The sequence below is a fragment of the Streptococcus mitis SK564 genome (assembly GCF_000148525.1).
In the GTDB taxonomy this organism is placed as follows: domain Bacteria; phylum Bacillota; class Bacilli; order Lactobacillales; family Streptococcaceae; genus Streptococcus; species Streptococcus mitis_H.
The window spans coordinates 55,915-97,266 of record NZ_AEDU01000019.1; the positions used below are offsets into that span (position 1 = coordinate 55,915).

Sequence of the window (41,352 nt, forward strand, 5' to 3'; positions counted from 1 at the left end):
ACTAGTTCTATATCATAGGCTAGAAAAGACCCCAAGCTCACGTCCAAATAAGCTTGAGGTCTTTTTTGACACTATTTATCCTTGTTTAGCCATTTATCGACTAATCGAAGAACGACACCGACCACAATTGGTCCGATGATAGTTTTGAGTACTAATTCCATCATGGACTATCTTACTTCCTTTCGTAGGCGGTGTAGTAGTGCCGTAGAATATTATTCCACATAAGTGTTAAACTCGGGAGGCACCAATCCAGTGGCTTTTTTGTTTGTGGCTTGGTTTTTTGATATAATAGAGCTATGAGTAGAATTTTAGATAATGAGATAATGGGGGATGAGGAGTTAGTAGAACGCACGCTCCGTCCTCAGTATTTACGTGAATATATCGGGCAGGATAAGGTCAAGGACCAGCTTCAAATCTTTATCGAAGCTGCCAAAATGCGGGATGAAGCACTGGATCATGTGCTCTTATTTGGCCCTCCAGGCTTGGGAAAAACGACCATGGCTTTTGTAATTGCCAATGAACTGGGAGTAAATCTCAAGCAGACTTCGGGTCCAGTCATTGAAAAAGCTGGGGATTTGGTAGCGATTTTGAATGACTTAGAGCCTGGGGATGTTCTCTTTATTGATGAGATTCATCGTTTGCCCATGTCAGTGGAAGAGGTGCTTTATAGTGCTATGGAGGATTTCTACATTGACATCATGATTGGGGCTGGTGAAGGCAGTCGTAGTGTTCATTTGGAGTTGCCACCTTTTACCTTGATTGGTGCGACGACTCGGGCTGGTATGCTCTCAAATCCACTACGGGCACGTTTTGGGATTACAGGTCATATGGAGTATTATGCCCATGCTGACTTGACAGAAATTGTCGAGCGGACGGCAGATATTTTTGAGATGGAAATCACTCATGAGGCAGCATCTGAATTAGCCCTACGTAGTCGTGGAACCCCTCGTATTGCCAATCGTCTCCTCAAGCGCGTGCGCGATTTTGCCCAGATTATGGGGAATGGGACTATTGATGATCTTATTACCGATAAGGCTTTGACTATGCTGGATGTTGACCATGAAGGTTTGGACTATGTGGACCAAAAAATTCTCCGGACCATGATTGAGATGTACGGTGGTGGCCCTGTCGGCTTAGGAACTCTTTCTGTTAATATTGCCGAGGAGCGCGAGACTGTCGAAGACATGTATGAGCCTTACTTGATTCAAAAAGGTTTTATCATGCGGACACGTTCTGGACGGGTGGCGACTGCTAAGGCATATGATCATTTGGGGTATGAGTACAATGAAAAATAAGCAAGAAATTCTAGAGGCTTTTAGAAAAAATTCAGATATGATGGCTATTCTGACTATCATCCGAGACCTTGGTTTGAAAGATTCTTGGTTGGCAGCAGGTTCTGTCAGAAATTTCATCTGGAATATCTTGTCAGACAAATCCCCTTTTGACTGTGAAACAGATGTAGATGTGATTTTCTTTGATCCAGATATTTCTTATGAGGAAACCTTGTCCCTAGAGAAAAAACTGAGAGAGGACTTTCCTCAGTACCAGTGGGAATTGAAAAATCAAGTCTATATGCACCAGCACAGCCCTCATACTGCTCCCTATAGCAGCTCTTGTGATGCTATGAGTAAGTATCCAGAACGATGTACGGCTGTTGGACTGCGCTTGAATGAAAAATCCGTTTTGGAACTCTTTACTCCATACGGTTTGGAGGATATTTTGAATTTTCAAGTTCGTCCAACTCCTCATTTTTCAGAGAATCAAGACCGAATGGTTCTCTATCAAACACGATTATCCAAGAAAAATTGGCAGGAGAAATGGAAAAATTTGATTTTTAAAAATACTTAAGGAAACTTTAAGCTAGGAAGTGTATACTAAGTTCATAAGTTAAGAAGATCTTAACTTAAACTCCTAAAACTTTTTCATAATAATCTCCCTATAAAAAATAGAGTCGCCCAATCAGGCGGCTTATTTTTTTGAAAAATGGGCTTTGTGCCTGAGAATAATACTCAATGAAAATCAAAGAGCAAACTAGGAAGCTAACCGCAGGTTGCTCAAAACACTGTTTTGAGGTTGCAGATAGAGCTGACGTGGTTTGAAGAGATTTTCGAAGAGTATAAATAGCTTAGTGATAGAAGAAAATAGGGAAATATGGTATAATGAAACGATAGATTTTTGAATAGGAATAAGATCATGTTTGGATTTTTTAAGAAAGATAAGGCTGTGGAAGTAGAGGTTCCGACACAGGTTCCTGCTCATATCGGCATCATCATGGATGGGAATGGTCGTTGGGCTAAGAAACGTATGCAACCGCGAGTCTTCGGACATAAGGCGGGCATGGAAGCATTGCAAACTGTGACCAAGGCAGCCAACAAACTAGGCGTTAAGGTTATTACGGTCTATGCTTTTTCTACAGAAAACTGGACCCGTCCAGATCAGGAAGTCAAGTTTATCATGAACTTGCCAGTAGAGTTTTATGATAATTATGTCCCGGAATTGCATGCGAATAATGTTAAGATTCAAATGATTGGGGAAACGGACCGCCTGCCTAAGCAAACCTTTGAAGCTCTGACCAAGGCTGAGGAATTAACTAAGAACAACACAGGATTAATTCTTAATTTTGCCCTCAACTATGGTGGACGTGCTGAGATTACACAGGCTCTTAAGTTGATTTCTCAGGATGTTTTAGATGCCAAAATCAACCCAGGTGACATCACAGAGGAATTGATTGGTAATTATCTTTTTACCCAGCATTTGCCTAAGGACTTACGAGACCCAGACTTGATTATCCGTACTAGTGGAGAATTGCGTTTGAGCAATTTCCTTCCATGGCAGGGAGCCTACAGTGAGCTCTATTTTACGGATACCTTGTGGCCTGATTTTGACGAGGCGGCCTTACAGGAAGCCATTCTTGCCTACAATCGTCGTCATCGCCGATTTGGAGGAGTTTAGGAGGAAATATGACACAGGATTTACAGAAAAGAACCTTGTTTGCAGGGATTGCCCTGGCTATTTTCCTACCAATTTTAATGATTGGGGGACTCTTGCTTCAGATAGCAATTGGAATCATAGCCATGCTAGCCATGCATGAACTTTTGAAGATGAGAGGTCTAGAGACCATGACGATGGAGGGCCTCTTGACCCTCTTTGCAACCTTTGCTTTGACCATTCCCTTGGAGAATTATCTGACTTTTTTACCAGTTGATGGGAATGTGGTTGCCTATAGTGTTTTGATTTCAATCATGTTGGGAACGACCGTTTTTAGCAAGTCCTATACGATTGAGGATGCTGTTTTCCCGCTTGCTATGAGTTTCTATGTAGGCTTTGGATTTAATGCTTTACTAGATGCTCGCGTTGCAGGTTTAGATAAGGCTCTATTGGCCTTGTGTATCGTCTGGGCTACCGACAGTGGTGCCTATCTTGCTGGGATGAACTTTGGGAAACGGAAACTGGCTCCAACGGTTTCTCCAAATAAAACCTTTGAGGGTGCCTTGGGTGGTATTTTAGGTGCTATTTTAGTAACCATCATCTTTATGATAGTTGACAGTACAGTTGCTCTTCCGTATGGAATTTACAAGATGTCGGTCTTTGCTATTTTCTTTAGCATTGCTGGACAATTTGGTGACTTACTAGAAAGTTCGATTAAGCGTCACTTTGGTGTTAAGGATTCTGGGAAATTTATCCCTGGACATGGTGGTGTTTTGGATCGTTTCGATAGTATGTTGCTTGTATTTCCAATCATGCACTTGTTTGGACTCTTTTAATCAAAAGACGGAGGAAATACTATGCTCGGAATTTTAACCTTTATTCTGGTTTTTGGGATTATTGTAGTGGTGCACGAGTTCGGACACTTCTACTTTGCCAAGAAATCAGGGATTCTAGTGCGTGAATTTGCCATTGGCATGGGACCCAAGATCTTTGCTCATATTGGCAAGGATGGAACGGCCTATACCATTCGCATCTTGCCTCTGGGTGGCTATGTTCGCATGGCTGGTTGGGGTGATGATACAACTGAAATCAAGACAGGAACTCCTGTCAGTTTGACGCTTACTGATGATGGTAAGGTTAAACGCATCAATCTTTCAGGTAAAAAATTGGATCAAACAGCTCTTCCTATGCAGGTGACCCAGTTTGACTTTGAAGACAAGCTCTTTATCAAAGGATTGGTTCTGGAAGAAGAAAAAACATTTGCAGTGGATCACGATGCAACGGTTGTGGAAGCAGATGGAACTGAGGTTCGAATTGCTCCTTTGGATGTGCAATATCAAAATGCAACTATCTGGGGCAAACTGATTACCAACTTTGCAGGACCTATGAATAACTTTATCTTAGGTGTTGTTGTTTTCTGGATTTTAATCTTCATGCAGGGTGGTGTCAGAGATGTTGAGACAAACCAGTTCCATGTCATGCCCCAAGGGGCTTTGGCTAAGGTAGGAGTGCCAGAAACGGCTCAGATTACCAAGATTGGCTCACATGAGATTAGCAACTGGGAAAGCTTGATCCAAGCTGTTGAAACAGAAACCAAAGATAAGACGGCACCGACCTTGGATGTGACTATTTCCGAAAAGGGTAGTGACAAACAAGTAACTGTTACTCCTGAAGAAAATCAAGGTCCTTACCTTCTAGGTGTTCAACCGGGAATTAAGTCGGACTTTCTATCCATGTTTGTAGGTGGATTTACAACTGCAGCTGACTCAGCTCTCCGAATTCTATCAGCTCTGAAAAATCTGATTTTCCAACCGGATTTGAACAAGCTAGGTGGACCTGTTGCCATCTTTAAGGCAAGTAGTGATGCTGCTAAAAATGGAATTGAGAATGTCTTGTACTTCTTAGCAGTGATTTCCATCAATATCGGGATTTTTAACCTTATTCCGATTCCAGCTCTGGATGGTGGTAAGATTGTGCTCAATATCCTAGAAGCCATCCGCCGCAAACCATTGAAACAAGAAATTGAAACCTATGTCACCTTGGCCGGAGTGGTCATCATGGTTGTCTTGATGATTGCTGTGACCTGGAATGACATCATGCGACTCTTTTTTAGATAATCGAGGAATATTATGAAACAAAGTAAAATGCCTATCCCAACGCTTCGCGAAATGCCAAGCGATGCTCAAGTTATCAGCCATGCTCTTATGTTGCGAGCTGGTTATGTTCGTCAAGTATCTGCAGGTGTTTATTCTTACCTACCACTTGCCAACCGTGTGATTGAAAAAGCCAAAAACATCATGCGCCAAGAATTTGATAAGATTGGTGCCGTTGAGATGTTGGCTCCTGCCCTTCTCAGTGCAGAGTTGTGGCGCGAATCAGGTCGTTACGAAACTTATGGTGAAGACCTTTACAAACTAAAAAACCGTGAAAAATCAGACTTCATCTTAGGTCCAACTCACGAAGAAACCTTTACAGCTATTGTTCGTGATTCTGTTAAGTCTTACAAGCAATTGCCACTCAACCTTTACCAAATCCAACCTAAGTATCGTGATGAAAAACGCCCACGTAATGGCCTTCTTCGTACACGTGAGTTCATCATGAAAGATGCTTACAGCTTCCACGCTAACTATGATAGTTTGGACAGTGTTTATGATGAGTACAAGGCTGCTTATGAGCGTATTTTCACTCGTAGTGGCTTAGACTTCAAGGCTATCATCGGTGATGGTGGAGCTATGGGTGGTAAGGACAGCCAAGAATTTATGGCGATCACACCTGCTCGTACAGACCTTGACCGCTGGGTTGTCTTGGACAAGTCAGTTGCCTCATTTGACGAAATCCCTGCAGAAGTGCAAGAAGAAATCAAGGCAGAATTGCTTAAATGGATGGTTTCTGGTGAAGATACCATCGCCTACTCAAGTGAGTCTAGTTATGCGGCTAACTTGGAAATGGCAACAAACGAGTACAAACCAAGCAACCGTGTTGTTGCTGAAGAAGAAGTGACTCGTGTTGCAACGCCAGATGTTAAATCAATTGATGAAGTGGCAGCCTTCCTAAATGTTCCAGAAGAACAAACGATTAAAACCCTCTTCTATATGGCAGATGGTGAGCTTGTTGCAGCCCTTCTAGTTGGAAATGACCAACTCAACGAAGTCAAGTTGAAAAACCATTTGGGAGCAGATTTCTTTGACGTTGCTAACGAAGAAGAAGTGTCAAACGTTGTTCAAGCAGGATTTGGTTCGCTTGGCCCAGTTGGTTTGCCAGAGAATGTTAAAATCATTGCAGACCGTAAGGTGCAAGATGTTCGCAATGCAGTTGTGGGTGCTAACGAAGATGGCTACCACTTGACTGGTGTGAATCCAGGTCGTGACTTTACTGCAGAGTATGTGGATATCCGTGAAGTTCGTGAGGGTGAAATTTCACCAGACGGACAAGGTGTTCTTAACTTTGCGCGTGGTATCGAAATTGGTCACATTTTCAAACTCGGTACTCGTTATTCAGCAAGCATGGGAGCAGATGTCTTGGATGAAAATGGCCGTGCTGTGCCAATCATCATGGGATGTTACGGTATCGGTGTTAGCCGTCTCCTTTCAGCAGTGATGGAGCAACACGCTCGCCTCTTTGTTAACAAAACACCAAAAGGTGAATACCGTTATGCTTGGGGAATCAACTTCCCTAAAGAATTGGCGCCATTTGATGTGCACTTGATTACTGTTAATGTCAAGGACGAAGAAGCGCAAGCCTTGACAGAAAAGCTTGAAGCAAGCTTGATGGGAGCTGGTTATGAAGTCTTGACAGATGACCGTAACGAACGTGTTGGTGTTAAATTCAGCGATAGCGATTTGATTGGGTTGCCAATCCGCATCACTGTTGGGAAGAAAGCGGCCGATGGCATCGTAGAAGTGAAGATTAAAGCGACTGGTGATACCATCGAGGTTCATGCAGATAACTTGCTTGAAACGCTTGAAATTCTCAGCAAGAAATAAAAACTATAATCAGAAGAAAAACAAGGAAAAAATGTAACTAGTTTTTACCTTGTTTTTTCTGTATAATGGGAAAAATGAGTAGATAAAGAGGTAAATATATGCTAAGATTTCCAAAGGATTTTGTCTGGGGATCCTCTACTTCTGGGCCACAGACAGAAGGACGTATAGCTGGTGACGGTAAGGGAGATAATCTCTGGGATTATTGGTACCAAGTGGAGCCAAATCGATACTATAATGGGATTGGTCCAGATAAGACATCGACATTTTATGAAAATTGGGAACAGGATATTGAGCTTTTGTTAGCGACTGGTCACACGGCTTTTCGGACTTCTATTCAGTGGTCACGGATTTTTCCACAAGGCTGTGGGAAAGTCAACCCTCAAGGTGTGGATTTTTATCGTAAGGTTTTTGAGGCTATTAAGGTTAAGGGGATTCGTCTGTTGGTTAATCTCTACCATTTTGATTTGCCTTTTGCTCTTCAAGAAGCTGGTGATGGTTGGGAAAATAAGGCGACGGTCTCAGCCTATGAAGACTATGCTCGTTTCTGTTTTGAGATTTATGGAGATTTAGTGGATCAATGGATTACCTTTAACGAGCCCATCGTTCCTGTAGAATTTGGCTATTTTTACGATGCCCATTATCCACATAAGGTGGATGCAGAGGCAGCAGTTAAAGTAGCCTATCATACACAATTGGCTAGCAGTCGGGCGGTCAAGGCCTGCCATGAACTCTTGCCTGATTCCAAGATTGGGATTGTTCTCAACTTGACACTGGCTTATCCACGTAGTCAGCATCCTGCTGATGTCAAAGCAGCTCGCATTGCGGATCTTTTTCAAGCTCAATCTTTTTTAGACCCATCTGTTTTGGGGACTTATCCACAGGAGTTGGTAGAAATCTTGCATGAACACGGTCTCTTGCCTGATGCCACAGAGGAAGAGTTGGAAGTCATTCGTGATAATACGGTAGACTTCCTTGGTGTCAATTACTATCAACCTTTGCGCGTTATGGCACCTCGATTTGCTAAGAATCCAGAGAGTCCTCTTTTGCCAGAACATTTTTACGAGCCTTATGTGATGCCTGGGCGTAAAATCAATCCTCATCGTGGCTGGGAGATTTATGAGCAAGGGATTTATGATATTGCCCAAAATATCAAGGAAAATTATGGTAATATCGAGTGGATGTTGACAGAGAATGGTATGGGTGTTGAAGGAGAGGAAAAATTCCGTCAAGATGGGATGATTCAAGATGATTATCGTATTGACTTTGTAAAAGGTCATCTTCGTGAACTGCACCGTGCCATTGAAGACGGAGCCAATTGTAAGGGCTACTTAATTTGGACCTTTATCGATTGTTGGTCATGGCTCAATAGCTATAAAAATCGCTACGGTTTGGTCGAGCTAGACTTGGAAACGCAAGAACGTCGTCTGAAAAAATCAGGGCACTGGTTCAAGGAATTAAGCGACAATAATGGATTTTAACAAGGACTCTGACTGATTATCCTAATTGGTCAGAGTCTTTTGCTTACAGGAGCTTAATTTGAACTATACCAATTTTAACTCTTGACAAGTGAAAGAAACAAGTATATACTGTTTTTGCTGATTCTATAAAAGAGGAATTAGACTATACCAATTTAAGGAGAAAGCACAGCTTGCCTGTGTCGTATATACTATGTGTGGAATTGTTGGTGTTGTTGGAAACACAAATGCAACTGATATTTTGATTCAAGGGCTTGAAAAGCTCGAATACCGTGGCTATGATTCTGCGGGGATTTTTGTCTTAGGTGGTGCTGAGAACCATTTGGTGAAGGCTGTTGGTCGTATCGCAGAATTGTCTGCCAAGACAGCTGGTGTTGAGGGAACAACTGGTATTGGACACACTCGTTGGGCTACTCATGGAAAACCAACTGAAGACAATGCTCACCCACATCGATCTGAGACTGAACGTTTTATTTTGGTGCACAATGGGGTGATTGAAAACTACCTTGAAATCAAGGAAGAATACCTTGCAGGTCACCATTTCAAGGGGCAAACAGATACTGAAATCGCCGTTCATTTGATTGGAAAATTTGCGGAAGAAGAAGGCCTCTCAGTTCTTGAAGCCTTCAAAAAAGCTCTTCACATCATCCGTGGTTCTTATGCTTTTGCCTTGGTTGACTCACAAGACTCTGAAGTCATTTACGTGGCTAAGAACAAATCTCCACTTTTGATTGGTCTTGGGGAAGGCTACAACATGGTTTGCTCAGATGCTATGGCTATGATTCGTGAGACCAACCAATACATGGAAATTCATGACCAAGAGTTGGTAATCGTCAAGGCTGATAGTGTGGAAGTTCAAGACTATGATGGCAACAGTCGTGAACGTGCTAGCTATACTGCGGAACTTGACTTGTCTGATATCGGTAAGGGAACTTACCCTTACTATATGCTTAAGGAAATCGATGAGCAACCAACGGTTATGCGTAAACTCATCCAAGCCTACACAGATGAGGCTGGTCAAGTTGTCGTAGACCCAGCTATCATCCAGGCTGTTCAAGACGCAGACCGTATCTACATCCTTGCAGCTGGGACATCTTACCACGCAGGATTTGCTTCTAAGAAAATGTTGGAAGAATTGACAGATACACCAGTTGAACTTGGAATCTCATCTGAGTGGGGCTACGGTATGCCACTTCTCAGCAAGAAACCACTCTTCATCTTTATCAGCCAATCTGGTGAAACAGCGGATAGTCGTCAGGTTTTGGTTAAGGCTAATGAAATGGGAATCCCAAGTTTGACAGTGACAAATGTCCCAGGTTCAACTCTTTCACGTGAAGCTAACCATACCATACTCCTTCACGCAGGACCTGAAATTGCCGTGGCATCAACTAAAGCCTATACAGCGCAAATCGCAGCCCTTGCCTTCTTAGCAAAAGCAGTCGGAGAAGCAAATGGCAATGCTAAAGCGCAAGCCTTTGACCTGGTTCATGAGTTGTCAATCGTAGCTCAGTCTATCGAATCAACTCTTTCAGAGAAAGAAACTATTGAAGCCAAGGTTCGTGAGCTTCTTGAAACAACTCGCAACGCCTTTTATATTGGGCGTGGTCAAGATTACTACGTAGCTATGGAAGCAAGTCTCAAACTTAAAGAGATTTCTTACATCCAGTGTGAAGGCTTTGCGGCAGGAGAACTCAAGCACGGAACTATTGCCTTGATTGAAGAAGGAACGCCTGTTTTGGCCCTCTTGTCAGATCCAGTTCTTGCCAACCACACTCGTGGAAATATCCAAGAGGTGGCAGCCCGTGGTGCCAAGGTTCTCACTATCGCAGAAGAAAATGTTGCCAAAGATACAGACGATATCGTCCTTACGACTGTACACCCTTACCTCTCACCAATCTCAATGGTCGTACCAACACAATTGGTCGCTTACTTTGCAACACTCCACCGTGGTCTTGATGTGGATAAACCACGTAACCTTGCTAAGTCAGTAACGGTAGAATAAGCTAAAAAAGTCTAGTTATCTAGGCTTTTTCTTGTGAGCAAATCGGTTGCTTGTAGTCAAGATTCGTGTTAGAATAATTTTTCAAAATGAAGGACCGAAATAGATAAGGAGAATCACTGTGGTAGAATTGGGAATTTCAACATTTGGGGAAACAACGGAGCTTGAAGGGACTGGACAGACTTACAGTCATGCCGAACGCATTCGTCAGTTGGTAGCAGAGATTGAACTGGCTGACAAGGTTGGTTTGGATGTATATGGGATTGGTGAGCACCATCGAGCGGATTTTGCGGTATCTGCGCCAGAGATTGTCCTGGCAGCTGGGGCAGTCAATACCAAGAAAATCCGTTTGACCAGTGCAGTCAGCATTCTCTCGAGCATGGATCCGATTCGCTTGTTCCAACAGTATGCCACTATCGATGCTTTGTCAAATGGACGTGCGGAGATTATGGCCGGAAGGGGTTCTTTCACGGAATCTTTTCCCTTGTTTGGATATGATTTGAAAGACTACGAAGCCCTTTTTGATGAGAAATTAGACTTGCTCCAGTTAGTTAATGAAAAGACCAAGTTAGACTGGCAAGGTCGCTTGACCCAAACAATCTCTGGCAGAGAAGTTTATCCTCGTCCAGTTCAGGACAAATTGCCCTTGTGGATAGCGACAGGTGGTCATGTCGAATCAACAGTGAAGATTGCTCAGGCAGGCCTACCGATTGTCTATGCCATTATTGGTGGCAATCCTAGTTATTTTAAAAAGTTGATTCAGGCTTATCGTGAGATTGGGAGCGAAGCGGGTCATGCCAGTCATGAACTAAAGGTTGGAGCCCATTCTTGGGGCTGGATTGCTGAAGATGGCGAGCAGACGGTGAAAGATTATTTCCATCCGACCAAGCAAGTGGTGGATGCTATTTCCAAAGACCGTCCGCACTGGCAGGAGTTGACCTATGAGCAATATTTGGAGCAAGTTGGGCCAAATGGTGCTATGTTTGTGGGCAATCCAGATCAGGTGGCCGAAAAATTGATTCGCATGATTGAGGATCTAGGTTTGGACAGCTTCATGCTCCATCTACCGCTTGGTTCTATGCCTCATGACCAGGTTCTGAGAGCTATTGAACTCTTCGGAACACAAGTTGCACCCAAAGTACGGACTTATTTTGCCATGAAAGAGGCTTAATAAAAAATCCTAATCAAGTTTATTAGGACAACAAATATTGTACAAAAATCAATCCCCCGAGCTATAATGCTTGGGGGATTTTTCTATAGGAGGGCTAGTTTAGTTCTCTTTTTTGTTTTTTAGCAAGAAACCGAGACCTAGAAGGGCAAGGAGGCTGATTCCTGCATACAGGAGTTTGTTATCGTTTTTGGTTCCTGTATTTGGAAGTTCAGCTTGTTTAGCTGGAGTTGCAGGTATATTTTCCTTGTTAGAGTTATCTACCGATTCGTTTCGAACAGCTTCACTTACAGATGATGCTTGTACTTCTTGTGCTGGTTGTGAAACTTGTGTAGTTTGTGAATCAGTTGTAGCTTGGCTAGGTTTATTTTCTGCATCAGCTACTGTTGCAGATGGTTTAGTAGAATCAGGTTTAGCTTCTGGAGCTGGATCTTGATGTGCAGGGTGAGAAGCTTCATTTTGATGTTCAGGCTTGGAAGGGGTTGAGTCTGGTTTCTCTTCTGCAGTTGACTCATGGTTAGTTCCATTTTGAGAGACTCGAAGAACAGTAGCTGTAAGGGCGTTTAATTTCAAGCCTTTTTCGGTCCATTCAAGTCCTTTCGGGTTGGCAATTCCGACTGGTCCTGCTTGGTTTTCATCTGCCAAAACTTCAGCATTTCTGAGGTGGGCAAAGGCAGTTCCCAAATTAAATTCGCGAGCTTTTTCGTCCGCATTGACAAAGACTGCGTAGATATCTCCGTTTGGAGCAGTGATTTGGTAGCCAATCACTACGTCCTCTTTTGCCACACCATTTTGACCTGGAACAGTGATGAGGTGGACACGGTCTTTGATATCTTGAAGACTCTTAAGTCGGAAGGCATCTGTAGATTGACGAAGGGCAATCAACCCTTTCATATAGTCACGGCTCTTGACATTTTCAGGATAAGCTTTACCATCTGTAGCCTTAGTCCAGTCAAACTTGTTGACTGCATCGCTAGAATCGTAAGAGTCATGGATGAAGTAAGGATAGTCAAATGGATTGCCGTCCTTATCACGCAACAAGTGAGATTTGTTTGGTTGTTTGTCCTCTGCTACTGGAGTCTTGTAGGCTGGGTCACGGAATTGTTTAGTGCGACCATATTCCTGACCAGAGTGGATAAATGGAGTTCCTTGAGCTGTCAAGACCATGAGGTTTCCAAGTCGCAAACGACGGTGGATTTCAGCATAGTTCTCAGCCTTGCTTGGGTCTTTTTTGATAGACTGGGCAATGATGTCAAAGAGGGTCAAGTTATCATGGGCTGCGATGTATTGGATGACATCTCCAGGGCTGTCTGCTTCAAAGTTGGTTGGTTGAGCAATGAGATTTTTAAAGACAGTGTTGATATCACGCTTGCCACCTGTGATAAAGGCAGGTTGACCTTCGTTTGGATAACCAGACTTGAGGTTGTTGCGGATGTCATCTGAGAAGACAGCGACAGTATCGGTATGTTTCATCCAATCTTGGTCAGCAGCTTTAGTAGGCATGTTTTCATCGCCAGCATAGGTTCTCCAACCTTCACCCAGCATGATTAGGTTTGGATTGAGGGCGCGTGCAGCCTTGTAAGCTTCTTCGATAGAAGCCGCATCGTGGTCTCCCATCATATCGAAACGGAATCCATCCACTTTGTAGGTATCAACTAGATATTTGATAGAGTCAACTAGGAGTCGTTTGGTCATATGGTGGGTTGTCCCCAAGCGTCCACCACCAAAGCTAGTTCGAGGTGTTCCATCAGCATCCATAAAGTGGTAGTAGTTTGGCTCTAAATCTTCAAAGATATCGACTTTGGCTGTATGGTTGTAAACTACGTCCAGGATAGCTCCCATGCCACGTTTGTGGATCTCATTGATGAGGTTTTTAAACTCTGCGATTCGTTTTTCTGGATTTTTAGGATCGCTTGAATACATACCAGTCAATGAGAAGTAGTTTTGAGGATCATATCCCCAGTTGTAGTTGCTGTTGCTTGAAGCATAGTCAGACAAGCGTTCATGGTTTTTCAATTCATTGACAAAGTAGTAAGACAAGACTGGAAGGAGCTGGATGTGGGTTACCCCCAAGTCTTTGAGATAGTCTAGTTTTTCAATAAAGGCTTCAAAGGTACCAAATGGTTTGGTCAAGTCTTTTGCAATGGCAGGATCTGAAGTGAAGTCACGCACATGAGCTTCGTAGATAACGGCATCTTCACGAGTCTTGAAGTTGTGAATCTTACCATAAGTCAAGTCTTGAGGTCCTAGTTTAGCTGGATCTACAAAGGCAGCTTTAGCCACTTTATGGGAAGCGTCTGTTTTTGCAAGATCGCTGTTCCAAGCAGCGAGGGACTTAGCGTAAGGATCGAGTGCAAGAACAGTTTTACCTTGACGCTCAATTTGGTATTGATAATAGTATCCAGTGAAATCCGTGATTCCTAATTTGTTTGTGCTATCTAGAGTTTGTTTCCAAGTTCCTCTTTCCCCTTTTTCAAGAGCGACAGTTCCAACCACTTTTTCAGGGTCATTCTTGTCGTAGACAACAACAGAAACCTTATCAGCACTTGGTGACCAGAGAGTTAAATCAACCTGTTTTCCTTCTTCTTTGAGCTCAGCACCAAGTTTACCATCATAGCTGTAAGTCTCATCTTTAAGACGCCAGCTTGTTTTGGTAGTGAATTTGTCAGAGTTGTAGCTAACGGTATAAGGATGTTTTGTGTCAGAGAAATCTCCGCTGTAGGTCACTTTCTTACCAGCTTCATCGATTGCAACATCGGTGATAGTTACTTTGTTTCCTAGGTGATTAGTGATGTTGGAGTGTTTGAGGATATCCTCTTTTTTAGCACCGACTAGTGTTGAAAAACTACTTTCAATGCTAGAAGTTCCTACGTGCTGAGCCCCTGTCATACGAATATCATGGACATAGTATGGATTTGTGTAAATCGATTCGTCATCGTCTTTTAGGAAAATTTGGCTATGATTTTTCAAATCTGTGAACTTATAATCTTCTTTACGGATTTTCACATCGTCTCTTTGTTTGTTTCTGTCTAGTAATAAAAATCCAAGGTCTTTAGCTGCATCTTTGAGTGGAATATCGATATAGCGACCATATTTGCCTGTAGCCGTAAAGTCTGTTCCGTTAGGCCATTCACCACTACTTGGCTCTTTCACATCTCCCCAGTACCAGAGAGATTTCTTGTCATAGTTGCCATCTGTGCGGTAATAGTTGACGCGAACAGTTCCTGCAGGTTGTGGCTCGTAAGAGAAAACCTTGTAATCTTGGTCCAACCAAGCCTCGTTCATTTTTGGAACTAGTTTTTCGACCGATTTATCGCCGGTTAGATTTTTTCCAGCTGTATTATTGATGAGGAAGCTAATTTTCTTGGCTTGTTCTCCCTTTAATTTGACATCTAGGTAGTAGCCATAGTCATCTTTTTTGGCATCTTTGAAGGACAAGGCTCCGTTAGGCCAGTTTTCAGATGGTTTTTCAACATCGTCCCAAGTCCATAGTCCTTGACTATCCTTGTTTTCTTCAGGAAGTTTTTTGACGTGGATACGGAAGTAATTGTCTTCGATTGGCTCTTCTGCCTTAGTTTCAGTCGTTGCTGGACTAGTAGAAGTAGTTGGCTCACTTGAACGATCTTGTCCAGTTTGTGGTGCTGGATCAGTTGAGCTTGCAGCAGGACTAAGTGGCTCTGTTGCGGGTTTTTCTTCTGTTTTCTCTAGGGAAGCGTTTGCATTTCTGGGTGAAGAAAAATCGCTTTCGTTCTTGCCAGCGATGTTTGTTGCATCAGTAAGAGGTTGGGCAAGGGCAGTAGTAGTTTCACTATTACTTGCGTTAGTGGTTGGTGTACTTTCGTTGGCTGAGATAGTTGGCGTAGCCATAGCAAGTAGGACAAGGCTTGCGCCGATAAGGACAGAACCAGTTCCATTTTTGAGGGAACGGATGCTGTAGACCATTTTTTTCTCAGTTTGAGCTGGTGTTTTTCTCATGATGATTCTCCAATCAATAAATTTCTATATCAGTATAGCATGTAGTAAAACAATATGCAAGCGTTTTCTCGAAATTAAAATAAAAGAAAAATCGCAACAGGTTTTGCTACGATTTAGCTAGTATTTCTCATAGGAAAAGATTTTGTCAAAAAATCGTCAATCCCCTTGAAAAATCTAGCTAAATAGGATATAATGTAAATAATCATTTGTCGTAGGTTTTGTCTGAAATATTGTCCAGATAAGACTCACAGCAGTTAAATCTTCTGAAAAAGTCAGATTTAGCTGCTCTTTTTGTGCTTTTTTTCAGGATTTTGACCATTTGTAACAAAGACTTAAAGATTCTGAAAATTCACCAAGAGGACACGGTGATAGGGGTTTTATAACCATATGACGATTAGAAAAGCCTGATTGACAAGGCTTGGAACTTATTTACAAAGGAGAATCATCTTGGCAGGACATGACGTTCAATACGGGAAACATCGTACCCGTCGTAGTTTTTCAAGAATTAAAGAAGTTCTTGACTTACCAAATTTGATTGAAATTCAAACTGACTCATTCAAAGATTTCCTAGACCATGGTCTTAAGGAAGTGTTTGAAGATGTATTGCCAATTTCAAACTTCACAGACACAATGGAGTTGGAATTTGTTGGATATGAAATCAAGGAACCAAAATACACGCTAGAAGAGGCTCGTATCCACGATGCTAGCTACTCAGCACCAATTTTTGTAACCTTCCGTTTGATCAATAAAGAAACAGGCGAAATTAAAACCCAAGAAGTTTTCTTTGGTGATTTCCCAATCATGACAGAAATGGGTACCTTCATCATCAATGGTGGTGAACGTATCATCGTATCTCAGTTGGTCCGCTCACCAGGTGTTTACTTTAATGATAAAGTAGACAAAAACGGTAAAGTGGGCTACGGTTCAACTGTTATCCCTAACCGTGGAGCTTGGTTGGAACTTGAAAGCGACTCAAAAGATATCGCCTACACTCGTATCGACCGTACTCGTAAGATTCCATTTACGACCTTGGTTCGTGCGCTTGGTTTCTCAGGTGATGATGAAATCTTTGATATCTTTGGTGATAGCGAATTGGTTCGCAACACTGTTGAAAAAGATATCCACAAGAACCCAATGGACTCTCGTACCGACGAAGCCTTGAAAGAAATTTACGAACGCCTTCGTCCAGGTGAGCCTAAGACTGCTGAAAGCTCACGTAGCTTGCTTGTAGCTCGTTTCTTTGACCCACGTCGCTATGACTTGGCAGCAGTTGGTCGTTACAAGATCAATAAAAAACTCAATGTTAAAACACGCTTGCTCAACCAAACCATTGCAGAGCCATTGGTAGACCCTGAAACAGGAGAAATCTTGGTAGAAGCTGGAACAATCATGACTCGTAGCGTGATTGAAAGTATTGAAAGCTATTTGGATGGCGACTTGAACAAGATTGTTTACATTCCAAATGATGCAGCCGTTGTGACTGAGCCAGTTGTTCTTCAAAAATTCAAGGTTGTTGCACCAACTGACCCAGACCGTGTCGTAACAATTATTGGTAATGCTAATCCAGATGACAAGGTTCGTATCGTCACTCCTGCAGATATCCTTGCTGAGATGAGCTACTTCCTCAACTTGGCTGAAGGACTTGGCCGTGTTGATGATATCGACCACCTTGGGAACCGTCGTATCCGTGCGGTTGGTGAATTGCTTGCCAACCAAGTACGCCTTGGACTTTCTCGTATGGAACGTAATGTCCGTGAACGTATGTCTGTTCAAGATAACGAAGTCTTGACACCACAACAAATTATCAATATCCGTCCTGTAACAGCTGCGGTTAAAGAATTCTTTGGTTCATCACAGTTGTCACAGTTCATGGACCAACACAACCCGCTTTCTGAGTTGTCTCACAAACGCCGTTTGTCAGCCTTAGGACCTGGTGGTTTGACACGTGACCGTGCTGGATATGAAGTCCGTGACGTGCACTACACTCACTACGGCCGTATGTGTCCAATCGAGACACCTGAAGGACCTAACATCGGTTTGATTAATAACTTGTCATCTTACGGACACTTGAATAAGTATGGTTTTGTTCAAACACCATACCGTAAGGTTGACCGTGAAACAGGTGTTGTTACGAACGAAATCGTTTGGTTGACAGCCGATGAAGAAGATGAATTTACTGTAGCACAGGCCAACTCTCGTCTTAATGAAGATGGAACCTTTGCTGAAAAAGTTGTCATGGGACGTCACCAAGGGGTCAACCAAGAGTATCCAGCTAATGTTGTTGACTACATGGACGTATCACCAAAACAGGTAGTTGCCGTTGCGACAGCATGTATTCCTTTCTTGGAAAACGATGACTCCAACCGTGCCCTCATGGGAGCCAACATGCAACGTCAGGCTGTGCCATTGATCAATCCTCAGGCACCTTACGTTGGTACTGGTATGGAATACCAAGCAGCCCACGATTCAGGAGCTGCTGTGATTGCTCAGTATGACGGTAAAGTTACCTATGCAGATGCTGACAAGGTAGAAGTTCGTCGTGAAGATGGTTCATTGGACGTTTACCACATCCAAAAATTCCGTCGTTCAAACTCAGGTACTGCTTACAACCAACGCACTCTCGTAAAAGTTGGCGATGTCGTTGAAAAAGGCGATTTCATCGCTGACGGACCTTCTATGGAAAATGGAGAAATGGCGCTTGGACAAAACCCAATCGTTGCCTACATGACTTGGGAAGGTTACAACTTCGAGGATGCTGTTATCATGAGCGAACGCTTGGTTAAAGACGATGTCTACACATCTGTTCACCTTGAAGAATACGAATCAGAAACACGCGATACAAAGCTTGGGCCTGAAGAAATCACTCGCGAAATTCCAAACGTTGGTGAAGATGCCCTTAAAGACCTTGACGAAATGGGTATTATCCGTATCGGTGCTGAGGTTAAAGAAGGTGATATCCTTGTAGGTAAAGTAACACCTAAGGGTGAGAAAGACCTTTCAGCTGAAGAACGTCTCTTGCACGCTATCTTCGGAGATAAATCTCGTGAAGTGCGTGATACTTCTCTTCGTGTACCACACGGTGCCGATGGTGTCGTTCGTGATGTTAAGATCTTTACACGTGCAAATGGAGATGAGTTGCAATCAGGTGTCAACATGCTGGTTCGCGTCTACATCGCTCAAAAACGTAAGATCAAGGTCGGAGATAAGATGGCCGGACGTCACGGAAATAAAGGGGTTGTCTCTCGTATCGTTCCTGTAGAAGACATGCCTTACCTTCCAGATGGAACTCCAGTCGATATCATGTTGAACCCACTTGGGGTGCCATCACGTATGAATATCGGTCAGGTTATGGAGCTTCACCTTGGTATGGCTGCTCGTACTCTTGGTATTCACATCGCAACACCAGTCTTTGACGGAGCAAGTTCTGAAGACCTTTGGTCAACTGTTAAAGAAGCTGGTATGGATAGCGATGCCAAAACGATCCTTTACGATGGCCGTACTGGTGAACCGTTTGATAACCGTGTGTCAGTTGGTGTCATGTACATGATCAAACTCCACCACATGGTTGACGATAAATTGCACGCGCGTTCAGTCGGACCTTACTCAACCGTTACCCAACAACCACTCGGAGGTAAAGCTCAGTTTGGTGGACAACGTTTCGGTGAGATGGAGGTTTGGGCTCTTGAAGCCTACGGTGCATCAAATGTCCTACAAGAAATCTTGACTTACAAGTCTGACGATATCAACGGACGTTTGAAAGCTTATGAAGCCATTACAAAAGGAAAACCAATTCCAAAACCAGGTGTTCCAGAATCCTTCCGAGTTCTTGTCAAAGAATTGCAATCTCTTGGTCTTGACATGCGTGTCCTAGATGAAGATGACCAAGAAGTGGAACTTCGTGACTTGGATGAAGGAATGGACGAAGATGTCATCCACGTAGATGACCTTGAAAAAGCCCGCGAAAAAGCAGCCCAAGAGGCTAAAGCAGCCTTTGAAGCTGAAGAAGCTGAGAAAGCAACAAAAGCGGAAGCAACAGAAGAAGCTGCTGAAGAAGAATAAGCAGTTCACTTAGAATAGAAAGGGAAGAAATAGTGGTTGATGTAAATCGTTTTAAAAGTATGCAAATCACCCTAGCTTCTCCAAGTAAAGTCCGTTCATGGTCTTATGGAGAAGTCAAAAAACCTGAAACAATCAATTACCGTACCTTGAAACCAGAACGTGAAGGACTCTTTGATGAAGTTATCTTTGGTCCTACAAAAGACTGGGAATGTGCTTGTGGTAAGTACAAACGCATTCGTTACAGAGGAATTGTTTGTGACCGTTGTGGGGTTGAAGTAACGCGTACAAAAGTTCGTCGTGAGCGTATGGGGCACATCGAGTTGAAAGCTCCTGTATCTCATATTTGGTACTTCAAGGGGATTCCAAGCCGTATGGGCTTGACCCTTGATATGAGCCCTCGTGCCCTCGAGGAAGTTATCTACTTTGCGGCTTATGTGGTGATTGATCCTAAGGATACACCACTTGAGCACAAGTCTATCATGACAGAGCGCGAATACCGTGAGCGCTTGCGTGAATATGGTTATGGATCATTCGTTGCCAAGATGGGTGCCGAAGCCATCCAAGACCTCTTGAAACAAGTAGATCTTGAAAAAGAAATTGCTGAACTCAAAGAAGAGTTGAAAACAGCTACTGGACAAAAACGTGTCAAAGCAATCCGTCGTTTGGATGTTTTGGATGCCTTTTATAAGTCTGGAAACAAACCTGAATGGATGATTCTTAACATCCTTCCGGTTATTCCACCAGATCTTCGTCCAATGTTGCAGTTGGATGGTGGCCGTTTTGCCTCATCTGACTTGAACGACCTTTACCGCCGTGTTATCAACCGTAACAACCGTTTGGCTCGTTTGCTTGAGTTGAATGCACCAGGTATCATCGTTCAAAATGAGAAGCGTATGCTTCAAGAAGCGGTTGACGCTTTGATTGACAATGGTCGTCGTGGTCGTCCAATCACAGGACCAGGTAGCCGTCCTCTTAAATCATTGAGCCACATGCTTAAAGGTAAACAAGGACGCTTCCGTCAAAACTTGCTCGGTAAACGTGTTGACTTCTCAGGACGTTCCGTTATCGCCGTTGGTCCAACTCTTAAGATGTACCAATGTGGTGTGCCACGTGAAATGGCGATCGAACTCTTTAAACCATTCGTGATGCGTGAAATCGTTGCCCGTGATATCGTGCAAAACGTCAAAGCGGCTAAACGCTTGGTGGAACGCGGAGATGAGCGTATCTGGGATATCCTTGAAGAAGTGATCAAAGAACACCCAGTGCTTTTGAACCGCGCACCGACCCTTCACCGTTTGGGTATCCAAGCCTTCGAGCCAGTCTTGATTGATGGTAAGGCCCTTCGCTTGCACCCACTTGTCTGTGAAGCCTACAATGCCGACTTTGACGGGGACCAAATGGCCATCCACGTACCGCTTTCAGAAGAAGCCCAAGCAGAAGCTCGTATCTTGATGCTCGCTGCTGAGCACATCTTGAACCCGAAAGATGGTAAACCAGTTGTTACTCCATCTCAGGACATGGTTTTGGGTAACTACTACTTGACCATGGAAGAAGCCGGTCGTGAAGGTGAAGGAATGGTCTTCAAGGACCGTGACGAAGCGGTTATGGCTTACCGTAATGGTTATGTTCACCTCCATTCACGTGTTGGTATTGCAACAGATAGCCTCAACAAACCATGGACAGAAGAGCAAAAACATAAGGTCTTGCTTACAACAGTTGGTAAAATTCTCTTCAATGACATCATGCCAGAGGGTCTACCATACTTGCAAGAACCAAACAATGCCAACTTGACAGAAGGCGTTCCAGCTAAATACTTCTTGCCGCTTGGTGGAGATATCAAGGAAGCAATCAGTAAACTTGAACTTAACCCTCCATTCAAGAAGAAAAATCTTGGAAATATCATCGCTGAAATCTTCAAACGTTTCCGTACGACAGAAACTTCTGCCCTACTTGACCGTATGAAGAACCTCGGTTACCACCACTCAACTCTTGCAGGATTGACAGTGGGTATTGCCGATATCCCAGTCGTTGATGACAAGGCTGAAATCATTGAAGAATCACACAAACGTGTAGAACAAATCACCAAACAATTCCGTCGTGGTATGATTACAGACGACGAGCGTTACAATGCTGTTACAGCTGAATGGCGTGCTGCCCGTGAAAAATTGGAGAAACGTTTGATTGCCAACCAAGATCCTAAGAACCCAATCGTTATGATGATGGACTCTGGAGCCCGTGGTAACATCTCAAACTTCTCACAGCTTGCCGGTATGCGTGGTCTGATGGCGGCTCCGAACGGACGTATCATGGAATTGCCAATCCTTTCAAACTTCCGTGAAGGTTTGTCAGTACTCGAAATGTTCTTCTCAACTCACGGTGCCCGTAAAGGTATGACCGATACGGCCCTTAAGACAGCCGACTCAGGTTACTTGACTCGTCGTTTGGTTGACGTTGCCCAAGACGTTATCATCCGTGAGGATGACTGTGGAACAGACCGTGGTCTCCTGATCCGTTCTATCGCAGAAGGAAAAGAGATGATCGAGTCTCTCGAAGAGCGTCTCAATGGTCGTTACACTAAGAAAACTGTTAAACATCCTGAAACTGGTGCAGTAATCATTGGTCCAAATGAGTTGATTACAGAAGACAAGGCGCGTGAAATTGTCAATGCTGGTGTGGAAGAAGTGACTATCCGTTCCGTATTTACATGTAACACTCGTCACGGTGTCTGCCGTCACTGTTATGGTATCAACTTGGCGACTGGTGATGCGGTTGAAGTTGGTGAAGCAGTCGGTACAATCGCTGCCCAATCTATCGGGGAACCTGGTACACAGCTTACAATGCGTACCTTCCACACGGGTGGGGTTGCCTCAAATACCGATATCACTCAGGGTCTTCCTCGTGTCCAAGAAATCTTTGAAGCCCGCAATCCTAAAGGGGAAGCGGTTATTACAGAGGTTAAAGGACAAGTTACCGCTATCGAAGAAGATGCATCAACTCGTACCAAGAAAGTCTTTGTTAAGGGTGAAACTGGCGAAGGTGAGTACGTCGTTCCATTTACAGCTCGTATGCGTGTTGAAGTTGGAGACCAAGTAGCGCGTGGTGCTGCTCTGACAGAAGGTTCTATCCAACCAAAACGTCTCCTTGCAGTTCGTGATGTCTTGTCAGTTGAAACTTATCTTCTCGGTGAAGTACAAAAAGTTTACCGTAGCCAAGGGGTAGAAATCGGTGACAAACACATCGAGGTAATGGTTCGTCAAATGATCCGTAAAGTCCGTGTCATGGATCCAGGAGATACAGACCTTCTCATGGGTACCCTCATGGATATCAATGACTTTACAGATGCCAACAAAGATGTCCTTATCGCAGGTGGAGTTCCAGCGACAGGTCGCCCAGTTCTTATGGGAATTACCAAAGCCTCACTTGAAACAAACAGTTTCTTGTCAGCGGCTTCCTTCCAGGAAACAACTCGTGTCCTTACTGATGCGGCTATCCGTGGTAAGAAAGACCATCTCCTTGGACTTAAAGAAAATGTTATCATCGGTAAGATCATCCCAGCAGGTACTGGTATGGCTCGTTACCGTAACCTTGAACCACATGCTATCAACGAAGAAGAATACCTTAATCCTCCAGTAGAGGAAGAAGGGAATGAAGAAACAACAGAAGTAGTTGTGGATACTGCCGTTGAAACTGTGGAAGAAACAGTAGAATAAAAGAGAATGAGAGAGCCTTCGGGTTCTCTTTCTCTTTTCTGAAAACTTTCTCCATTTTTCCATGAAATGTGGTAAAATAAAAGAAAGAAGCTGACAAAGGAGACGGGGATGGAACAAACATTTTTTATCATTAAACCAGACGGTGTAAAAAGAGGGCTAGTGGGTGAAGTGTTGAAACGCATCGAACAACGTGGCTTTACAATCGAAAAATTGGAGTTGCGTTCACAGGTTTCAGAAGAGTTGATTGACCAGCACTATCAGGACTTGGTTGGTCAGAGTTTTTACCCACCGATTCGTGAATTTATGACTTCGGGACCAATCCTTGTAGGTATCATTTCTGGTCCCAAAGTAATCGCAACTTGGCGAACTATGATGGGGGCAACTCGTCCAGAAGAAGCTTTACCAGGAACAATTCGGGGTGATTTTGCAAAAGCTGCTGGAGAAAACCAAGTTATTCAAAATGTTGTACATGGTTCAGATTCAGAAGAGTCAGCTAAGCGAGAAATTGCTCTTTGGTTTTAAGAGTGGATTGGCTCAATCAATTGGTTAAAAGCTCATTTGAATAGAAAGTATAGTCACATAAAAAAGAAAGGACTAACTTCGTCCTTTCTCATTCTTAGCTTTTCTTCAACCTACTACAGTAGATAAACATACTGAATAGCTACTGTCTTGACTCATTTAATTCTTAAAAATTGATAGAGTTGACAAATGGTAGAAAAAAGCTCTTTTTACTAAGTTAAGTATCAACTACAGTTACGATTAGCATTCGTTACCGAACCCATTCGCCATTATAATTGACAGAATAGCCATCTACAGTGGTATTCACTGCCAAATCACCTGAGCTATAAGCATAGTACCATTTGCCATTGACCTGGAACCAACCTGTCTTCATATCACCATTTTTATTATCTAAGTAATACCATGTTGAACCATCTTGATACCAACCAGTTGTCATAGCTCCTGATGAACGAAGGTAGTACCAACGGTTACCAACATATACCCAACCTGTCTTCATATCACCATTTTTATTATCTAAATAATACCAAGTTGAACCATCTTGATACCAACCAATTGCCATTGCACCTGATGAACGGAGGTAGTACCACTTATTGCCAATTTGCTTCCAACCAGTTTGCATGATACCAGTTTCTGAATCTAGATAGTACCAAGCTGAACCATCATTTATCCAACCTACACGTCTTTCACCACCAAGATTCTTATTCCCAGAATTTCCTGTTTTTGCTAGGTAATACCAGTTAGATTGATCATAAAGCCAACCTGTCTTTAAATAATGATCTTGATCAAAGTAGTAGTATGCTAATTTAAGAACTTCGGGACCTTCCCAGCCTTCACCATGTTTTTTCCCAACGGTTAAGGAATATTTTAGCTCTAATTCTTGCCAACCAACAAACTCTTGTAGCACTCCATTTTCGTCAAAGTAGTACCATTCTGGCATTGGGGAACCTTCTAATCTGATACCATTAGGGTAAGGACCAATTGTATATCCTTTAACTGGCATTGGAATGTACTGCCAACCAATAACCATTTCGCCATTATAATCAAAATAATAGGTCTTCCCATCAATCACTCGCCAGTCCGTTTCTTTGAGGTCCCCCTTTTTGTAATAGGTTCTACCGTTTTCTTGGACAAACTGCCATCCATCAGAGTTATCTGCAAATACTGTATTCGTAGCTAGCAAACCAAAGAAAATTACTGTTAGTCCAGCTTGCATAGTTTTTTTCAAAAGTTTCATTTATATATACCTCCAATATTAAATTAACACACCAGATGAGGAGAAGTTATAAACCTTACCAATTGTTTATTCTTCTGAATAAACTATTGATAAGGAATTGTATTACTAAACATAAAAACACCTAGTAATGCAAATGTAACTATTTTTTTAATTCCACGTTTTTTTCTCATGCAGTGAAACCCCTTTCTGTTTCCTTGTTTTTATTTTAACATATATATATTATTCAGTCAAGTATTTTTATTTTGTTTTGAACTTTTTTTTATTATTATTACCATAAAGAATTATTTATTTCTTTAACTTGCTATTTTGAACTAAAAATTTTATAATGAAATTAAGCAAATAGGAAGGATTATTATCTTTAATGAATACACTCGCAGAGAAATTCAGATTGAAAAGAAAAGAGTTGAGACTCTCCCAACAAACTCTTGCAGAAGGAATTTGTGAACAAAGCCAGATTAGTAAAATTGAGAGAGGACATTTCATTCCCTCCGCAGACCTTTTGTTCAAACTCTCCCAACGACTCGAAGTGCCATTAGATTATTTTTTTAATGAACAAATTGAAATTAAATCTAACCTCTCTAATTTCAAGCAATTATCTGCTCGACTATTAGATGACAGAAATTATGACAATTTGGAATATATTTATAGAATAGAGATTGAACGAAGTACTTTTCTAACACTAGAAGACCGAACTTACCTTGAATGGATTGAAGCTATTATTGACTTCTATCAATATGACAGTAAGTGTGAGGCTATTTCTTCATTGGAAAATATATTATTAAAAGTTTCTTCAAATACTCTGATTTATTTAAAGGCCTTGAATACTCTATCTAATTTCTATTCCTTAGTGGGTCGTGAACAAGAATATGAGGCAAACTACTCTCATTTAATGGAGTTATATCAGACAAAAAATTTTGAGCATCAAGAGTTTTTATTTGGCTACATCAGAGTTCGTTACAATTACGCTCACTACCTAGTGTCAAAGGAAAAATATAACGAAGCCATCCAAGAAGCTCTTGAGACGATTGAACTCTGTAAACAAAGACAGACAAGCTACCAACTGGCTCCTCTACTTATTCTTGTAGGAAATGCTGGAGCCAAATTTCTAGACAAAGAACAAGTCAAAAATTATTATATAGAAGCAAGAGAGTTATGTAAGATTTATAACAATCCTTTAATGTTGATGAAGATAGAAAATTATTTGAAGGAATTAGATACTGTTTAGTTAATCTTGACATTATAGTTTTTCTGAAACGTTAAATAACCTGTAAGGCTGATAGTGAAATGAATACTATCAGCCTTATTTCAAGTTTATATTCTTCGAAAATCTCTTCAAACCACGTCAGCTCTATCTGCAACCTCAAAGCAGTGTTTTGAGCAACCTGTGGCTAGCTTCCTAGTTTGCTCTTTGATTTTCATTGAGTATTAGTCTCTGGTGTTTGTTTAGCGTCTAAAAGAGACATTTGAGAAGATTAGAAACAGTTCTCTCTTTTCTCCTAGTATAATGATTGGTAGGAAGGGAGAGAAAAGATGAAATCAATGAGAATCTTATTTTTGTTAGCTTTAATTCAAATCAGTTTGAGTAGCTGTTTCCTATGGAAGGAATGCATCTTGTCCTTTAAACAAAGTACAGCTTTTTTCATCGGAAGTATGGTCTTCGTTTCAGTAATCTGTGCTGGAGTAAATTATCTTTATACCCGTAAGCAAGAAGTCCATAGTGTCCTAGCCAGTAAGAAGTCGGTGAAGCTTTTTTATAGTATGTTACTCTTAATTAATTTGTTAGGAGCTGTTCTTGTCTTGTCAGATAACTTGTTCATCAAAAATACGCTGCAGCAAGAATTAGTTGATTTTTTATTGCCATCCTTTTTCTTTCTATTTGGGCTAGATTTGTTGATTTTTTTACCCTTGAAAAAATACATGCGCGATTTTCTTGCTATGCTAGACAGAAAAAAGACAGTATTGGTGACTATTTTAGCAACACTTCTTTTCTTAAGAAATCCAATGACCATTGTCTCACTTCTGATTTATGTTGGACTGGGTTTGTTTTTTGCAGCCTATCTTGTCCCAAATTCTGTTAAAAAGGAAGTTTCCTTTTATGGTCATATTTTCCGAGATCTTGTATTGGTCATTGCTACGCTCATTTTCTTTTAGAGCAAGCCTATTTTTGTGGATGTTATGATGGTAAGTTTAGCAGGAAAATAGACACAAAAGAAAAGTTTTTGGTATAATAAGAGTATGTACACAAAAAATGAAGAAGAGCTGCAAGCCTTAGGGGAGCGTTTGGGTCATCTATTAGAAAAGAATGATGTTTTAATCTTAACTGGAGAACTTGGAGCAGGCAAAACGACCTTTACAAAAGGACTTGCTAAAGGTTTACAGATTTCTCAAATGATTAAAAGTCCAACCTATACTATCGTAAGAGAGTATGAAGGCAGACTGCCACTTTATCACCTAGATGTTTATCGTATTGAAGGAGATGCGGATTCTATCGATTTGGATGAGTTTCTCTTTGGTGGCGGGGTGACTGTCATCGAGTGGGGGAATCTTTTAGGTGATGCCTTACCAGATACTTATTTAGAGTTGGAAATTCTAAAAGAAGAAGACGGTCGCAGATTAAACTTCAAAGCCAAGGGTTTGCGTGCAGAAAAACTCTTAAAGGAGCTTCAACATGGAGTATGAGTTGCTCATTAGGGAAGCAGAAGTTGAAGATGCGGCTGAATTAGTATCATTTTTAAATCGTGTCAGTGTAGAAACAGATTTTACCAGTCTGGACAGGAATGGCATTTTGATGACAGATACTGAGATGGAGTTGTTTTTGGATAAACAGGCTCACTCTGAAAATCAAATCACTTTACTGGCCTTGCTGAATGATGAAATTGCTGGTCTTGTGAATATCACAGCTGATCAACGCAAGAGAGTTCGTCATATTGGAGATCTCTTTATTGTGATTGGTAAGAAGTATTGGAATAATGGACTAGGAAGTTTGTTACTTGAAGAAGTCGTAGAATGGGCGCAGGCTAGTGGCATTCTTCGTCGACTTCAACTAACTGTCCAAACTCGCAATCAGGGCGCAGTTCATTTATATCAAAAGCATGGCTTTGTAATTGAAGGTAGACAAGAGCGCGGTGCGTACATAGAAGAAGGGAAATTTATAGATGTTTACCTGATGGGTAGACTGATAGATTGATAGAAATATGATTAAAAAAATTATTGGAATGGTGCTAGCTTTTCTAGCTGTGACAGTTTTGGGTGTCGGTGTTTTTGCTTATACTATTTATCAGCAAGGCACACAAACCTTATCAAAGACCTATAAAAAAATCGGAGAAGAAACCAAGGTTATTGAAGCAACAGAGCCTTTGACCATTCTGTTAATGGGGGTTGATACTGGGAATGTAGAGCGTACAGATCAGTGGGCTGGAAATAGTGATTCCATGATTCTCTTGACTGTCAATCCACATACTAAGAAGACCATGATGTTGAGTTTGGAGCGTGATATCCTGACTAAAATTCAACATAAAGATGGTAGTATTGAAGAAGCGAAGTTAAACGCTGCCTATGCTGGTGGTGGTGCAGAACTTGCTATAGAAACAATTCAAAAGATGATGAATATCCATATCGATCGCTACATTATGGTTAATATGCAAGGATTACAACAATTAGTCGATGCAGTGGGAGGTATTACGGTCAATAATACACTAGGTTTCCCGATCTCTATCAGTGACCAAGAAGAATTTAACACCATTTCTATCGGTGTTGGAGAGCAGACAATAAATGGAGAAGAAGCGCTTGTTTATTCACGCATGCGTTATCAAGACCCAGAAGGAGACTACGGACGTCAGAAGCGTCAGCGTGAAGTCATTCAAAAAGTTGTTGAAAAAGTTCTTAGTTTGAATAGTGTCAGTCACTACCAGTCTATCTTAAAAGCCCTAAGTACTAATATGCAGACCAATATTGATTTGTCTGCAAAAAGTATCCCTAACTTGCTAGGCTATAAAGATTCATTTAAAACCATTGAAACACAACAGTTGAAGGGTGAAGGGGAGATGCTACAAGGCGTTTCTTATCAAATTGTTACGAGAAGCCATATGTTGGAAATGCAGAATCTTTTGAGACGTTCTTTGGGACAAGAAGAAGTCACTCAGCTTGAAACAAATGTTGTCTTATTTGAAGATTTATTTGGACGAACACCTGTTGGTGACGAAGACAATTAACTTTCTTGATACAAATAAAAAATTAATCGTGGGAAATTTCCTGCGATTTTTTCAAAAAAATACGAATAGATAGGTAGGAGGAAACATGAAAGCAGAAATCATTGCTGTTGGAACAGAGATTTTGACAGGGCAGATTGTCAATACCAATGCTCAGTTTTTGTCGGAAAAACTAGCAGAGATTGGGGTGGATGTTTATTTTCAGACGGCTGTAGGAGACAATGAAGCTCGTCTATTATCCCTGCTTGAGATTGCCAGTCAACGTAGCAGTCTGGTGATTTTGACAGGTGGTTTAGGGCCGACTGAGGACGATTTGACAAAACAAACTCTGGCTAAATTTTTAGGGAAGGAATTAGTCTTCGATCCTCAGGCACAAGAAAAGTTAGATGTATTTTTCGCCCAGAGACCAGACTATGCCCGAACACCGAATAATGAAAGACAAGCTCAAATTGTAGAAGGTGCGACTCCACTGCCAAACGAAACAGGACTGGCTGTGGGAGGAATATTGGAAGTCGATGGAGTGACCTACGTTGTCCTTCCAGGTCCACCAAGTGAATTGAAACCCATGGTCTTAAACCAACTTCTACCCAAGTTGATGACAGGGAGCAAGCTGTATTCCCGAGTTCTTCGTTTCTTTGGAATTGGCGAAAGTCAGTTGGTGACCATTTTGGCTGATTTAATTGATAATCAAACCGATCCGACCTTGGCCCCTTATGCCAAGACAGGAGAAGTCACTCTGCGTCTGTCAACAAAAGCTAGCAGTCAAGAAGAGGCGAATCAAGCGCTGGATATCTTAGAAAACCAAATCTTGAATTGCCAAACTTTTGAAGGCCTTTCTTTACGAGAACTTTGTTATGGTTATGGGGAAGAGACTAGTTTAGCCAGCATTGTGGTAGAAAAGCTGAAAAGGCAAGGGAAAACTATCACGGCTGCAGAGAGTTTGACGGCAGGGCTTTTCCAAGCTAGGGTAGCGGATTTTTCAGGAGCTTCAAGTATATTTAAGGGTGGTTTTGTAACCTATAGCTTGGAGGAAAAATCAAAGATGTTGGATATTCCTGCCAAGGATTTGGAAGAACATGGTGTGGTGTCTGCATTTACAGCTCAGAAGATGGCTGAGCAGGCACGAATCAAGACCCAGTCTGATTTTGGAATGAGTTTGACTGGAGTGGCAGGGCCAGATAGCCTAGAAGGACATCCAGCTGGGACAGTCTTCATAGGCTTGGCTCAAGAGCATGGAACTGAAGTTATCAAGGTTAATATTGGAGGCAGAAGTCGAGCAGATGTGCGTCACATTGCGGTTATGCATGCCTTTAACCTAGTTCGCAAGGCTTTATTAAGTGACTAACTTTTGATATAATAGTAGATAGGTCTGAGGACCATTAGAATGTAGGAGAATAGAATGGCGAAAAAACCAAAAAAATTAGATGAAATTTCAAAAAAATTCGGGGCAGAACGTGAAAAAGCCTTGAATGACGCTCTTAAATTGATTGAGAAAGATTTTGGTAAGGGTTCAATCATGCGTTTGGGGGAACGTGCGGAGCAAAAGGTGCAAGTGATGAGCTCAGGTTCTTTAGCTCTTGACATTGCCCTTGGTTCAGGTGGTTATCCTAAGGGACGTATCATCGAAATCTATGGGCCAGAGTCATCTGGTAAGACAACGGTTGCCCTTCATGCAGTTGCGCAAGCGCAAAAAGAAGGTGGGATTGCAGCCTTTATCGATGCGGAACATGCCCTCGATCCAGCTTATGCTGCGGCCCTTGGGGTCAACATTGACGAATTGCTCTTGTCTCAACCAGACTCGGGAGAGCAAGGTCTTGAGATTGCAGGGAAATTGATTGATTCAGGTGCTGTAGATCTTGTCGTGGTCGACTCAGTTGCGGCCCTTGTACCTCGTGCGGAAATTGATGGAGATATCGGAGATAGCCACGTTGGTTTGCAGGCTCGTATGATGAGCCAGGCCATGCGTAAACTTGGTGCTTCTATTAATAAAACCAAAACAATTGCCATCTTTATCAACCAATTGCGTGAAAAAGTTGGAGTGATGTTTGGAAATCCAGAAACAACTCCTGGTGGACGTGCTCTGAAATTCTATGCTTCAGTGCGTTTGGATGTTCGTGGCAATACACAAATTAAGGGAACTGGTGACCAAAAAGAAACCAATGTTGGTAAAGAAACTAAGATTAAGGTTGTAAAAAACAAGGTAGCTCCACCGTTTAAGGAAGCCGTAGTTGAAATTATGTACGGAGAAGGAATTTCTAAGACTGGTGAACTCTTGAAGATTGCAAGCGACTTGGATATTATCAAAAAAGCAGGGGCTTGGTATTCTTACAAAGATGAAAAAATTGGGCAAGGTTCTGAAAATGCTAAGAAATACTTGGCAGAGCACCCAGAAATCTTTGATGAAATTGATAAGCAAGTCCGTTCTAAATTTGGCTTGATTGATGGAGAGGAAGCGTCAGAACAAGATACTGAAAACAAAAAAGATGAAGCAGCTCAAGTAGACTCTGTGAATGAAGAAGTAACTCTTGACCTAGGCGATGAGCTTGAAATCGAAATTGAAGAATAAGCTGTCAAAGTAGTGGAGAAATCCACTGCTTTTTCGATTCTTTGTTCAAGAATTCAGATTGCCTATAGTTTGCTGTTTCTTGTCGCTCCACTAGAAAGTTGATATAATAGCCTTATGAATAAAAAACGAACAGTGGATCTGATTCATGGTCCGATTCTTCCCTCGCTCTTAAGTTTCGCCTTTCCAATCTTGCTGTCTAATATTTTTCAGCAACTCTATAATACTGCTGATGTCTTGATTGTTGGACGATTTCTTGGTCAAGAATCCTTGGCTGCAGTAGGAGCGACGACAGCGATTTTTGACTTGATTGTAGGTTTTACTCTTGGTGTTGGCAATGGCATGGGAATTGTCATTGCCCGTTATTATGGAGCTCGGAATTTCACTAAAATCAAGGAAGCAGTAGCAGCAACCTGGATCTTAGGTGCTCTTTTGAGTGTTGTAGTGATGCTGCTGGGCTTTCTTGGATTGTATCCTCTCTTGCAATACCTAGATACCCCTGCAGAAATTCTTCCCCAATCCTATCAATATATTTCTATGATTGTGACCTGTGTTGGTGTCAGTTTTGCCTATAATCTTTTTGCAGGCTTGTTGCGGTCTATTGGGGACAGTCTAGCTGCCCTTGGATTTTTGATTTTTTCTGCCTTGGTCAATGTAGCTCTGGATCTCTATTTTATTACGCAATTGCATCTGGGAGTTCAATCCGCGGGGCTAGCTACCATCATTTCGCAAGGCTTATCAGCGGTTCTCTGTTTTTATTATATCCGTAAGAGTGTGCCAGAACTTTTGCCTCAACTCAAGCATTTCAAATGGGACAAGGACTTATACGCGGATCTCTTGGAGCAAGGTTTGGCTATGGGCTTGATGAGTTCAATTGTGTCCATCGGCAGTGTGATTTTACAGTCTTCTGTTAATACCTTTGGTGCTGTAATTATTAGTGCCCAGACGGCGGCTCGCCGCATTATGGCCTTCGCCCTTCTTCCCATGACCGCTATTTCTGCATCAATGACGACCTTTGCCTCTCAGAATCTTGGGGCTAAGCGACCAGACCGCATTGTTCAAGGTCTTCGAATCGGCAGTCGTTTAAGTATGTCCTGGGCAGTGTTTGTTTGTGTCTTCCTCTTTTTTGCCAGTCCAGCCTTGGTTTCTTTCTTGGCTAGTTCGACAGATGCTTACTTGATAGAAAATGGAAGTCTCTATCTGCAAATCAGCTCAGCTTTTTATCCTATTTTGAGTCTCTTACTGATTTATCGCAATTGTTTGCAGGGCTTGGGGCAGAAAGTCCTTCCTCTAGTTTCCAGCTTTATAGAACTAATCGGGAAAATCGCTTTTGTGGTCTTGATTATCCCTTGGGCAGGCTATAGAGGAGTTATTCTTTGCGAACCTCTAATCTGGGTTGCCATGACAGTTCAACTGTACTTCTCATTATTCCGTCACCCCTTGATAAAAGAAGGCAAGGAAATCTTGGCAGATAAAGTAGCATCCTAGCTCGATTTGCTGAATAAAATCCATTTCCTCTAGTGAAAATCGAAAAAACTTGTGCTGTCATCTTTAGTTTGGTCTTGAAAACAGTTTAACAGACTTTTGACTTCTTTTATATGATATAATAAAGTATAGTATTTATGAAAAGGACATATAGAGACTGTAAAAATATACTTTTGAAAAGCTTTTTAGTCTGGGGTGTTATTGTAGATAGAATGCAGACCTTGTCAGTCCTATTTACAGTGTCAAAATAGTGCGTTTTGAAGTTCTATCTACAAGCCTAATCGTGACTAGGATTGTCTTCTTTGTAAGGTAGAAATAAAGGAGTTTCTGGTTCTGGATTGTAAAAAATAAGTTGTCTTAATTGATAAGGAGTAGAATATGGAAATTGATGTGAGTAAATTAAGAACAGATTTGCCTCAAGTCGGCGTGCAACCATATAGGCAAGTCCATGCTCATTCCACAGGCAACCGTAACTCAACGGTGCAAAATGAGGCTGACTACCATTACAGAAAAGATCCTGAATTGGGCTTCTTTTCTCACGTAGTCGGTAATGGTCGTGTTATGCAGGTAGGACCTGTTGATAATGGTGCCTGGGACGTTGGGGGCGGTTGGAATGCAGAAGGTTATGCACAAGTTGAACTGATTGAAAGTCATGAATCAAAAGAAGAGTTTCTGATTGACTATCGCCTCTATATCGAACTCTTGCGCAATCTAGCAGACGAGGCTGGGATACCTAAAACGCTTGATACTGCTGATTTAGCAGGTATCAAGACACACGAATACTGCACCAATAACCAACCCGATAATAACTCAGATCACATTGACCCCTATCCTTATCTTGCCAAATGGGGTATTAGCCGTGAGAAGTTTAAGCAGGATATTGAAAACGGCTTGACGATTGAAGCAGGATGGCAACAGAACGATACTGGCACCTGGTATGTACACTCAGACGGTTCTTATCCAAAAGATAAGTTTGAGAAAGTAAATGGTACTTGGTATTACTTTGACGGTTCAGGATATATGCTTGCAGACCGTTGGAAGAAGCACATAGACGGCAACTGGTACTGGTTTGATCAGTCAGGCGAAATGGCTACAGGCTGGAAGAAAATCGCTGAGAAGTGGTACTATTTCGATGGAGAAGGTGCTATGAAAACAGGCTGGATTAAATACAAGGAGACTTGGTACTATCTTGATAGTCAAAATGGGGACATGGTTTCCAATGCCTTTGTCAAATCAAATGATGGATGGTATTACCTTAAAGAAGATGGTACGATAGCAGAAAAACCAGAATTTACAGTCGAGCCTGAAGGCTTGATAACAGTAAAATAATAATGGAATGTCTTTCAAATCAGAACAGCGCATATTATTAGGTCTTGAAAAGCCTTAATAGTATGCGTTTTCTGATGGAGATATTTACTTCAATTTTTGCTACTATATTAAATAAAAATCAAACTATAAAGTTATTCTCAAATAAAGTCTAATACTCTTTGAAAATCTCATCAACCAGGTCAGCTTCCATCTGCAACCTCAAAACAGTGTTTTGAGCTGACTTCGTCAGTCTTATCTACAACCTCAAAACAGTGTTTTTAGCAGCCTGCGGCTAGTTTCCTAGTTTGCTCTTTGATTTTCATTGAGTATAAATTTGACAATGTAAACCGAGTCGGATAGCTTTAAGTACTGTTTTGAGGTTGAAGATACGATTTTTGATAGGAACTCATCAAATAGGTTTAATATCATCAATTTTGGATTTTTAAGCAGCACCAATAAATTGCTTTCTTGTTTTGTCATAATTTTTTTATTTTAAAAATTGACTTTATGACAAGAGTGTGCTATTCTTTTTATGAGAGGTGTATGAATATGATAAATGTATGTGATGTTGGAAAAAGAATAAAAGAACTTAGAATATCTTCAAATCTTACTCAAGATAAGATTGCTGAATATTTGTCTTTGAATCAAAGCATGATTGCCAAAATGGAAAAAGGTGAAAGGAATATCACGTCGGATGTTATTGAGAAACTATCTGCCCTATTTTGTTGTACGGTTGAATATCTTTTGTTTGGCGAACAAGCTGAACAACAGTGTGTCATATCGTTTAGAAAAAATAAAATAGTAGACCAAGATCTTAAAGTTTTAGCGAAAATCAATAAAATTGTATTGAATCAATTTGAGATAGATCAGCTATTGGAGACAAAATAAATGATTGATAAAATGGATTTAAGTAATAAAGCTTCAAATCTTAGAAAAAAGTTGGGAGCTGATGGTGAAGCGCCGATAGATATTTTTAAATTGGTACAAAAGATAGAAAATTTGACGCTGGTATTTTATGGACTCGGAAAGAATATTAGCGGAGTCTGTTATAAAGGAACTCAGTCAAGTCTCATTGTAATCAATTCAGACATGTCATTAGGAAGGCAAAGATTTTCTTTAGCACATGAACTGTATCATCTTTATTATGATGAGGTGAAGAAGAGTTCAGTCAGTTTTATTTTGATTGGTGAAGGAGATGAAACTGAAAGAAAAGCGGATCAGTTTGCTTCTTATTTTTTAATTTCCCCATCTTCACTGTATAGGATGGTTGAGGAAATAAGAGAAAATGCCAATAGAACTCATCTTGAAGTAGAAGATATTATAAAATTAGGTCAGTTTTATGGTATCAGTCATAAAGCTATGTTATATAGATTGAGGAATGATGGATACCTTGACGCAGAAGAAATTAAAAATATGGATATTAGTGTTATAGAGACAGCTTCAAGATTAGGCTATGATACAAGTTTATATCGTCCTTTGTCAGAAAGTAAAAAGGAAATGGTATTAGGACACTATATTAAATCGACTGAACAACTTTTAGAAAATAACAGAATTTCGCAAGGGAAGTATGAGGAACTGCTACTAGATGCTTTCAGATATGATATTGTATATGGGCTAGATGAAGAGGGGGAGTTGTCGTTTGACTAGTCGTGTATTTATTGATACAGATTGTATTTCAGCATTTTTATGGGTTGGCACTGAATATCTTTTAGAAAAGCTCTATTCGGGTAAAATTGTTATTCCACAAGAGGTGTATGATGAAATCAATATACCTACAATCCCCCATTTAAAATCTAGGATAGACCAGTTGGTAGCTAAGGGTTCGGCTGAGATTGTGAGCATAGACATTGGAACTGAAGAATACGAATTATATAGAAATTTAACAAGAAATCATGATAGTAACAAGGTTATTGGTAAGGGAGAAGCGGCTTCTATTTCCTTAGCGAAAAAGCATAATGGGATATTAGGAAGTAATAACCTAAGAGATGTTAAACCATATGTAGAAGAATTTTCTTTAGAACATATGACAACAGGAGATATACTGGTTGAAGCGTTTCAAGAGCAATTTATTACTGAACAAGAGGGCAATCATATCTGGAATAATATGCTTAAAAAGAGAAGAAAAATTGGTGCAAATTCATTTTCAGACTATCTTCGTGGAAGTGTTCATCAAAATAGACAAAAATAAATTTGGATAAATCGAACTCACTATTCAGGAGGAATATGAGCAATTCGAAGAAGAAAAGTGTCAAATTGAGCCTATAGGAGTAGAAATGAAATAGTAAGTCCTGCATAGTGGATGAGAGAAAAGTTCTCCTTGAGGTTTCCCCTGAACTATCAGTCTTATGTTAAACGATATGTAGGGTGATGTGAGAGGGGATAGCGAGTAGTTTTTGGTTATTTTATCAAAAAACTTGTATTTTATCATACTGAATGATAAAATGTAATAAAAATGATAGAATAAGGGAACGCCATGAATGTCAAAAAGATAATGTCGATTTTTCAATCCTTTTATGTTGATGTCAGTATTGAGGAACTGACTTTGACTTTACCAATCAGTTTTGTAAAAAGGTTTGAGTACACTCAACTGACTTTTCATAAGGAATCATTTTTATTGATTAAAGAAAAGAGAAGGGGGAGTTTGAGTTCATTTGTTACTCAGGCTCGCACTATGGGTAAGAAAGCCAATATGAATGTTGTTTTGGTGTTTTCAAAGTTATCAGACGGCGAAAAAAAGCAATTACTTCAAGCTAGAATCCCTTTTGTCGACTTCAAGGGAAACCTCTTCTTCCCTCCATTGGGACTAGTACTGAGTGCGGATGATACTGAAGTCCCTAAGGAATTAACACCTAGCGAACAATTAACATGGATTGCCTTTTTATTGACAAAAGATCAAAAAGTAGTAGATGTTGATTTGCTTTCACAAGTCACTGGACTTCCAAACTCAACAATTTATAGGTGTTTGAGGACTTTTAAAACTTTAGATTGGTTAAACAAGCAAAATAAGATTTACACATATACGGTGTCAAAGAAAGAATTATTCTTAAAATCCGTGTCATGTTTATTTAATCCCATCAAAAAACGGATTTTATTGCCAGATGGCGATATAAAGCAGATAAAATCTGTTTCTAACCTTCTATATGGTGGTACTTATGCTTTATCGCATTCAACTTTTTTAGCTGAAACGGATGAAAATACTAGCTATGTCATATGGCAGAGAAAATTCAATCAGTTATCCTTGCCACTTTCTCAGCATGTTTTAAAAGGAAAGATGCTAGAGATATGGAAATATCGTCCTTTTGTATCTGAGTTTTGGAATGATTTTAAAAATAATCATGATAAACAATTTGTAGATCCGATTTCTCTTTATTTGACCTTAAAAGATGATGGTGATCCACGTATAGAGGAAGAGAGTGAAGTACTAGAAAATATGATATTACAGTATCTGGGAGAAGATGATGCCAGCTAATACGAAAGCTATTTTTCAAGAAATGTTTGCGGATTTTAAGGACTATTATGTTCTGATTGGGGGAACTGCTACCTCTATTGTATTGGATTCGCAAGGATTTAAAAGTCGCACAACAAAAGATTATGATATGGTCATCATTGATGAACTAAAAAATAAGGAATTTTATAATACCTTGAATCATTTTTTAGAATTGGGAGAGTATCAAGGAAGTCAGAAAGATGAGAAAGCGCAGCTTTTTCGATTTACAACAACTAAACCTGAGTTTCCTTCTATGATTGAACTATTTAGTATCTTACCACAATATCCATTAAAGAAGGATGGTCGAGAAATTCCCTTACATTTTGACCAAGATGCTAGTTTATCAGCCTTATTATTGGATGAAGATTATTATAATATATTGGTGCATGAAAAAGATACCATTCAGGGGTATTCGGTATTGAGTAATCGTGGTTTGATTATTTTTAAGGCTAAAGCTTGGCTGGATATGAGAGAGCGTTCTGCTACAGGTGCTCAAGGTTTGAGTAAGTCCATTAAAAAACATTTGAATGACATTACCCGTTTGACAGCTTCCTTGCTAGGAGATGAAAAGTTATCGGCTATAACATCAAGTAGTGCAGTAAAAGCAGACATGCACCGTTTTGTGATAGAATTAGAGCCTGTGAAGTCAACTATTCCTCAAAATGATGACATTTCATTGGATCAAAATGAAATTTTTGAAATTCTGAAAAATTTTCTGGATGGTTAAAATAATTGTAGCCAGATAGCTATATTGAATTTGTCTATCACTGGAAACTAGGCAAAACTTCAATTTCAGGAGAAAGTGAAGTCAATCTGCCCACAATCAAACGTATAGTATCAAGGTTTTTCAAGACCTGATATTATGAGTTTTTTGCTTTTCAAAACTTTTTGCCCAGTCTTTGTTTTTGCCCAGTCTTTGTTTTTACCCTCTAGTTACTTGATTTGTTTCAGGTGGTTTTTATACTCTTCCAAAATCTCATCAGCCCTGTCAGCGTCGCCTTGCCGTAGGTATCTTACTGACCAAGCTAGTGATGGACTTAGAATAGGTGATTTGGAGCGTCCTAGCGGCTAGGAAATGTTGATCATAGTCCTTTGATGAGGATAGGGTGTAACACTCAACTGTTGAACTAATTGATAGGAAGGGAATTACTATAAAATACTCAGGTTTCTATCATATATTTCGAAATGTGTGTGTAATTAAAATGTAATAATATCGTAACAATGGTGCAGAGGATGTTGTACATATATAAATGTAGTATAACTATTGTATCTTTGTTAAAAAATAGGCTGTACCAAAAGGTTTTATACCCCCGTGCATATATATATATATAATGCCGCTTTTTTCTTGCATTTTCTGACTCTATACTATCAGCGAGGGGGTTGATTTGTATGTCAGAAGTGTTAGTATAGAGTTGATATATTATCGTCTGTCGGCTTTTTGCGCGCTTTCTAAGCTCAGGGAAGCTCTCAGGCAAGGAAAGGATTCACTTATGTTCAAGAAAAAGAATGATGGTAATGGAGAGAAAATTTTCCGTTATTCAATAAGGAAGTACCACTTTGGTGCTGCCAGCGTTGCCGTTGCGGCGCTGATGTTTTTTGCCAATGGGACAGTACAGGCGCAAACGCCTGATATTTCTCCAGCTACAGAGAGCGAAGTGGCTAGAACCAGTGATGTTATAAGTTCTTCCTCGGATGGGGCTGAGGCTTTAAGCGAAAAAACTTCTGGTAAAAATCCCAACCAGCTAGAGTCTTCTACCCAAGGCAATCAAGAAAGTTCAGATAAAAACAAGTCTCTAGTAAAAGATAGCGAAGAAGGTAAGAAAGAGAATCAAGCAGAGGCAATCAGTATAGTTGTAGATAAGTCGCTTGCCCAATCTGCTCAAACTAGTCTACAAGCTTTACTTGCCAATCTGACTCTGGATTCTATGAAAGAACTTCATGCTCGTGTAGAGGAAAGTCTAGCAAGAGCTAAAGCTGTTCTTGATAATCCAAACTCCAGTCAAGAGGAGGTTAATGCCCAGGTTCAAGTCATGAAAGCCTTGACTGAGGAGGTTAACAAGGCTTTGGCTGGTGGACTCACATCCCCAGCTCAGCTTGGGGAAGGAGGGAGCGCGACTACAAGTGAAGTAAGCCCAACTCCCAGACGGGGGCGAGGTCGCAGAGGACAACTAACCCCTCCTGCAATGCTAGCACCAGCAGAAAATCAAGAAATCAAAGAAACGACGGAGGAAGTTACAGACTACACAAATGGTCAGGGGAGCTATCCTTTATCAGAAAAAATCCATACTCTCCTCCAAGAACTGAAGATCAGCACTGAAAATCCAGAACAAGTCCAAAAACTCAAGGAAGCCTACGATAAACTCAACGAAGCATTGGGGCAATCAGAAAATGGGCTTGTCAATCAGGAGGTCTTTAATGCTGCACTTGAGGAGTATAAAAAGTCAGTCCAATTAAAGAATGGTGTTGAAAAAAGTAGTAGCGACATTCCTAAATCTAGGAAAGAGAGAGCTACTGACAATTCCTTGAAAATAGGATTCGGTAAGGGGACTACTAGGAAGCCAGTGTACAGTGATGAGACCGTAAGAACATTACTTACAGGTGAAAGTGTAGGGAATAACCTCCGAATAACTGTCAAATCTTTCAGCGGCAAGAATATTAGAAAAATTGAAGTAACAGGTCTAGAGGGTACGGGATTAAGAGCAACAGGATTAACTGTTACAAATGAATTGGCATATGTAGATTTAGTAGGAAGAGTGCCAGCCGATAGGCATGGTTACACTAATATAACGGTTGTCGCAACAGATAGTTCAGGAAATACAAATCAGAATATACTAACTATTGCTAGACCATTACCTGATGCGGAAATTACAACAACTACTAAGGAGTTAGAAGGTAAAGCCGAGACTAAGCCGATAATTTCGGGACGACTTGGTGTAAATGCAGAGCCTTCTCGTTTACCAGGTGATGCTGACTTGATGGCTTATTTAGTACGTGGTGGTTCGACTAATCCTTATAGCTTTAACAATGAGGCTCAGGGATATCATACTATAGCAAAGACACGTATCTCTACATCTGGAACTTTTCACTTTGTTCCGTCTGACTACCGAGATCAAAAAATTGGAGAAGAATCGGTAAGAGTAGTGGTTGCTTATGTCCATAGAGGGACAGATACTGTCTATTCTGAAGGAATGAAGTCTGGATTCTCAAGAAATAGCGTTAGAGCTACAGCACCGATTGATAGGGATGGGGCC

General features: G+C 41.0%; 30 protein-coding genes and 2 pseudogenes. 28 read left to right on the forward strand and 4 right to left on the reverse strand.

The window, feature by feature from the left end; all coding sequences use genetic code 11:
- Positions 1-71: 71 nt before the first annotated feature.
- Entirely contained in the window at positions 72-164 is a 93-nt protein-coding gene (locus SMSK564_RS0102590) for a type I toxin-antitoxin system Fst family toxin (RefSeq protein ID WP_000970382.1), read from the reverse strand.
- A 132-nt stretch (positions 165-296) separates the two neighbouring features.
- Here SMSK564_RS0102590 and ruvB point away from each other — a divergent pair, with 132 nt between their 5' ends.
- The 9 genes from ruvB (at position 297) to SMSK564_RS09105 (ending at position 11,556) form a co-directional block, all read left to right on the forward strand.
- Positions 297-1,295, forward strand: coding sequence for a Holliday junction branch migration DNA helicase RuvB (gene ruvB, locus SMSK564_RS09060; protein ID WP_020902702.1), 999 nt, complete (start codon positions 297-299; stop codon positions 1,293-1,295).
- Entirely contained in the window at positions 1,276-1,848 is a 573-nt protein-coding gene (locus SMSK564_RS09065; RefSeq protein ID WP_025170908.1) for a nucleotidyltransferase family protein, read from the forward strand. Before ruvB ends, SMSK564_RS09065 begins: the two co-directional genes overlap by 20 nt.
- 345 nt (positions 1,849-2,193) lie before the next feature.
- The gene (locus SMSK564_RS09075; protein WP_000466719.1) at positions 2,194-2,952 is read left to right on the forward strand and encodes an isoprenyl transferase; all 759 of its coding nucleotides are present in this window, start codon (positions 2,194-2,196) and stop codon (positions 2,950-2,952) included.
- An 8-nt stretch (positions 2,953-2,960) separates the two neighbouring features.
- Positions 2,961-3,764 (forward strand): phosphatidate cytidylyltransferase, encoded by an 804-nt coding sequence (locus SMSK564_RS09080; RefSeq protein ID WP_000189854.1) that lies wholly within the window; start codon positions 2,961-2,963, stop codon positions 3,762-3,764.
- Positions 3,765-3,785: 21 nt separating this feature from the next.
- Positions 3,786-5,045 carry an RIP metalloprotease RseP gene (rseP, locus tag SMSK564_RS09085; RefSeq protein ID WP_000900677.1) on the forward strand — a complete coding sequence of 420 codons (1,260 nt, stop codon included), beginning with the start codon at positions 3,786-3,788 and terminating at the stop codon, positions 5,043-5,045.
- Between the two features lie 12 nt (positions 5,046-5,057).
- Positions 5,058-6,911 (forward strand): proline--tRNA ligase, encoded by a 1,854-nt coding sequence (locus SMSK564_RS09090; RefSeq protein ID WP_000814050.1) that lies wholly within the window; start codon positions 5,058-5,060, stop codon positions 6,909-6,911.
- A gap of 98 nt (positions 6,912-7,009) precedes the next feature.
- Positions 7,010-8,389, forward strand: coding sequence for a 6-phospho-beta-glucosidase (gene bglA / locus SMSK564_RS09095; protein ID WP_000943499.1), 1,380 nt, complete (start codon positions 7,010-7,012; stop codon positions 8,387-8,389).
- A 190-nt stretch (positions 8,390-8,579) separates the two neighbouring features.
- Entirely contained in the window at positions 8,580-10,388 is a 1,809-nt protein-coding gene (gene glmS, locus SMSK564_RS09100) for a glutamine--fructose-6-phosphate transaminase (isomerizing) (protein WP_000334280.1), read from the forward strand.
- 118 nt (positions 10,389-10,506) lie between these two features.
- Positions 10,507-11,556 carry an LLM class flavin-dependent oxidoreductase gene (locus tag SMSK564_RS09105; RefSeq protein ID WP_000229798.1) on the forward strand — a complete coding sequence of 350 codons (1,050 nt, stop codon included), beginning with the start codon at positions 10,507-10,509 and terminating at the stop codon, positions 11,554-11,556.
- Positions 11,557-11,655: 99 nt separating this feature from the next.
- On the opposite strand, the gene spuA is transcribed toward SMSK564_RS09105, so the two are convergent.
- On the reverse strand, positions 11,656-15,528 hold the full coding sequence (spuA, locus tag SMSK564_RS09110; RefSeq protein WP_001232751.1) for an LPXTG-anchored pullulanase SpuA: 3,873 nt from the start codon (positions 15,526-15,528) through the stop codon (positions 11,656-11,658).
- A gap of 447 nt (positions 15,529-15,975) precedes the next feature.
- Between spuA and rpoB the strand changes: the two genes are divergently transcribed.
- From rpoB to ndk, 3 genes are all read left to right on the forward strand, one after another.
- Positions 15,976-19,587 (forward strand): DNA-directed RNA polymerase subunit beta, encoded by a 3,612-nt coding sequence (gene rpoB / locus SMSK564_RS09115; RefSeq protein WP_000907167.1) that lies wholly within the window; start codon positions 15,976-15,978, stop codon positions 19,585-19,587.
- Positions 19,588-19,619: 32 nt separating this feature from the next.
- Entirely contained in the window at positions 19,620-23,297 is a 3,678-nt protein-coding gene (gene rpoC, locus SMSK564_RS09120) for a DNA-directed RNA polymerase subunit beta' (RefSeq protein WP_000228740.1), read from the forward strand.
- Positions 23,298-23,405: 108 nt separating this feature from the next.
- Positions 23,406-23,819 carry a nucleoside-diphosphate kinase gene (gene ndk / locus SMSK564_RS09125; RefSeq protein WP_000438295.1) on the forward strand — a complete coding sequence of 138 codons (414 nt, stop codon included), beginning with the start codon at positions 23,406-23,408 and terminating at the stop codon, positions 23,817-23,819.
- 247 nt (positions 23,820-24,066) lie between these two features.
- Here the strand turns inward: ndk and cbpJ are convergent, their stop codons facing one another.
- Together cbpJ and SMSK564_RS13695 are read right to left on the reverse strand one after the other, a co-directional pair.
- Positions 24,067-25,050 carry a choline-binding protein CbpJ gene (gene cbpJ / locus SMSK564_RS09130; protein WP_000771125.1) on the reverse strand — a complete coding sequence of 328 codons (984 nt, stop codon included), beginning with the start codon at positions 25,048-25,050 and terminating at the stop codon, positions 24,067-24,069.
- Positions 25,051-25,136: 86 nt separating this feature from the next.
- Positions 25,137-25,220, reverse strand: a pseudogene (locus SMSK564_RS13695) (PhrA family quorum-sensing system peptide); the annotation flags it as partial.
- Between the two features lie 191 nt (positions 25,221-25,411).
- Here SMSK564_RS13695 and SMSK564_RS09140 point away from each other — a divergent pair.
- The 16 genes and pseudogenes from SMSK564_RS09140 to SMSK564_RS13700 form a co-directional block, all read left to right on the forward strand.
- Positions 25,412-26,275, forward strand: a complete 864-nt coding sequence (locus SMSK564_RS09140) for a helix-turn-helix domain-containing protein (RefSeq protein ID WP_001093625.1) — start codon at positions 25,412-25,414, stop codon at positions 26,273-26,275.
- A gap of 305 nt (positions 26,276-26,580) precedes the next feature.
- Positions 26,581-27,201, forward strand: a complete 621-nt coding sequence (locus tag SMSK564_RS09145) for a hypothetical protein (RefSeq protein ID WP_000839913.1) — start codon at positions 26,581-26,583, stop codon at positions 27,199-27,201.
- 84 nt (positions 27,202-27,285) lie between these two features.
- A complete protein-coding gene (tsaE, locus tag SMSK564_RS09150; RefSeq protein WP_000288240.1) occupies positions 27,286-27,729 on the forward strand; it encodes a tRNA (adenosine(37)-N6)-threonylcarbamoyltransferase complex ATPase subunit type 1 TsaE in 444 nt (147 codons plus the stop codon).
- Positions 27,719-28,237: a GNAT family N-acetyltransferase gene (locus SMSK564_RS09155; protein ID WP_000455548.1), complete on the forward strand. Its 519-nt coding sequence runs from the start codon at positions 27,719-27,721 to the stop codon at positions 28,235-28,237. The genes tsaE and SMSK564_RS09155 overlap by 11 nt, the downstream gene beginning before the upstream one ends.
- A gap of 7 nt (positions 28,238-28,244) precedes the next feature.
- Positions 28,245-29,261: a glycopolymer--peptidoglycan transferase LytR gene (gene lytR, locus SMSK564_RS09160; RefSeq protein WP_000591839.1), complete on the forward strand. Its 1,017-nt coding sequence runs from the start codon at positions 28,245-28,247 to the stop codon at positions 29,259-29,261.
- Between the two features lie 85 nt (positions 29,262-29,346).
- A complete protein-coding gene (locus SMSK564_RS09165; RefSeq protein WP_000642682.1) occupies positions 29,347-30,603 on the forward strand; it encodes a competence/damage-inducible protein A in 1,257 nt (418 codons plus the stop codon).
- 54 nt (positions 30,604-30,657) lie between these two features.
- Entirely contained in the window at positions 30,658-31,824 is a 1,167-nt protein-coding gene (gene recA / locus SMSK564_RS09170) for a recombinase RecA (protein ID WP_001085449.1), read from the forward strand.
- A 114-nt stretch (positions 31,825-31,938) separates the two neighbouring features.
- Complete coding sequence (locus SMSK564_RS09175) at positions 31,939-33,309, forward strand: MATE family efflux transporter (protein WP_001036260.1); 1,371 nt, start codon at positions 31,939-31,941, stop codon at positions 33,307-33,309.
- Between the two features lie 375 nt (positions 33,310-33,684).
- The gene (locus SMSK564_RS09180; protein ID WP_000401883.1) at positions 33,685-34,635 is read left to right on the forward strand and encodes an N-acetylmuramoyl-L-alanine amidase family protein; all 951 of its coding nucleotides are present in this window, start codon (positions 33,685-33,687) and stop codon (positions 34,633-34,635) included.
- Between the two features lie 522 nt (positions 34,636-35,157).
- Entirely contained in the window at positions 35,158-35,502 is a 345-nt protein-coding gene (locus SMSK564_RS09185) for a helix-turn-helix domain-containing protein (RefSeq protein ID WP_001056000.1), read from the forward strand.
- A gap of 12 nt (positions 35,503-35,514) precedes the next feature.
- A complete protein-coding gene (locus SMSK564_RS09190) occupies positions 35,515-36,261 on the forward strand; it encodes an ImmA/IrrE family metallo-endopeptidase (RefSeq protein WP_309598780.1) in 747 nt (248 codons plus the stop codon).
- Positions 36,254-36,802, forward strand: coding sequence for a PIN domain-containing protein (locus SMSK564_RS09195; protein ID WP_000204076.1), 549 nt, complete (start codon positions 36,254-36,256; stop codon positions 36,800-36,802). The genes SMSK564_RS09190 and SMSK564_RS09195 overlap by 8 nt, the downstream gene beginning before the upstream one ends.
- A gap of 285 nt (positions 36,803-37,087) precedes the next feature.
- Positions 37,088-38,083 carry a hypothetical protein gene (locus tag SMSK564_RS09200; RefSeq protein WP_001101191.1) on the forward strand — a complete coding sequence of 332 codons (996 nt, stop codon included), beginning with the start codon at positions 37,088-37,090 and terminating at the stop codon, positions 38,081-38,083.
- A pseudogene (locus tag SMSK564_RS0102595) lies at positions 38,073-38,537 on the forward strand (hypothetical protein); the annotation flags it as partial. The gene SMSK564_RS09200 and the pseudogene SMSK564_RS0102595, both read left to right, overlap by 11 nt.
- Positions 38,538-38,567: 30 nt before the next feature.
- Positions 38,568-38,828, forward strand: a complete 261-nt coding sequence (locus SMSK564_RS09205) for a hypothetical protein (RefSeq protein ID WP_004236774.1) — start codon at positions 38,568-38,570, stop codon at positions 38,826-38,828.
- A 763-nt stretch (positions 38,829-39,591) separates the two neighbouring features.
- On the forward strand, positions 39,592-41,352 hold a 1,761-nt coding region (locus tag SMSK564_RS13700; RefSeq protein WP_000473602.1), incomplete at its 3' end, for a YSIRK-type signal peptide-containing protein.

Bases quoted from the DNA above. Each gene is read 5' to 3' on its own strand.
- SMSK564_RS0102590 (WP_000970382.1), bottom strand. From the start codon at position 164: ATGATGGAATTAGTACTCAAAACTATCATCGGACCAATTGTGGTCGGT.
- ruvB (WP_020902702.1), top strand. From the start codon at position 297: ATGAGTAGAATTTTAGATAATGAGATAATGGGGGATGAGGAGTTAGTA.
- SMSK564_RS09065 (WP_025170908.1), top strand. From the start codon at position 1,276: ATGAGTACAATGAAAAATAAGCAAGAAATTCTAGAGGCTTTTAGAAAA.
- SMSK564_RS09075 (WP_000466719.1), top strand. From the start codon at position 2,194: ATGTTTGGATTTTTTAAGAAAGATAAGGCTGTGGAAGTAGAGGTTCCG.
- SMSK564_RS09080 (WP_000189854.1), top strand. From the start codon at position 2,961: ATGACACAGGATTTACAGAAAAGAACCTTGTTTGCAGGGATTGCCCTG.
- rseP (WP_000900677.1), top strand. From the start codon at position 3,786: ATGCTCGGAATTTTAACCTTTATTCTGGTTTTTGGGATTATTGTAGTG.
- SMSK564_RS09090 (WP_000814050.1), top strand. From the start codon at position 5,058: ATGAAACAAAGTAAAATGCCTATCCCAACGCTTCGCGAAATGCCAAGC.
- bglA (WP_000943499.1), top strand. From the start codon at position 7,010: ATGCTAAGATTTCCAAAGGATTTTGTCTGGGGATCCTCTACTTCTGGG.
- glmS (WP_000334280.1), top strand. From the start codon at position 8,580: ATGTGTGGAATTGTTGGTGTTGTTGGAAACACAAATGCAACTGATATT.
- spuA (WP_001232751.1), bottom strand. From the start codon at position 15,528: ATGAGAAAAACACCAGCTCAAACTGAGAAAAAAATGGTCTACAGCATC.
- ndk (WP_000438295.1), top strand. From the start codon at position 23,406: ATGGAACAAACATTTTTTATCATTAAACCAGACGGTGTAAAAAGAGGG.
- cbpJ (WP_000771125.1), bottom strand. From the start codon at position 25,050: ATGAAACTTTTGAAAAAAACTATGCAAGCTGGACTAACAGTAATTTTC.
- SMSK564_RS09140 (WP_001093625.1), top strand. From the start codon at position 25,412: ATGAATACACTCGCAGAGAAATTCAGATTGAAAAGAAAAGAGTTGAGA.
- SMSK564_RS09145 (WP_000839913.1), top strand. From the start codon at position 26,581: ATGAAATCAATGAGAATCTTATTTTTGTTAGCTTTAATTCAAATCAGT.
- tsaE (WP_000288240.1), top strand. From the start codon at position 27,286: ATGTACACAAAAAATGAAGAAGAGCTGCAAGCCTTAGGGGAGCGTTTG.
- SMSK564_RS09155 (WP_000455548.1), top strand. From the start codon at position 27,719: ATGGAGTATGAGTTGCTCATTAGGGAAGCAGAAGTTGAAGATGCGGCT.
- lytR (WP_000591839.1), top strand. From the start codon at position 28,245: ATGATTAAAAAAATTATTGGAATGGTGCTAGCTTTTCTAGCTGTGACA.
- SMSK564_RS09165 (WP_000642682.1), top strand. From the start codon at position 29,347: ATGAAAGCAGAAATCATTGCTGTTGGAACAGAGATTTTGACAGGGCAG.
- recA (WP_001085449.1), top strand. From the start codon at position 30,658: ATGGCGAAAAAACCAAAAAAATTAGATGAAATTTCAAAAAAATTCGGG.
- SMSK564_RS09175 (WP_001036260.1), top strand. From the start codon at position 31,939: ATGAATAAAAAACGAACAGTGGATCTGATTCATGGTCCGATTCTTCCC.
- SMSK564_RS09180 (WP_000401883.1), top strand. From the start codon at position 33,685: ATGGAAATTGATGTGAGTAAATTAAGAACAGATTTGCCTCAAGTCGGC.
- SMSK564_RS09185 (WP_001056000.1), top strand. From the start codon at position 35,158: ATGAATATGATAAATGTATGTGATGTTGGAAAAAGAATAAAAGAACTT.
- SMSK564_RS09190 (WP_309598780.1), top strand. From the start codon at position 35,515: ATGGATTTAAGTAATAAAGCTTCAAATCTTAGAAAAAAGTTGGGAGCT.
- SMSK564_RS09200 (WP_001101191.1), top strand. From the start codon at position 37,088: ATGAATGTCAAAAAGATAATGTCGATTTTTCAATCCTTTTATGTTGAT.
- SMSK564_RS09205 (WP_004236774.1), top strand. From the start codon at position 38,568: ATGAGAGAGCGTTCTGCTACAGGTGCTCAAGGTTTGAGTAAGTCCATT.